Origin of the sequence: Sporosarcina sp. FSL K6-5500, assembly GCF_038005665.1 — a bacterium.
GTDB classification, from domain to species: Bacteria; Bacillota; Bacilli; order Bacillales_A; family Planococcaceae; genus Sporosarcina; species Sporosarcina psychrophila.
The window spans coordinates 288,356-346,026 of sequence record NZ_JBBOTP010000001.1 but is presented as its reverse complement, the minus strand read 5'-3'; the positions used below and the strand labels follow the sequence as shown (position 1 = coordinate 346,026).

The window sequence follows — 57,671 nt, the reverse complement described above, 5'->3', positions numbered from 1 at the left end:
TATTAAAGTTGCGATTATAGTGGAGGAGAGCACGTCAGTATTTTTACTGAACAATGAAGAGGAATCGGTGGTGGAAAATGAGGAACAGATAAGTGTTACCGAAGTCGTGCCAGTGAATCCGGGCATTCAACGTAAAATTATTTACTTAAGTAATTCGTTCCGTCGCCAAGCTTATCAGCCACTTCAATTTGTTCTAGAGGAAGAAACACTATCTGGAACGATTGAGAAGATTGAAGAAGAAACAGTATGGATAGATCTGGAAGGTGTCAATCATGAAATAATAGCCGTGGAAATGGGGAAGATTGAAGAAGTATTATGGCGTGGTAAGCCGTTTGATGAAATTAAATAAGAAAACGGAGGTGCCTTTAACTTAAGGACTGAAGCGACTCAAGGGCTAGGAGATGGAGTCTAGACACTGCTCCATGTGAAAAACCTATACTTTCTTATTATTGTAAAAAGGCAGGATGGGGAATCTCTCCGTCCTGCCTTTTTACAATGATGAAGAAAATTTAAAACAACCCAACAGATTGAAACTGTTGGGTTGTTTGGGCATTGCAGGGTATTAATTAATCTACGTCGCAAAAGTCGATATACGTATCTTTGATACATTGGATTCCACAGAAACAAGTCAAGTCTACTGTGATGCATGAATCTGTCGCACCAAACCTTGTAACTTTACAAAGTTCTTCAAGATCTAGCTTGCCGTTTTTAATAATGTCCACCGGATTATTGTTACTGTCTAACGGTGCTAGTACTTGCAATGTTGCGCAGCAGCCGTCAAAGACGTTTTGGACTCTGAAAAAAGTAGAGAAGCAATTGTGTAGGTAATGTCTTCGGCTTTCCGGACGGAACATTGCTTTGAACGGATCACCATTCTTCGTCAATAGCATGAAAACGCGTGTATTAACACGGTTACGTGCAGGGCTGGATATGCTACCAAGCGGAGCCATGAAACAATCTGTTTCACATTCTACACAGTCATCGTCTGTTCCAGCATCCTGTAAACGTTTGATGAACCTGACAACCTCACATACACAGTCATCTTGGTGCTTTCTTTCATTATCTTCTTCATTTCTTCCACATCCCATTAATTCCACCTCCATTTCTCAATTCTTTATACTTTATGCGGCAAAGTTCATAGTGTTAGGGCGCTTAGGTGAATAATGAATAAAGTTTAGTATGAAAAGGCATACTGTATAAAAATGGAGGGGACGCGTATCCGTAAATTTAGCCTTGTGTTTTTCGCAGTTGTCTTACTATCCGGCTGTTCAGGTAGCGGATTCCGGATTGACAACAATTCCAGTGAGGATCATGCGAAAGCCGAAGAAGTATTGATAAATGACAAACGTCTCACATCAGCGGTCACTGTTTTTCATGAAAATGACTTGCTAACTGGCGTTACGCTTACAACTTTTTCGCGCTTCAAAAAAGAAAAGATTGAAAAGGAGCTCAAGAAAAAATTAGAAAATAGCTACCCAGAGTTGGACGTTACCGTTTCAGCAGACAGTAAAATATGGATGGAAACGAACAAGCTCATTGATTCGGATGACAAAAAGGATCAGGGAAAAAAGATTGAAAAATTGAAATCGCTTATAAAGGAAGAGACATGATGGACGAAAAAAAATACGCGAAGTTAGAGAAAGAAATTTCCCCTAAAACACCATTGATGCGGAATATCATTTTTGCATTTCTGACGGGAGGCACAATTTGTTTGGTAGGCCAATTTGTGTCGCTATTTTATATGACCTATTTTGATTTCACGGAACGGACGGCTAGTAACCCGACTGTTGCAACGATGATATTTTTTGCGATGCTGTTAACGGGTTTTGGATTGTATAAGAAAATTGCCCAATTTGGAGGAGCGGGGAGTGCGGTTCCAATTACAGGTTTCGGCAATGCTGTCATTTCTGCTGCAATTGAACACAAGACGGAAGGGTATGTTCTTGGAGTTGGCGGCAACATGTTCAAACTAGCGGGTTCAGTCATTCTCTTCGGTGTTTTTTCGGCATTTGTTGTTGCACTCATTAAGACGATACTTGTGAAATTTGGTGTCGTATCATGGTAGCGCGCGGCCTGCTGACATTCAAAACGACCCCATCCATTGTGGCAACAGGTGTTACAGTTGGACCTTTGGAAAAGAAAAGTCTATTCGTCGATAAATTTGATAAAGTTTACGAGGATGAGCGCTGTGAAATGAAAACAAATGAGCATGGTCATGCAAAAATGATGGAAGATGCGTGCATGATTGCGTTAAGTAAAGTGGATTCTGTACCAAGCGACGCCGATTTCCTGTTAATTGGCGATCTTATTAACCAGATGACACCCTCAAATTTTGCGGCTACAACGGTTGGAATTCCCTATATTGGCCTGTTTTCAGCTTGTGCAACGTCAGTATCTTCGCTTTTAATGGCTGCATTGCTGACAGAAACGGGCATGTCCACTTGCGCTATTGCTGGAGCATCTAGTCAGCATAATGCAGTTGAAAGACAATTCCGCTATCCGAATGAGTACGGTTCACAAAAGCCTGAGACATCTCAATGGACTGTCACAGCGGCAGGGGTAGCAGCTGTCGCACCTTATAAAAAAGGGTTTCCTTCTATAGAGTGCGGAACAATCGGATGCGCAATAGATCTCGGAATGACAGATCCACTGAATATGGGGGCGGCGATGGCACCGGCAGCGGCAGATACGCTTACCCGCCATTTAAAAGGTCACAATAAAGACGTGAAAGACTATGATGTGATCATGACAGGAGATCTTGGGAAAACTGGTTTTGAGTTATACAAAAAACTTGCGAGCAATCAAGGAATTGACGTGACTAAAAATTTCCGGGATGCAGGTAAAGAATTTTACGGTGCTGACGCATCATTTTTATCCGGGGCAAGTGGTGCAGGTTGTTCTGCCTCCGTTTTCTTCGCGGAAATAATTGATAAAATGAGTACGGGTGAATATAAACGGGTCCTTCTAATTGCGACGGGCGCGCTATTATCTCCGTTATCATTTCAACAAGGTGATACGATTCCGTGCATTGCGCATGCAATCGAATTAACAATGAAATGAGTGTGGATTATGGTTTCGATTTTCATTACAGCATTTATTGTAGGTGGTCTCATTTGCGTTGTGGGGCAGCTGTTGTTTGACGTAGCAAAACTGACACCGGCACATACATTGTGCATTTTGGTTGTTGCAGGTTCAGTGTTGGACGGGGTGGGTCTGTATGAGCCGTTTATTGATTTTGCTGGAGCGGGGGCAACGATACCAATTACTTCTTTCGGTAATGCCCTAACCCATGGTGCAATGGCAGAAGCCGAAAAACATGGACTGATTGGTGTTATGACAGGCATGTTTGAAGTGACTAGTTCAGGAATTAGTTCAGCGATCCTATTTGGATTCATTGCATCTGTTATTTTTAAATCGAAAGGAAAGGTTTAATAGTCATGCGCCCTCTTCCTTCTTCTCGTGTCTGCATAGGATACGAAGAAAGGAAGGGGGTATTATTATGTTTGGAGGATGTAATTCTTTCGGTGGCGGCGGATACGGCGGCGGAGGTTGTGGCGGTTATGAAAATGAAAAAGGCGGCGGTTCAACATTTTGCCTGATTGTGGTTCTATTCATCTTGCTTATCATTGTAGGCCGCACTTTTTGCGTATAAAAAGGGGGAGATAACAGATGAATGATTCATTTTTCCGGAAAATCGAATCAAAAACAGGCGTCCCGATGGAAGAAGTTTTTGCACTTGCAAATGCAATTCAATATGCAGATTTCAGTGATGAACGGCAAGTGAGGAAAATTATACGGAAAGTCGGAAGGCTCGCCAAAAAAGAAGTACCTCAACAGACGGAAGATGAGCTTGTTAATTCTATCGTCAAGAATGGCAAAGCGGTTAATATTAGTGATATTCAAGATATGCTTGGCCGACAATAAAATAAATTAATAAAAAAGCAGAATAATAGGTTTAATAATACTAACTTCTGGATATAGTAATAGTACTAGCAAAAATGGAGGTGTTAACGATGGGTTATATTTTACCAATTCAACCAATCCAATCTCAAATATATGCAAATCGATTGAGTATGGAAGCTTATAATTTTGCTTATATTGATCGGGTGAACAAAGTTAAGTTAAATTCAGACTTTTTGGATGAATTTAAAGAGTCCTCGCATCAAGAACGAGAAAGGGAGGAAGAGGAGGAAAAACCCATTGTAGCAGCACCTTTGGCATATCAAGGATTTGTCCGTCCCAATCCAGTTAATCTATCACCGGTGATCGCCAGAGTAGTAGGGAAAGGTATCGCGATAAATGCTTATGTCTAACTGATAATAAGAAAAAGGTTCGCATTGCTGTTATAAAGCAATGCGAACCTTTTTTATTTTAAAAAAGAAAGAATAAGTTTTTCTACTTAGGTAGGTGTCTAGCTCCAGGTGCCAACTGTTAGGAGGCCCACTGGATGTGGGGTCACGTAGCCATTGCCGCAGGACACGGCGTACTTAGGCTTTTCATATCATCCTTTTTTCCATTGCGCGATGCGGGATATCCGCATCCATAAATTCGGGTGAAGTAATGACATAGCCTAATTTTTCATAGAAAGGGACAGCATATGATTGTGCATTTAAAATAATCTTGTTCATACCCGTTGTTTTAGCATGTTCTTCAAGTGCATGCATGATAAGGTTTCCGAGATGTTTCCCGCGAAATTCCCCTAAAATGCAGACACGTTCAACTTTTCCGATTCCGTCGTTGATTTCCCTGATTCGGCCTGCGCCGATTGGAGATTCTGATGAATAGACGACGAAATGTGATGCAGTTTTATCGAAATGATCTAGTTCAAGGTCAAGTGGCACACCTTGTTCTTCCACGAACACTTTTCTTCTGACAGAAAATGCATCTTCTTGTTCAAGGTCAGAAGTTGCGAATCTTACTTCAAACAATTTTCAGTTATCCTCGTCAAGGCGGAATGTTTCATATACCGTCCATGAGCCGTCTTCAAGTTGATAAGTAAGGTGCAAACGATCAATTGTTTCAGTATGATCGACACCAATCATTTTCAGTTGACCAATGATATCATCGTGTTCGCCAGAAGAAAGTTTTTGAGCAATCGTCACGTGGGGAACGAATGCAAACTCAGGTTTTTCACCGAAGAAATCGTTGTTCAGGTCTTTATGCAAAGCAGCTAATTCATCGTTAAGGGTAGCCTTAAAATAAATTGTATTTGTGATAGGAGCGAATGTGCCCACTTTTGACACGTTTAATTCAAATGGAGTGTGTTTTTTAGTTACTTCTTTAATTGCCTTTGCAACTTCTTCAATTTCTTGATCGTTCGCTTCGAATACACCTTTAACCGTCAAATGCGGCGTGATTTGTGCATAATGTGGATCATATCTCTTTCTGTAAGCGTTTGCCAAGTCCTGAAGTTTCTTTGATGGGAAAGCAACGACACCGTATTTCATAATAAAAACCTCCTAGAATAATTGTTTTAGCTTTATAAATTTGATTATAGCAGAATACTTGAAAATATGTCCGTTTTGTCTGAATTAGTGACCAAAAACCATTTGAATGGCGCGGCGGACATCGGGTTGCCAATGCTTCCAGGTATGGTCTCCATTGAATTCATCATAGAAATAAGGGAAGCCTTTTCTTTCAAGTAATTCGTTTAATGTTCTGTTTGGCGTAAGGAAGTCTTGAACACCATCAACTTGCGTATTTACTTGGGTTTCTTCCTTTCCAATTACATGATAAATGGAGAATCGGGAAGGATCTTGTGAAGCTTCCACTTTTTCAAGCACAAAATCATTGACATAAGGGGAATGCAGAATCACTTTCCCGAATATATTGGGATACTTCGATGCAGTTAGAAGAGAAATCGTCGCCGCTAAGGAATCGCCGATAAGAGCCCTGCCTGCCCCAATCTGATATGTTGGATAATTGTCGTCGATATACGGAACAAGTTCATGAGCAAGGAAGCGGGTGTAGGCTTCACGTCGGTCCCCATCGGGATGATACATGCGCCTGCGTTCTTTGACACTCTTATAAGGAACACCAACTACAATGACGTTTTCAATTTCTTCGGCATCAATTAATTCGTCAACGACCCGTCCTATACGGCCGAACTGAAAATAATCTTTCCCATCAGATGCAATCAGCACTGAATATTTATAGAGAGGTGAAAAGTTGTGGGGCAAATGAATAAGCAACTGCATTTCCTCATCAAGTGCTTTACTGTAAATTGATATATCTTCTATTTTTCCGTATTTCACTCTGGTTGCCTCCTCAAATTGCGTGTATATTGAAATTGTATCATATCGTTAAGGTCAGGTATAATAGTTGTGTTCTGTTTATATACTAACTATAAAAGGGGTTGGCAGGAATGCATGATGATACAAAAATTGTACATTCAAAAGTTGTGACTGAAGCAACGAAAGCGGCTTTGAAACGGCGCGGTGTGACGTTGGAAGCAATCGCTGAAATCGTCTATGAACTACAATATCCGTATAATAATGGTCTTACAATGGCCCACTGCATTGAATCTATCGAAGGAGTCCTTCGAAAACGGGAACTTCAGCATGCGATCCTTGTGGGAATTGAATTAGATGAACTGGCAGAACAGGGAAAACTGTCCGCCCCATTACAACAAATCGTTGAGTCTGATGAAGGTCTATTCGGGGTTGATGAAACAATAGCACTGGGTGCCGTGTTTACATATGGTTCCATTGCAGTAACAACATTTGGTCATCTCGATAAAAATAAAATGGGCATCATTAACGAACTAGACACGAAAAAAGGTCAAGCTATTCATACATTTTTAGATGATCTCGTTGCCAGTGTTGCTGCTTGTGCAGCTTCAAGAATCGCACATAGAACTCGCGATCTTCAAGAAGCGGGCGAAACGTTTGAAGATATTACACCTGAGGAAACGATGCCTGAAACGAAAGTGAAAGGTGCACAAATTTAGTTTCTTCTATATGATTGCCCGAAAGGATATTAACCATCCATTCGGGCATTTTTTTTTGCTTTAAGTTGGAGTAAACTATTTATATTTGGAAGAATATGAATGCTTTAAAATACATAATTACATACTATATCCCTATTAAATATATATACTTTTTATAAATTAAGTTGACAATTAAAATGTCAGTAGATAGAATGGCATACAAGCATGATTATTTAGAAAAAGGAAAACATTCAACGAACTTGGTTGTTATAGTGTTCGAGGTTGTTAGAAAGGAGAATGACATGATTTCATTTGAACAAGTTAACAAATATTATGGGGATTTTCATGTATTGAATGATATTAACCTCACGATGAATGATGGAGAGGTTGTAGTTATTATTGGTCCATCAGGTTCTGGTAAGAGTACATTGCTCAGATGTATAAACAGACTTGAGACAATTACAAACGGCATTCTTACCGTTAATGATATCGCAGTCAATGACAAGAAAACAGATATTAACAAATTGAGACGAAATATTGGAATGGTATTCCAACACTTTAATCTATATCCTCATAAAACAGTTCTGCAAAATATTACATTGGCACCGATCAATGTCTTGAAGCAGTCAGCAGAAGAGGCAAAAAAGACTGCGATGTATTACCTAGAGAAGGTAGGGATTCCTGACAAAGCTTCATCCTATCCATCTCAATTATCGGGGGGACAACAGCAACGTGTTGCCATTGCGAGAGAACTTGCTATGAAACCCGATATCATGCTTTTTGATGAGCCTACATCTGCGCTCGATCCAGAAATGGTAGGTGAAGTGTTGGATGTAATGAAAACGCTTGCAAAAGAAGGTATGACGATGGTTGTCGTTACACACGAAATGGGATTTGCTAAAGAAGTTGGAGACCGAATTGTTTTCATAGATCAAGGCAAAATTTTAGAAGAGGCAGTTCCGGTTGAGTTTTTCGAAAACCCGAAAGAAGAACGGGCGAAAGTCTTTCTTAGCCGTATATTAAATCATTAAAAACAAAAGGGGAGATGTGTTTATGTTTAAGACAAAAAAGTTTCTTTTATTGACGATAACTGCGCTTATGTCGGTTATGCTTTTGGCAGCTTGTAATTCAGGGGACGACAAAGCAGGTAGTAAAGAGGAAAACGTGCTCGAAACAATTAAAAAACGTGATAAAATCATTTTCGGAGTAAAATACGATACGAAATTATTTGGTTTAAAAAATCCTTCTACAGGCGACGTTGAAGGTTTTGATATCGATATTGCAAAACAATTAGCAAAAGATATTCTTGGCGATGAAACTAAAATTGAATTTGTAGAAGTAACGTCAAAAACAAGAATCCCATTATTAAATAAAGGCGATATCGATGCAATTATCGCGACAATGACAGTTTCAGAGGAACGTAAAAAAGAAGTTGATTTCTCAGAAATTTACTTCAATGCAGGTCAATCCCTACTCGTGAAAAAGGGAAGTCCTATTCAAAGTATTGACGATCTTACAAAGGATACAACTGTAATTGCTGTAAAAGGGTCTACCTCTACTGATAATATACGGGAAGCAGCTCCAGATGCACCCGTCTTAGAGTTTGAAAACTACGCAGAAGCTTTTACAGCACTTAAAGCTGGAAAAGGTGAAGTTTTAACAACAGATGATTCAATCCTTGCAGGAATGGCTTCTGAAGATGATTCTTTTGAAATAGTCGGGGAACAATTTACAGAAGAGCCTTATGGAATTGCTGTAAAAAAAGGGGAAAAAGAATTTGTAGATTCACTTAACACTTCGCTAGAATCACTAAAATCGAGTGGGGACTTTGATACTATTTATGACAGTTGGTTTGAAGGTTTGTTGAAATAAAATAGTGTTTCTATATTGAAGATGTATGGTTACATTAAATAGGTTGATCAGTCAGGATGGGCAATTAATGCCCATCCTAATTGAATTAAGTGAGGTGGAAAGATGCTGGATTTCTCAATTCTAATAAACTATTTCGATATGTATTGGAATGGATTTAAAGTCACGTTATTGATTAGTTTTATTGCGTTAATAGGGAGCTTTTTTATCGGTGCTATCGTAGCAGTTATGAGAATTGTACCGATTGCACCCCTTCGATGGATAGCCATCGCATATGTTGAGTTTTTCCGAAATATTCCACTGCTCGTAATTGTTTTTTTCTTTTATATTGCAACACCAAGCTTAGGGCTGCAACTCTCAGGTTTTACTGCCGGAACGATTGGATTAACCATTTATACGTCTGCTTTTATTGCGGAAGCAATTCGTTCTGGAATATTGTCAGTTCCCACAGGGCAGATGGAAGCTGCAAGGTCATCAGGTTTAAAATATGGCCAAACAATGAGAATGGTTATTTTACCTCAAGCAATAAAAATTGTAGTACCTCCTATTGGTAACCAATTTATTAATTTAGTGAAAAACTCATCTATATTGGCGCTTATTGCCGGTACCGAACTAATGTATCAGGCAGATCTCATATCAGCCAAGACTTATGTAGTCTTTGATGTGTACATATTTGTCGCTCTATTTTATTTAATCATTACCATTCCATTAAGCTTCGGCGTATCATACCTTGAAAAACGTCTTGCTAATAGCCATTAAGGAGGTGTCATAATGGATTTTTCAGGTGCATTTAGTCCAGATAATCTTAAGTTTTTAATGGAAGGCTTTTATGTTACGTTAAAAGTTGCCTTGATTTCAATTATTTTTAGCTTTATTATTGGCGGGGCAATCGGAACATTACGGTTTGCTAAAATACCTATCCTTTCAAAAATATTAGCGGCAGTTGTAGAAACAATCCGAAACTTACCGCTACTACTTATTATATTGTTTACTTATTTTGCACTTCCAGAGATGGGTATTAATTTAAGTATTACTGTTTCTGCTATTGTGGCATTGACTGTTTTTGAATCAGCCATGCTCGCTGAAATTGTTCGGGGTGGATTGAATTCTATTGAAAAAGGACAAATGGAAGCTGCACGTTCTTCAGGACTTACATACGTTCAAGCATTGAGAACGGTGATTTTGCCACAAGCTCTCAGAAGAATGGTACCAAACCTTGTCAGTCAATTTATTTCACTTCTAAAAGATACATCGCTGGCAGTAGTCATTGCCCTTCCGGAACTGCTCCATCACGCAAAAATTATTCAAGCACAACAGCAAAGCTATGTGATTCCAATCTTCATTTTAATCGCACTTATGTACTTCGTTGTCAATTACGCTTTATCTTTAATTGCACGAAGACTAGAATTGAAAACTACTTAAATGATTTCTTTATAAATAAAAATCCCTTCGCTGTTATACGCGAAGGGATTTTTTGTTTGAGGAATTAGCGACTGATAATATATCCATGTCAGAGCGAGCATATAAGGTTTGCGATCGATCATATCCGTGTCAAACCGTGCATATAAGGTTTGCGCCCGATCATATAAGGTTTGCACCCGATCATATCTGTGTCAGACCGAGCATACAAGGATTGCACCCGATCATATCTGTGTCAGACCGAGCATACAAGGATTGCACCCGATCATATCTGTGTCAGACCGAGCATACAAGGTTTGCACCCGATCATAACAGTGTGATACCGAGCATATAGAATCTGAACCGTTTTAAAATCACTTCACCAATCTTTACTCGAAATGTAATAACTCAATTCGTTTTTGGACAACATCCATGCAATTGAGGACAAAGCGTCTTTGTTTGACTGCGATTTGAACCATGGTCCAGGATGCCACCTAGTGCAGCATGTGATGATTTCGATAGAGGTGAAATGGAAGAATAGTGTAATGGATAAAAGTTATAATAGGATAACGAGCCACTGTTCTTTTTTAATCATAACAATAAGAGTTGATGATTTAAATTGAATTGAACTAATCGGTACGCCGTATGCATCGACAGCCGCACGTGTAGAGTAGGAAGGGGAATTTGGAGGATAACCTCAAAAGCTTACCTGTCTGTATAAAGAAGGAATTATCGGATTCTATGTCGAATTAATAATAAAGGAGGTAGTTACTGTGGTTGAAATTTCAAATGGTATTGCAAAAAGAGAAATGAAAAGCAAAATGAATCAGTTGTTCGAGGACGAAAAGAATGGTCACCTTCATGTACTATATAAGTATAATGGGATTGAAAATTACATTATACAGGTTTTGAGTTATGTACAAGATGGTATTGCAGCGGGAGATTACGTGATTCTCATTGAGAATTCTCGTCTTTATCCTATTATTCGCAAAGAACTAAGTACACGTTTAACGAAAGATCAAATGGAATTCATACACTATGTAAATAGCCTCGAATTCTATTGGTCAAGTGGCAGTTATCATCCACCTTCAATCGCTGATTACTTCAGTAAGACAATTCAGCCCTATGTTGAAAATAAAATCTCTTTCCGAGCATGGGCACATGTCGAGTGGGCTACAATGGAAGAGCCACTGCATCTTATAAAAGATTTAGAGGTAATAGTAGACGAAGCTGTAAATCTGCTGTCGTTTCCATTAATTTGTGCATACGAAGGAAATAAAATGCCCGACTACCTCAAAACGAGTTTGATGGAAACACATCCCTATGTTCTACTGGAAGATGATTTTATCGTCTCGGAAGAATACCAGCCATCGAATGTAGTAAAATGATATTTATTATTTAACAAACAGGCGCGTTCGTATTAGTTTAACAGCAGGAAATCATTTATTGACGGTTGTTTTTGAACAGAAGGCTTGTAAAATTAAAGGCGACCTATCGTTAATCATTAGACGGGTCATCTTTTTTTATTTAAAAAAATAACCAATAAAAACTTGTCATTCGATGATTACTAATAATAAAAAACACAACCCAATAAAGGGTTGTGTTACTCTGTAACCCCTTATGCACAAGGGGTTAACGATAATCCCGACTGGAATCAATCCAGTCCTCTCCATGTCGATTTTGTATCCCCTAGATTATCAAGGGGTAGAACGTACTTTATCATACTGTGGACATTTAGTTGGTCGATTTTAGTTAGCCAATAGGCAATCGCATTTCAAATACTGATGATTGCCAGATCGAAATCCTTCCTCGTAAAGGGTTGCATCTGGACTTTGCTAGTCAGGTTCCTATTTAACTTTCTTTTTTTCCCTTGTCCTCACTAAATAATATGCATTAATCCAGGAAGCAATTGGTACAATCAGTGCGATACCAATACCTGCACTAAATATTGTAATCATTTCACTACCGAAAATCTTTGAATTTACGATTTCCCCTATAGAATAAGATAAGTCTTTAAACCACAAAAGCAATGCCATATAACCCCCAAAAAAGGCGAAAAACAACGTATTTGTATTTGACCCTAGAATATCCTTTCCAATGTTTATCCCAGATTTGAATAAGTCTCTTCTACTAATGGTTGGATGTTGGTTAAATATCTCAAGCATAGGGGAAGTAATCGAAATGGCTACGTCCGTAATAGCTCCGATTGTACTCATAATAATGACTGATGCTGCAATTTTAACAAAATCCACACCAATATAAAGAGAAAATATGGTCAGTTCATCGATTTCTTCTTCGCCAAACCCTTGAATCATCGTTAATTTCGTCACTTGATTGATAAAAATCAATAAAATGACAATTGTGATGGCAGTAGAAAGGAATGCAGTTTTTGTTTTACTGTTCACTTTATTGATGAAAAAAAGGTTAATACAACTAATGATCGTGCACCCAATAATCGTCAGGATAATTGGGTTTGCATTCGGATCTGCCATGATCAATGTGATAAGAAGGATGACACCAAAGTTTAAGAATAAGGAAATGAAGGACCGTGCTCCTTTTTTTCCGCCAATGACGATCATCAATATAAACAAAATGGCTGCTAGCCACACCAATACATTCATAATTTATGCCTCTTTCGATTCACAAAGAAGATAGAAGTGTATAAACCAATCGGAATTGCCAGTACAATCCCAATGCCACCTGCCAACGCTCGCGCTAATTCCAAAGAAAGGTTCATAGAAAGGGCAAATGACAGTGAAGTGTGGTTTTTTATATATAAAATAAGGACTGGAATGGATCCGCTAATGTACGCAAAGAACAAAATGTTAGTCATGGTACCCATAATGTCTTTTCCAATTTCTAAACCGGATTTCTTCAATGCTTTTGTCGATATATGATTGTCTTTCTCGTAAAGCCCGAAGATAGAGGAAGACATTGTAATGGCAACATCCATCACTGCACCTAAAGAACCGACGAAGAGACCAGCCATGAATACCATTTCATAAGGGCGTGTCAGAAAGCTCATCTCCTCATATCGTAACCCGCTTCCTGCAGTGATCCATATGACCAGATAAGCAATCAGTAAGGAGAAAAATGTTCCTAAAAGTGTTGCGACAATCGCAGCATATGCTTTTTCGTTAAAACCGTTCACGAGTAACAAAGAGGTGACGGTAAATAAAATAACGGTTATCCCGCATATCCAAAGTAAACTGATAGATGAATTGTTTACATAAACATCTAGTGCAAAAGATAATAAGAGGGCATTGACTGCTAAACTGACGATCGAAAAAAATCCTTGTTTTTTCCCAATTAGAAGTAAAACAAATATAAATACCCACATGATCATAACAATGTATTTATCACGTTTAATATCTTTTATACTTCCGGTTAAATCGCCTGATGCCTTTGTTTGCTCATCAATTGAAACAAATAAATCGTTTCCTACTCGATATGCATGATCATAAGCACCTGAAGTTGAATACTCGTTCGTTATATGGATTTGTTGTCCTTTTTCTTGTCCATTTTTAACCTCGGCGATGATTTGCTGTGTGAACAACTGGTCGCGATTGTTATGCATATCAACAACTTGAACTGAATCTTCGAGATTGGTCTCGATAATTTTAGCAATTGGTCGATCGTAAAAAGAATAATTGTATTGAACAAACAGTATAGAACCAACAAAACAAACTGCTATAATGCTGTACAAAACAATATTTTTGAGTAGCAATTTTTTTAATTTGTTTATGACAACATTCAAAGAAAAACCTCCGACTAATAGTTAGTGTCTATCGCATATAACAAAAGTATGCGGACAATTGTATAGTGAGAAATAAAAGTAAAGTGTTATGAAACAAAAAAGTACATAACGTTAAACTTAAATTTCAACAAAAAAGACTTGCCTGTCTCCCGAAATTTCTCTGCTTTAGTGTGTAGAATCAAATGCAGTGGAGGTCGAAAGGAATGCTGAAGATGTCTGAAGTCAATTGTATCAAATTAATGAGGAATCAAAAATCATTAACTACCAATAAAATCAAAAAACGTTAGGAATTAATTGGAGAACGGCAAATTAAGATAAAGACGCAGAACAAATCCCTGCTGAGAATGAAAGAAAAAGTTCAGGGATGCGGCGTATTCAATCACTTGCCAGAAAAGAATCAGGAAAATCATTTACTCGGGATGAAAATGATATTCAATTAGTTAATTGGGTTCCGAAAAAAATGAAGAGACTGTATTCACTAATGAAATAGAACTATTATTGCAATGTATCTTAAGTCAAAGGAGATTAAGTTTTAAGGGTTTGAGGTTAGGTCTATTATTTACTGTTTTACGTGCTTAAAAAAGACGCTATTATAGCAAATAATTGGTTGCTTTTAAATCCTGTTGGTGGCTATATTCTAGGAGCGATATTGCTAGGAGAACCTATATAAAAATCTCTATAATTGGAACAATACCGGTTTTATTCGGCCTAAATTTGTCAGAGGATTTTAGTGTAAAACCTTCTACAGCAGTAGTTACACAAGTTGCTAAAATGAGTAGTGAGTAATACAAGATGTAGTCTGAAAAATAGTATTGTACCAACGGTCAGTTTAGTTCAATAATGAATGGATGTTATACTTTAAAGGAATTATAAAAATTCGATGTTCTGTTATTTAATTAAATTCTGAGAATATGTTAGTGAGGTATTCAAAATAATGATGAAAATAGTACCCCCTAAGCCTTTTTTCTATAAAGGTGGAGAGAGAGCCGTTTTACTATTACATTCTTTTACAAGCAATACGATTGATATGAAAAAGTTAGGGAGGTATTTGCAAAAGAACAATTATTCTTGCTACGCACCATTATACAGTGGACATGGTTTAACAGCAGAAGAACTTCTCACACATAGACCTTCAGATTGGTGGCAAGATGTACTAAACGGTTACAAGTTGTTGAAGGACAAAAGTTTTGAAAAAATAGCTGTGATTGGTCTTTCTCTTGGTGGTGTGTTTGCATTAAAAGTTGGTCAAGAGTTGGAGATAAATGGTGTTGTGACAATGTCAGTTCCAATACATAGGGAAGCTACTTTTCTACAAAAACGTGTCTTTCATTATGCAAAAGGATACAAACAACTGGAAGGGAAAAATGAAGAACAAATAAATGTAGAAATGAAACGTCTTCAAAATATTTCTATCGATTCATTAGTTGAGTTCCAACAGCTAATTGATTTAACGATGGATAAATTAGCACTTTTAACATCACCAATTCGCATATTATATGGTGAATTAGATGAGCCATTGTATAAAGAAAGTGCAGAGGTAATTTTTCAAAGCGTTGCGACGAATCAAAAAACAATGAAGGGGTATCCGAACTCTAAACATTTAATGACATTAGGCACGGATATCAATGACGTGAACAAAGATATTCTTACATTTTTAAATGATTTAACTTGGTAGTTTTAATGAATCTTCAACTAACAATAGCTTTACTTCAAGAAGGAGTAAAGCTGTTTCCTTATTCAACTCCCCCAATTACAAAAAAACAATAAAAAAAAGACCTCCAAGCACAAGGCCTGAACGTCTTTTTTTATGGAAAAACCTTTGTTCCTAAAGGTTTTCTTCGGGTTTGGCACCCAATGGTCCCGACTGGGCTCGAACCAGCGACCCCTACCTTGTCGATTTTGTATCCCTTAGTTAAACTGGTTAAGCTGAATTAGTTGAGGTTAAATAAGTTTGATTTAATAAGGTTTTAGTGAACAGGTAAATTAATTCAGTAAAATAAGTTTGGTACAGGAAATTAATTATGCGGACAAATTGCGGACAAGAAAGTAAGCAGGTGGTCTGTATTACTTTTTTGAATAAATCTTTATACTACAACAGTTTTCTTATTAGAAAATGTTACTCGTAATCCGAGTAGGGAATGATATTTCACATTACCAAATATGTTTAGACATTACGGGAATGTCGTAACTTAGAAAAACGGATTCACATGCTAATCATGGGCAATTCACTGGGGACGAAATGCTGACTATCAATGAGATGTTAAAATCACGGCCAGAAAATATCTTCCCCCCCACTATGAATTACCAGGGAGGGTTTTCGTCTGCTTCTTGTTGAGGTCAATCTGCATAATTAATCATGTAGACAGGACTGCTGTTCACCAGAAAGACCGTTAGTTCAACGATGTATATATCCATGCATAAAGAAAGCAAAGGACTATAGGAGGGAAACTGAGGCGTTGGAAGGGGTGGCCTGTCTGGGTCAACTGCCGAGAAGGGGTGTTATGTCAACTGGTTGTGCATGCGGGATACACCCACGTTCCGAGAGGGTGTAGATCACGGTGCATCTATGTCTTTACTAATGACTCTCTTAAAAAGGATTTAATAATACCACCAGACTTTACCATACACGTGAGTGCGTTTTTTTCTTTTATTGTAATTAACTTTTTGCGTTTGAATCCGTCAAAGGCTCAATATTAAACTGATAATCAATCTTAATGTCCATCTTCTCGAAAAGTTCAATCCATTTTTTTTCATCCATTGGTTTTGAGAATGGTTTTAATGTATGAATGCCTAGCTGTAATGGATCCACATTCAATTCTTGCATCTTTTTTACTAGTTCTTGTGTTTGTTTTTCAAGATTGGATTGGATATCTTTTTTTAAATCTTCTAAATCCTTTGGGTCAAATAATTGCTTTTCTCCCCGGTATTCTTCAATTCTTGAGTCTATATTCACTGTATAGGTCATTGTAGACAAGCTTTTATTGATATCCACTTTCGTTTTAGACCTAACATGACCTAGAACAACTTCTAATTCTGGGATCGGTAAAACTGCTAAGTAGTGATCGTTGTTTAACAGCTGGAAGATACGATCATCAAAAGTTGTTATTATTTCAACTAGTTTATCATTTTGAAACAGGGCTGTACCTTCATAGCTGATAGCGTCATTTTCTATTTTGAATACAGGTAAGAAAGGATCTGAATAAGGAGTATATAACAGATTTTTAAATTCATGTAGATTAACGACACATAATTCTCCCTGATTTTTTTCCTCATAGTGCTTCAGCATTCGGTAAAAAGAGTAATCAAGATTTTCTTGTATGTCCAATTGATTTTCCAAGTATTCTTCAAAATTTCCTTTTACGATAACTAAATAGATTCTCAAAGAAATATCCGGATCAGTCAATAACACATTAATAATGGACATAATCCCCTCTTTTCCGAGGTCTTCATTAATTATCAGCATTCGCATTTGCCCAGATTTCATTTCCTGGTAGAAGTTTAAATTAAAATTCTTTAATCCCTCCTTTATTAATCTAACTTCTTTCGTCATTACACTCTTTTTTTCTTTGCTTAGAGGAGGCAAAATCGTACTGATTTTTATTTTACCTTCATCCCCTTTACTAAGTGATAAAAATGTGACTGGAGCAAGCTCTTCAATAATGTTATTTTCAGTAAAAGGGGCACATCCAATTAACCATAATGCCATAAATATGATTGACAATTTTTTAGCCATCTTCTTTCGTAGTCTCATGTTTATTAACCCCCTTTATCTTCATCACTACGATAATAATAATTGGAGCCACTAAGTAACTTAAGCTTCCTGCTAAAATTTGAAGATTAAGTAAAATGACCTGCTTTTCACCTGACTTCCATATCCATTCATTCACAAGAATCATTCCAATGAAAATAAGGAATACACTGTATAAAAAGCCACCTCGACTGGATGGTTTCTCCATTTTCCCAAAAGCAATTTTAGATGCTGCATAAAACATCAGTAGAAAAATAGACACAGCAAAAACGATATTAAATAATTCTAAGGAAACCATGACCATATCAATACGTTCAATTATTGGATTTTGAAAATAACGTGCCATATTGACAATTGGGAATTGATTTTTGCTTAAATAATTGGAACCGAAATATAATAAGGATGCTATATATAAGAATACATACTCTATAACGGTTAAAGCATTGCCATAGGACAGATAGCGAAATGTCTTATTATTTGTTTTAAACCACGGTCCCAAAAATACTAGAAATTCAGGGCCTGAAAATGAAGACAAAATTAAAAATATTCCTCTCCAGGAATCTCTATTCCATTCCATTGGAATAATCGGATACAAGTCACTAAGTTGAGCTATTGGTGGAAGGAAGAAAAAAGCGAAGAAAAAGAACATCCAAAATGTACACAAAAATGAAATCACTACGAAACGAATGGTTTTTTCAACACCCTTCCCTGCGACATACCAACAAGACAATAGAATAAAAAAGATAATCCAATTTGAATCTGTAGATGGAAACATAAATATTTGAACGATTTCTGAGAATCCTAACATGACTACAAAAAGTTTAAGCAAGATAAAGAACAAACCGATGAAGGAGAGGATACGCACAATTTTTTTTCCGAACAATTGGACAAATCCGTTGTATCCTTTGCTCGAAAACCCGGTGGAAAACCATTTGGATAAAAGAAGAAGGTTAAGTTGAGACAATAATCCGACCGCAAGAATCACCCAAATCATATACGGATGGATCAAAAACCTTGGCATAATCAAAAAAAAGTAAAGCATTTGGAGGCGATTTACCATCAACATGACATAGAGCCCATTATAGGTTTCATTTTTATTAAATAATTGAAGGGCTTCCATTAGGTCATCTCCTAGTTTGATATCTCTTCATCTTCAGCGGTTTAAGATGTTGTGGACGCTCCTTCATTTTGACTAAAGGCCCTCGAATGAATAGGTCAATCCAATCTTTTCCATAGAAAGGGGCAACAGGGGATAAATATGGCTGCTTGAGTGAAGACAAGCCATTAAGGTGGGCTAAAATGATAATCATTCCCAGAACAATCCCCACTATCCCAAGAAACGAAGAAAATACAAGAAGAATGAATTGAATCAATGAATTCGCCTTTGTCATAAGGTAATTGGGACCAAGAAAGGATCCAATAGTTGAAATCCCTACCATGACAATTAACACCTTACTTGCAAAACCAGCCTCAACTGCTGCTTGACCAATTACAATGCCCCCAATAACCCCAAGCGTTTGACCTGTTTTTGTTGGCATCCGTAAACTTGCTTCTTTTATAATTTCAATAAAAATTAACATGATAAATGCTTCCCAAAAAGGAGTGAACGGAAGCTTGCTCCTTGACTCCACTAAGACCAAAAGTGTTTGTAAAGGAATCATTTGATAATGATGAGTTGTTAATGCCACGTAGAATGGAATCAATGTGATAGACAGAATAAAACTTACATATCGGAGGATGCGCAAAAAACTGGCAACTACCCATCGATTAATATAATCCTCTGGTGATTGGAACAAATGAAAAAATGTAATTGGAGCAACGAGAGCAAAAGGTGTATTATCTACCAGAATCGTAATTTTTCCTATTCCCAGAGAATAAGCAACAACATCAGGCCGGTCAGTTTGCTGAAACTGAGGAAAAATACTGTCTTGATGGTCCTCCATGAATACCGCAACTTGAGAAGAATCAAAGAAGAGATCATAATTAATTTCCGAAATCTTCTTTTTGACGGTTGAAACAAATTCTGGATTGGTCAGCCCTTCTATGTACAATAAGACCACATTTGTCTCACTTAAAGAACCAACGGTGAACTTCTCTGTTTTCAGATCATGTGTTGGAAGACGTCTACGAATGAGCGTAATATTTTGTTCTAGCTGTTCACTGAAGCTGTCTTTTGCTCCTAAAAGGATGGTTTCAGTATCGGATGGTTCAATTGCACGTCCAAGTGGATTTTTTAAAGGGATAGCGAACCAAAGGTTTGACGAAGAGTCAAATAACAAGACTGATCCTTTAAACAGCTGCTTTTTTGCCTCTTTAAAAGTGGAAATGGAGTTTATTGTTGAGTGAACATTGCATTCCTGAATGGATTGTTTGGAACAGTTAGATAAAGGTTTTACAATGCTTTCATTTAATCTTTCTTGGTCAATCAGGGTTCTTACGTAGATAAGATCAACATTTTGATTTTCAGAAATGTTGATTTCCACAAATTCCGCATCATCCATTTGAACGAGGGCTTTTTTTAGAGCCTCTACTGATAATTCTGATTCTGCGTTAGATTGAGGAACAGGCTTATTTTCATTTGATTGTTTTTTCCAAAACATTTACATCCCTCACCTCTGTGTGTAAAAAAGCATTGGTAAATTCTATTGTTAGCTTTTTAAGTTTAAAATATACCAAACTATATTAATAAGTAGCTGAGGCACAACCTTAACCCTAACCTCAAGATAACCAAAGGCGATCCATAAACAAATGAAGGACAGAAGAAATTTGCTCACTTTCTCAAGCAAGATTCACTCCCTTATGTACCCATAAATTTGAAAAAGAATGAGTGTTTCATCATCTAAAAGGATAATCGCATAAAAAAAACAGCCATCTCTAAAAGTTAGATGGCCGCTTTACAGGGCAGTTTTTCTTATGGAGTAAGAAGTTGAATACTTCCTCAATCGGGTATTATGTAAACTAAGTAAGCATAAAAAATGTATGCTATTTATAATTAAAAATTATTCAACAGGGGTATTTTAAAGCAATAAATCGTCTTTTTATATAATAAAACCAACTTTGGCGTATACTATGTATGAAGCAGATGCTTTGATCAGAGCGGTGGGCCTGATCATCCCGCGTGAGGGACATAAAAGATTTCACGATCCGTCCAGTTATGGGATATCTTCCGTAATCGACCACCATTAAACTTTTCATTTCAGAATGGCCTTGGGCAGCTTTGCTCAAGGTCATTTTTTTTAGGAGATTATAGATAAATGGCTAGATTGCTTACTTCAGAGGAACTTAAAAAAGTACAACGAAAACCTATCGAATCTGAATTGTCACTTAAAAGTCTTCAATTATTTTATAAAGAACACTTAATGCATAAAATATTTGTATTTGAACTGGATGAACCTTCACAACCTATTATTAAATTGATATTCGAGGCAGATAATTTTAGTCATTTTATAGGTTTCCAACATATTTTTGAAAATGAACAAAATGCTTCCGATTATCAGGGGTATGACGGGTACTGTAAAATCGAGAACTCTGAAGTCACAATGGATACATTTAAAGAACCAAGAATTAAAGATAAGTATAAATAAAATCGGGAAAGAATTTTATACTTCCCTTTTATTTATCAATTGATAACAAATCCAACAGTAATTTTATTCAATCCTGAAAATAGCAAAAAAGATGGCATACTAAACGGCTCACGAAAGACGTAATCAATGCAATAGAGCTTTATATAAACGAATACGGTCTTAGAGCAGACGATTACTTTGTAGGGAGAGTATATAAGAATGGACGCTATGAGAGCACAGCTATTAGTGAAATAGGTTATTGTAAAGCTCTGCAGCGGTGGACCGGGGGACTTACCGGATACAATTTCAGGAAAAGCCAAGTGGTGGCCATGCACGCAGCAGGTGCAGATTTACCAACTATCGCGCAACAAACAGGACATAAATCATTGGAAACTTTAGTTCAGCATTATCTAACTGTGTCTGAGACAACCTTGGATAAATATTTGTAGGTATAGAAGAAAAATTAATTTGGGTATTATAAAAACCTCTTTTACCATTCTCGGTAAAGGAGGTTATAGGAGCTTCTTCTATTATAATGTGCTAGATGTTTCTTCTTCGAGTGCTTTCACTAATTTATAAAAACTAGTTTTCTTAACCCCAGCTTCCTGCATTGCTTGCACTGCTGTTAATTCTCTAGCTCTCCATTTTCTGTAAACCTCTTTAAACTCTTCTGAAAGCAGAACTTTAGGTCTTCCAAACTGAACCCCATTTTGCAACGCCAAATCAATTCCTTCACGCTGCCGTTTCCGGATGCGTTCTCGTTCCTCTTCAGCCATCCAGGAAAGGATCTGCAAAACCAAATCCGCAATAAACGTTCCCATGCTGTCTTTGTATTGCGTCGTATCGAGTAACGGCATATCCATTACAACAATATCGGCTTCGATGTTCTTCGTCAGGTCATTCCATTCCTGTAGGATTTCTTCTTTGTTCCGACCAAACCGATCCAACGAATGGATATACAATATGTCGCCTTTTCGGATAATCCGTTTGAGCAATTGATAGTTTACACGTTCAAAGTTCTTTCCACTTTGCTTATCCAAATAGATATCGCGTTCATTAATATCTAATTTTTTGATAGCTTCCAATTGCCGACCTTCATTTTGATCTTTACTGCTGACGCGTATGTAACCAAATTTACGTTGCTCCATAATTCACCTCGAAAAAAGATTCTTTTCCCTTATTATACCTGAAAATCGTTCGCAAAAGTGTATTATAATTTATGAACGTTCGTAAAGTTTTTTAATACATTTATGAACAATGTTTCTGTTATTTTTGAGTCCTTTTTAAACTGTTCGTAAAAGTGTACTTATGCGAACGCTTTTTTTAGTAATACAACTTTTTATGTAATGGTAAGATTTGTATATGATTATGCGATTGAAAAATGATAAGGTAAATTTTTATGGATGAAACGGAAAAAGACAGAGTTAGAAGATTATTAACTTCAATTACCCATGTTCAAAATAGTCTCTTAAGAGAAAGAATACTTCAGGAGTTATAGGTAGAGAAGGAACTTACCAAAGGGTTTCTTCTTTTCTTTTAGTAACAGATAAAAGTAATAATAATTTCAAATAAATTATTCGTGAATGAATGAGTACCCTATAAAAATTACATACCTAGCTTTCTACCTTGTTTATTTCACTCCGAGTGAGTTGTTCGAAAGCCTTGTATTTCCTCGTCATTTCCCGCTTAAAATCGGTCTCTTTTGCGGTGGCCGCCTTCAGCGTACTTCATAAATGATAAAGAATCTCCTCATTTTCATTATCGATACTTGCCTTTGTCGGTTAAGCTTAGCAAATCGTGGATATTAAAATCGTGTAAGCAAAATAACAACAAGAATCATTTTGCCTTGGAAAATTTATATATATTTTTTGAAAAGTTGTAACGGAATTTGCGGTCAAGGTATTAATACTAAGAACAGTGAGAGTGAGGGCCGTCATGAATAAGCTTGAAGATGAATATGAAGAGATCCAACCGAAAATATATGCGTTTTTTTATGCCAAGACAGGAAATCGGGCGACCTCTCAGGATCTCTGTCACGATACCTTTTATGAAGCATGTAAAAATATTGCATCTTTTAATGGCCATTCCACCTTGTCGACGTGGATGTTCTCAATTGCCAACAACTTATTAAAAAAGTATTACCGCAAAAATAAATATCAACAGAGCTTAATGGAAAAGCTCGCAATAATTCCGGAAGCTGAAATACAGTCAATAGAAGAGTTAACGGAAGTCAATGAAGATACAAAAATGCTGTTGCACCATATCTCGAAAATGGAGGATGCTGCGAGGGAAATTGTATTACTGCGCATATACGGCGAGCTGAGTTTTGCAGAAATCGGCGTGTTGATCGGTAAATCGGAAAACTACGCACGCGTAACTTTTCACCGGTTGAAATTAAGAATTCAAAAAGCGATGGAGGTGACTTTATGAATAAAGAATGTGCCATTGTACAAGATTTATTGCCTTTATATGAAGAAGAGTTATTGCAGGAGGAAACCAAACGATTTGTTGAAGAGCATCTGCAAAGCTGCCCAAAATGCTGCCATATCGCAGAACAGTCACAAATTCCGCTGCCTGTACAAGTAAAGCCGGGGAGTTCTTCTAAAAAAATGATCCGGAAAATAACCGTGCGTTTGACAACGATACAGATTTTCTTTGTGGCCATTGCCTTTATATTAGCAATGAGCACCACCATTATGAATGACAACAAGACCTTTATCCTGACCTATGCCATTTTAGGGGCCGTCACCTACCTGTTTTATCGTTCGGTCCTCGTTGCTGTATTGCTCGCTGGTGTACCGAACTTCATTTGGAATTGCCTGCTATATATGACAGATTGGTTCGGCGAATTTTATGCTGAAAGTTTTTCTGAAGCTCTTCAATTATCGTTGTTTTCCTTAATTGTCCACCTGCTGTTTACATTTATCGGAATTGTCATCGGCTTTTGCATTCTTAAAATAATGGAGGAAAATTAATCATGAAAAAGAAAATAATATACAGTGTAATTGCAATTTTATTAATTGCCGCCGTCGTGTTCGCTTACATACAAATGAGCGGAAATCCAATTGAGAAAAACAGGGCAAAAGAGAGCCTGGAAGCGTTTTTAGAACAAACTTATCCGGACATGGACTATGAGATCAAGCGGTCGGCAGAGTATGGATGGATCGATGGCACTTTTCGTTTTAAAGTAGTGGAAAAGGAACCGATAGGAGTTGAAACCACCTATATGTTCGATGTCTCCGCTTTCGAACCGTACGAAATTCTTGGCGATACAATCCACGTATCCAAAATCGACAAAGCGGCCTCAAAAAAATTAAATGCAGAGGCGGAGCAATATATTCTAGCGCTTCTACAGAAAAGAGTTCCAGAAATCAATGGAGTGTCCACAGATGTAGAAGTATACAGCAACGAAGTCGCGGAATGGTCGCCCCAGCTGAAAACACCAAAGCCCATGCTCATTATGACGGAAATTGAAAAAGGCGACTTGACCAAAGAGCAAATGCTGCAGCAGAGCAAGGCGATCCAACAGCAGCTGAACGGCGAATCCATTGATTATTATATGGCTGAAGTCGGATACCACAGAATTGTAGACGGGGAAGAAATTTATGATTATGTGAGTTTTACGCCAAAACAAGAACTGACGATAGATGATGTGAATTAAAAATGAAGATACTTTATACAGTTTTATTTTGAATAGTTGAGAAAGAAAGATTTTCCGCTTCGGAGCAAAACCAATAAAAAAGAGCCTTTGAGGATCTTGAATAAAAATAAACCAGCAAGGTTGTATGCTACATCACTTTGGTAGACATAACACCCGATATTTCCCACTTATCTATGAAACTCTTCTCGTTTCCATTCGTATATGTATCATTAAGAAAAAATAGAAAAGAGGGAATATTAATGAAATCCATTACGAAAAAACGTACAAAAGCGATTCTGATTGACCTTGCAATTTCAAAGGCTGTAACAGCATGTGTTGAGTATTTCTTGAGGAAAAAGGTGAAAAATGAAGCTTTTCATGCTCTAGTGACACCAACTCTCGTCGTCTTGTGGTCATTGGAATATGCACAGCTGCGTAAATATGGTCAGACAATCGGTTATAAAACAATGGGACTAACCCTAGAAAATCAAGATGGCTCAGAACTAACATCTAATCAAATCATTAAACGGTTGGCTTATCGAGATACTTTGAGTACGCTTGATTACTTAAAAAATCGGCAAGCGTTTGAAGTACAAGATGGGGCAATTCTTCCTCATGACCAGGTTTCGGGTACGGTTGTTAGAGAGGTTTAACATGAAGTAAAAGGATGGTTTACAAGAGCAGGGCACCTAAGGAATTTCAATTCACATCGAAATCCCGATTGTTAAACTAAAGCACCCATTATTTTAAGTAAGATTATTCAGAACACTTTGTGTTCATACCCAATTATTAATGTTACGATAAATTATGGAAATATATTTAGGAGGATTATCATGAGAAAAGTATTATCTATTTTGTTGATATTCGTATTATTGCTTTCACTAGCTCCGCAGACGAAGGCTAACAATGTTGGTTTTAAAGACGTGCCTAAAAGCCATCCGAATTACACAGAAATTATGTATCTACTGGAAAAGGGGGTTATTGAGCCTGCTGAAAAGTTTGGGGTTAATCAAAAAGTCACACGAGAAGAAGTTGCAATAACGGTTGCTAAGGCAATTGGACTTGATGGAAAGAAAACCAAAACGAAGTTTAAAGACGTACCGGAGAGTAGGCATTCTTCGGGTTATATTAATTCAGCAGTCAGGGCTGGAATTATTAATGGATATCCAGACGGTACATTTAAACCGACACAACAAGTAACAAGAGGTCATATGGCAGCCTTTATAGCAAATGCCTTTAAATTGACCAATCAAGCAGATATAAAATTTAAAGATGTTCCTAAAGGATCAACTTCATATGTTGCTGTCAGGAAGTTAGTAGCAGCCAATATAACCTCGGGCTATTCGGATGGTACATTTAAACCGAATGAGGGTCTATCTAGAGCACATATATCTGCATTTCTTGCGAGAGCGATGAATCCGGCTTTTCGCCGTGCTTCAGAGTCGTACTATGGTGAGTGGATTATTAATCAAGTTCAAGCTTATGGAGTAGGTACTTATAGTAGTGAGGATGCAGAAAGTTTATTAGGGAAAAGTTTAACTTTTACAGCTAATAAAGCAAGTTGTTTTGGAGATAAACCTTCAGATATAGTAAAGGTGGCTACCAATCCTATTTACACCGAAACGATTATTCCAGCAAGTGATTTCGTAGAAAAACATCGTATCCCTTTTGATCTTTTAGGTCTTAAAGCACCTATTACAGAAATTAATGTTTCAGATTCAAAAGGCCATGTTTCTACATTCTTCATAAAAGATGATAATACATTAATTATATCCGGTGGTGGCACATATTTTGAGCTTATTAGGAAAGTCTCAATGAATAAGTAGGTAATGTTGTAGATTCTAAGAACAAAACAATTACAATAGATTAGGTAGAACTGTTTTTCTCAACAGATGAAAAGAGACTCAATGAGATAGGCATGAAAAGTGAAGATTTAACAACAGGTTTTTATATTTATAACGAAGATGAAATTGTGAAATTCTAGCTTATGATGATGCTATGCCTATGACACACTGCGAAGCAGTCGGAATCATGGCAATTAGGAATGAAGAGTTATGTGTAGAGTGTATGTGGCAACACAAGAGTTGTTGGTGGGTTTAATTAAAAATAGCTCGGTTCCTATTTTAGTGGAACCGAGCCTATTTTACTCATTAATCTTTTACTGTTGCTTATTTACTAATGGAAAGGATTGAGAATCTTCCTGAAGCTGCGGACAAATGGCGGACATTAGGTAAAAATCCAAAGAAAAAAAGACCTCCAAGCACAAGGCCTGAACGTCTTTTTTATGGAAAAACCTTTGTTCCTAAAGGTTTTCTTCGGGTTTGGCACCCAATGGTCCCGACTGGGCTCGAACCAGCGACCCCTACCTTGTCGAGGTAGTGCTCTCCCAGCTGAGCTACGGAACCGGGAATTAAATTGTGTTTCTGCTTACTGCACATTTATTATTATAGCGGGTCTGTAATAGAAGTCAACACCTTTAGGGAAAGTTTTTTAAAAAAGAGTATAATAGACACTAGAATGCTGTGAAAAAAGGGGGTGTTTCTTATCGACGTTCAATTTTCATTGCCTTATGTCTATGATTTCGATCGGGCAATTATTCGGTTGGCAGGGGACCCGGTGAATTCTGTGGATTTGCAAAGCCGCATAGTGCGCATCCCTATGGAAGAGGGAAATAATATCACGTTGCAAAGTACAGGCACGAAACAACTACCTGCATTTATAGTGGGAAATGCAATTGATGATAGTCAAATTGAAACGGTTAAATCAATCTTTCATTTTGATAAACCGTTGGATGCAATCGGGTTACATTTTGCGGGAACAGATCTTGGGCCGCTATTTCTTGAGTATGAAGGAACCCCGCTTGTTAAAAGTTTTTCATTATATGGAACACTAATGAAAAGCATCATTCACCAGCAACTCAATTTGTCGTTCTCACATACGTTGACGCAACGTTTTGTAGAATCATTTGGGGAGATGGTCGATGACGTCTGGCGTTATCCATCCCCTGAGCGTATTGCGTCGCTTGACGTCTCAGTACTTCGAGACCTGCAGTTTAGCACGCGTAAGGCTGAATATGTCATTGGCTTGTCTCAATCGATTGCAGAGGGGACGCTTGACCTTGAGCAGTTCAGGAAAATGGATGACGATGAAGTAACTTCAAAACTTGTTGCTTACCGTGGTGTAGGACCTTGGACTGCACAAGGTTTCCTAATGTCTGGGCTCGGACGTCCAAATTTATTCCCACTGGCGGATATTGGTTTGCAAAACGCATTGAAGCAGGTGTGGAAGATGGATCGTAAGCCCACGCAAGATGAAATGCTTGCCCGTTTTCCAGAGTGGTCACCGTACTTAAGTTATGCAGCACATTATCTGTGGCACAGTATTGAGTGACGTATATAGGGAACTAAACAACGCTTGCCTAGAACTGCACAACATAAGCCTAAAACTAAACAACACACACTCGAAAGATCAACTCACCATTCGTACACATAAAAAAACAGCTTTCCCATTTTAAATACATGGAAAGGCTGTTTTTATGGTCCGTTGGAAATTGGTATCGTTGACAAGTTAGTTACAATAATTATCAGTGTGTAGGCACCTGTAGTTGCTTCTCTTCATCAAAATAAAGGAAATTTTCTTCTTCAAGTTCTACAAGACGTTCTTTATTAATCCCCAATGAAAGATTTCCTTCAAAGATCGTTTCCCACCAAGTATCAGTTGTTGTCATGTCCATTTCCTCCTTTAAATTCTTTGTTATTTGAACATTCTATTCCCTTCAATGCTATAATACAAAACGTCAAAGGGTGAAAAGGAATCGTTAGACCTATCCTTTTTCCTTTCATACAATTATTCGTGAAAAGGGGTTATTTCTATGAAGAAAACTACATTTGCCCTCGTTGGTACAGGTATTGTTGGCGAGCGAATCATCAATCAATTACGCAATAACGAATCTGCAACAATTATTGCCTTGTTTGATGAAAATGATGAACGACTTTCTGAAATGGCGGATACATACGGATTATTTGCGGCATCCTCTTATGAGGAGGTTTTGGCGATGAAACCTGACTGGATCTATATTGGAACTCCACCCGTATCGCATGCTGCGCTGAGTACGGCAGCGATTTCAAAAGGCTTGAATGTGCTTTGTGAAAAACCACTTGCACACGATGTGACAGATGGATTAGTTATGGCTTCGGCTGCAGAGAACAGTAAAATTCAAACGGCAATGCATTTTCCGCTCATGTATAGTTCGTCCGTTCGTCATATGATGAAACTTGTTAATGAAGGTGAAATTGGTCAAATCATTCGAATTGAACTACAAACTTATTTCCCGCATTGGCCACGTTTATGGCAACAAAATCCGTGGATCGCTTCGCGAAAACAAGGCGGCTTTACACGAGAAGTATTCCCGCATTACCTTCAACTTATGTACAGGATGTTTGGTCAACTTGCGATTACTTCCCACCAAACCATTTATCCTGAAGATGAAACGCTTGCGGAAACGAGTGTCCTTACAATCGGAAAAACCGCGGATGACATTCCGGTCTTCTTGAATGGTGTTTCGGGAATCGGTCAACAAGAAGAACTGTCCTATACAGTATATGGAGATGAAGGTGTTCTGAAACTGCGCAATTGGTCGGAACTTAGCATGGCACAAAAAGACAGTCCTTTTGAGATATTGACTTCCTTCGATACAGTGAAAACGCTTACGGATGAGTGCATTGCGGCAGCTAACGGTGAAACTGCGCTACTTGTGTCATTTGATGAAGGACTTGAAATACAAAAATTGATTGATCACCTTTTGACCTGATAAAGGAATAAAGTGCTAACTTTTGCATCCCGCAACAATTCTAACTATGATTGAAGGTATAAAGGGATGGAGGGAATAAGTTGAACTTTACTGCACAAGACGTGGAATCGATGATTGCTTCCCAACACGCATATTATTTTTCAGGCCAAACAAGGAGTTTTGCATTCCGTAAAGAAATGCTTTTGACATTGAAAGACGCAATTGTTGCGAATGAAGCTGAAATTACGGAAGCGTTACATAAAGATCTGCGTAAAAGTCCTTTCGAGTCTTATGTGACGGAAATCGGTTTCGTCCTTTCAAGCATTTCTTACATGATTAAGCATCTTGAAGGCTGGATGGAGGATGAGACGGTGAAGACACCTGTTCATCTACAACCTGCGAAAAGTTTCATTGTTCGTGAACCATACGGATCCGTATTAATCATTGGTCCATTTAACTATCCGTTTCAACTTGTGATGGAGCCGCTTGTTGGAGCGATTGCAGGTGGAAATTGCGCAATTGTCAAACCGTCCGAGGTAGCTGCCCACACGGCACATATTATTAAAAAAATAGTGAAAGAAACATTCTCGCCAGACTATATCCGAGTCGTAGAAGGGGAGCGTGAAGAAACTTCCGCACTCATCCACGCTTCCTTCGATTATATATTTTTCACAGGCAGTGTAGCAGTTGGGAAAGTTATTATGAAGGCAGCAGCTGAACGGCTGACACCAATTACGCTTGAACTTGGTGGGAAAAGTCCTGCCCTTGTAGACCAGTCTGCCAATATTAAAAAAGCAGCTGAACGCATTGTCTGGGGGAAATTTGTTAATACAGGACAGACATGTGTCGCGCCGGATTATATACTTGTTCATGATTCTGTCAAAGAGAAACTTGTCAAAGAAATGCTTACTGCAATCCGTAAATTTTACGGGAAAGATGTTTCAAAAAGTCCGGACTACGGTAGAATTATCAGTGACAAACATTTCAATCGTCTAGTTGACATCATCAATAAAGACTGTGCACATGTGATAAGTGGTGGTGGTTCTGACCGCTCAGATTTATTCATTGAACCGACAGTGCTTGATACTATTTCATGGAATAGTGCTTCAATGGAAGAGGAGATATTCGGTCCAATCCTACCGGTTATGACGTATGAGAATCTCGGTGAAGCGATTCAAAGTATTCGTAAATTGCCAAAACCGCTCGCGGCGTATATGTTTACTGAAAACGGGCAAGCCGCGGATTATTTCATTGAAAACGTGCAGTTTGGCGGGGGATGTATTAACGATACAATTGCGCATGTTGGTAACGTTAATTTACCGTTTGGCGGAGTCGGTTCATCAGGTATGAGTGCATACCATGGAAAAGCAAGTTTCGATACGTTCACACATGCAAAATCCATGATGAAAAAAAGTACGTCCATTCCAATGACACTTGCATTTCCGCCATACGGCAATAAATTAAAAATAGTAAAACCGCTCATCCGTTAATGGGTGGCGGTTTTCTTTTCGTTTAAACTAGTGGAATTATAATCGTTGTTTCGGTTCCATGATTTATTTTGCTGGTCACGGTTATCGTTCCGCCTTGATCGACGATGATTTTTTTTGTAATTAGCATGCCAAGGCCGGTACCTTCTGCTTTAGTCGTGTAAAATGGTTCAAATAGATTATCAATTGTTTCGGTATTCATCCCGGGACCGTTATCGCGGATGAAGATAGTAACTCTTTCGTCTTGGAATTTGACAACGATAGTGATTATGCCGTTTTTTACAAGCGCTTCACACGAATTTTTAAATAAGTTAATGAAGACTTGTTTCATACCATCTTCATTACCTCTAATGATTGCATTATTTTTAGGAATCTGAACATCGCAAAAAATTGACCGATTACTAAATTCCGTTTCGAATATCGATACTACATCTAGAAGTGACTTTTCAATGTAGAAATCAGTGAATTTTTTTAAATTCGGTTTTGATAGGACGAGAAACTCGCTGACTATCAAATCAATACGGTTTATTTCTGTATACATAATTTCGGTGTATGCGCGATATGGATTAGCGGGATCGTTGTTCATCATCTGTACGAATCCTGAAATGGATGTCATAGGATTACGTACTTCGTGGGCGACGCTTGCTGCAATCTCACCGATTACTTTTAGTTTTTCTGTATCGATTTTTAGTTGTTCAGCTTGTAGCTTAAGTGTAATGTCGCGTGCAATGAATGACGTGGCGACTAACTTTTTTTCAGAATCGTAGATAGGGGCTAATGTCAGTTCAGCATCAAACACGGTACCATCTTTCCTCATCTCTTTGGTTAGCAGAAAATGATAACTTTCCCCGTTCAATAATTTTTTTGTCCTCTCTGCAATCGTTGCATCCTCGGACAAAGGGAAGAGTCGTGGCGAACGTCCCATGCATTCCTCGCGCTTCCAGCCGTATGTTTTTTCAAATGCGGGATTCATTGCGACAATGTTCTGATCTAAGTCGAACACAACAATTGCGTCTTCCGTATGCTCAAAAAAGAGATCGAGATAGCTTTCTCTGGATGTAAGTAAAACATCCAACTTCTTGTTTTCCTTGAAGATATTGTTCCATTCCGGTGTGATTCTGAAAGTGTACAGTACGCAAAGGAACACCGCCAAGCTGAAAATGAAAGCTATATTGGGGAGTAATTGAGTTTCATCCACTGATTTATAAATTGGACTGAATAAGTAAAATAAAACAAACACTTCTATCCCCGTGATGGCCATAATCAGTATGTTTAACCAAGTGATATTGTAGATTGCCACTAAGGCGATAGGGAAGATAAGATAAAATAAGTGTACTAAATCAGGATTTACTAAGTTTGAAATAAGTATATATAAAAAGTACCCAATTATTAGGGGAATTCGAAAAGTAAGAGAATTCATCCCCGATTTATAAAGGACAAACAGTACAGTAACGATGAACAATCCGATAAAGCCTGAAATCATTGCGCTATGAAAATCTAAAAGAAGTGACGTGAAAATATGTACGGTGACGCTAGAGGCAAAAAAAAGTATAATAAACATATTGCGTGAATGGACGATTGTCGAATCTTTCATTGGGCACCTCACAACATTACTTTATACTTATCATACATGATTCGACATTGGGATTGAATTACATATTTCGACGCGCGAGAGAGGAGAAATAGAAATGACTACAACATTTGATGAAAAACGTATTGTTAAACTGCTAAAAAGGCTTGTAGAAACACCAAGTCCGTCAGGTTATACGGAAAAAGTGATGAAGTTAATAGCAAAGGAACTTGACGAAATTGGGGTAACACATAAGAAAACAAACAAAGGGGCAATCATTGCAACGATTGAAGGAGTGGATTCAACGCGACATCGTCTGCTTACAGCGCATACCGATACACTTGGGGCGATGGTGAAAGAAGTGAAAAGCAATGGTCGCCTGAAGTTGACAATGATTGGTGGTTTCAATTGGAACGCGGTTGAAGGAGAATACTGCCTCATTCATACGGCGTCAGGGAAAGAAGTCCGAGGAACAATTCTTATGCATCAGACTACAGTTCATGTTTATAAAAACGCAGGGACTGCAGAACGAAGCGTGGAAAATATCGAAGTGCGTATTGACGAGAAAGTAACTGATGCAGCTGGAACACGTGCACTAGGTATTGAAGTGGGCGATTTTGTATCATTTGATCCTCGTTTTGAAGCGACGGACAGCGGTTTCATTAAGTCACGTCATCTTGATGATAAAGCGAGTACTGCGCTGTTGCTTGAACTGATTCGTTCATTGAAAGAAGAAGGAGTCAAACTTCCGCATACGACGCATTTCTATATTTCAAACAATGAAGAAATCGGTTATGGTGGTAACTCTAATATTCCAGTTGAGACTGTTGAGTATATCGCGGTCGATATGGGAGCGATTGGTGACGGGCAAACTTCGGACGAATATACAGTGTCGATTTGTGCCAAAGATTCAAGCGGGCCATATCATTATGCGTTGACACAACATTTGACGGGCCTTTGCAAAGAAGGGTACATTCCGTTCAAACTTGATATTTACCCGTTTTACGGTTCAGACGCATCTGCTGCAATTCGAGCGGGCTTTGACGTGAAACATGCATTATTTGGTCCAGGCATCGAATCATCACATGCATTGGAACGGACACATATCGATTCGCTAAAAGCATCAGCACAACTGCTTCACGCATATGTAACTTCAGCAATGATGGACTGAACGGAGGGGTTTAATGGAAACGGAAAAGTTACTTTCAATGTTACCTGTCAAACGGGTAGCAGGAGTGGTTCCGCCGACTGTGACGGATATCGCGATTGATTCGCGCGCGGTCAATGCAGGAGGAATTTTTGTCTGTATCGAAGGATTTACGGTAGATGGCCATAATTACGTTGGGAAAGCCGTGGACAATGGAGCAAGGGTGATTGTTGCTTCGAAGCAAGTCGATGTCGATTTGGATAAAGTCGCGGTTGTTATGGTCGAAAATACGTCACGGGCTATCAGCTTGTTGGCATCCCGTTTTTACGATTATCCATCGAAGCGGATGACAATGATTGGGGTAACGGGTACGAACGGCAAGACGAGTGTCAGTGGCATCATCCAAGCGATTCTTCAGCGGGCGGGTGAGAAATCTGCCGTTACTGGAACAATCGGTTTCGATTTAGATGGAACCCTTTATGAGACTGAGAACACGACGGCTGATGTACTGACGACACAAGGGATGATTGCCCGTGCGGTGGAAGAAGGATGTACAACAATGACGATGGAAGTATCGTCACATGGTCTAGTGGAAGGTCGTTTGGCTGGTACGGAATTTGATATCGCTGTTTTTACAAATCTAACGCATGATCATCTCGATTATCATGGGACAATGGACAATTATGGTCAGGCGAAAGGACTGTTGTTTTCTCAGCTTGGACAAGACTTGGAAAAGCGTAAATTTGCCGTTGTCAATGCAGACGATGAATGGAGCAACAAGCTACTGGAAATGACTTCTTATCCAGTTTTGACATACGGTATCCAAAATGAAGCCGTTTTTCGTGGATCGGATATTGAGCTACGGGCAAATGGTACGACATTCAGGCTTACTGCGCCCGATGGTGAATTCCGAGTTGACATGAGCCTCATTGGTGAATTCAGTGTCTATAATGCGCTCGCGGTCATCGCTACTTTGTATGCCAAAGGAATGATGACTGAAGATGTTATTAACTATCTAGGGAAGATTTCAGCCGTTAAAGGGCGTATGGAACAAGTACCGACAGAATTGCCGATTACAATGTATGTCGATTATGCGCATTCACCTGATGCTATTGAAAAAGCGATTGATGCAGTTCTTCCTTATAAGAAGGAAGGAAGTCGTCTAATATTCGTCATTGGTACGGGTGGCAACCGTGATCGGATAAAACGTCCGATTATGGCAGATAAAGCATCCGTTGCAGATTATGTAATCTTAACGACGGACGATCCGCGGGACGAGCCGTATGAATCGATACTTGCAGAGTTGGAAGCGGGTATGAAGCATAATCAGTATGCATGTATTGGTGACCGACCGGAAGCAGTGCGCCATGCGATAGCGGTTGCAGAGCGTGATGACATTATCATTTTCGCTGGTAAAGGGCATGAGGATTATCAAATTATCGGCTCTACGAAATACCCACACTCAGACGCGGAGATTGCGCTGGTAGAGGCAGAGAAGAAATTTGGTACAGGATTAGTTGGAAAATGAGTAGAGAGAGTTGTCCTGATTTTGGGATAGCTCTTTTTTTGTGGAATGGATGACATCGTGGTTTTGCTGTTGTTGAAGAGTTTTGGGAATCTGACGTTCAGTTTTACCTGTGCTTCACTAATTCCGATAAAAAATTGTTGAAATCATCCTCCAATGTGTCTATGCTAAGGAAAGCAGAGCAGAAGGAGACAATATACAATGGACAAACCAATACATGAAGAAATTGCATCCCGACGGACGTTTGCAATTATTTCTCACCCGGATGCCGGGAAAACGACAATCACAGAAAAACTACTCTATTTCGGTGGTGCAATCCGCGATGCCGGAACAGTAAAAGGTAAGAAATCAGGGAAATTCGCAACTTCTGACTGGATGGAAATTGAGAAGCAACGTGGAATTTCGGTAACATCATCCGTCATGCAATTCGATTACGATGGTAAGCGCGTTAACATCTTGGATACACCGGGACACGAAGATTTCAGTGAAGACACATATCGTACACTTATGGCCGTCGATGCGGCTGTCATGATGGTCGATTCAGCAAAAGGAATCGAGCCACAGACGATTAAATTATTCAAAGTATGCCGTATGCGTGGGATTCCAATCTTCACGTTCATTAATAAAATGGACCGTCAAGGGAAAGAACCGCTTGAACTGATGGAAGAATTGGAAGAAGTGCTTGGTATCCAGTCTTACGCGATGAACTGGCCAATTGGAATGGGTAAAGAGTTCCTTGGTATTTACGATCGTTTTAACAACCGTGTTGAACAGGTACGGGTCGACGATGACAAGCGTTTTCTTGCGATCAATGAAGACGGAGGGCTTGCAGAACCACATCCAATGATGGAAACATCATATTATAAGCAAGCACTTGAAGACGTTCTACTTCTTAACGAAGCAGGCAATGATTTTGATGAAGAGAAAATAGCAATAGGTGAACTGACACCTGTATTTTTCGGCAGTGCATTGACAAACTTTGGTGTGCAGACATTTTTGGAAACGTTTTTACAGTTTTCACCACCACCACAACCACGAATAACAAAAGATAAAACAGAAATCGATCCGTATTCGGAAGAGTTTTCAGGTTTTATCTTCAAAATTCAAGCGAATATGAATCCGATGCACCGTGATAGAATCGCATTCGTTCGTATTGTTTCAGGTGCATTCGAACGTGGAATGACTGTAACGGTTCCGCGTATTTCCAGGACATTCAAACTGACACAGACAACGCAGTTCCTTGCGGATGATCGTGAAATAGTGGAGGAAGCGGTAGCTGGTGATATTATTGGACTTCACGATACAGGTAACTACCAAATCGGGGATACAGTAATCGGTGGTAAATCAAACTTCCTATTCGATGCGTTACCACAGTTTACACCGGAACTCTTTGTTCGGGTAACAGCGAAAAACGTTATGAAGTCTAAACATTTCCATAAAGGAATTCTTCAGCTTGTGCAAGAGGGAGCAATTCAATATTACCGGACGCTCCATACTGAGGAAGTACTTTTAGGTGCAGTTGGTCAACTTCAATTTGAAGTGTTCGAGCACCGAATGAAGAATGAGTATAACGTCGAAGTGCGCATGGAGCACGTCGGTTCGAAAGTTGCGCGCTGGATTGTCAACGAAGGTGACGTCAAAGAATCGATGGCAGGGCAACGAGCAATGCTTGTAAAAGATCGCCACGACAAACGTGTATTCTTATTTGAAAACGATTTTGCAATGCGTTGGTTCCATGATAAGTATCCGGAAATCGAATTATATAGCCAATTATAATTTAAAAACCCGGCAAGACGGTCTATCCGTCCTGTCGGGTTTTCTTATCATTTACGAACAGTTGAAGGATATTAATTAAGTCCGTTACCAAAGCTTTAGGCGCTCCCGTTTGAAGTCGACACCATGTTTCATTATGATTAATGGAGTGAAGCTTTTTTAAAAGATAAGAAAATACCGATTTTTTCTACTTTGGTCGTTGTCTAGACTCCAGGCGCCAACCACTCGGAGGCTTACAGGATGTGAGTTACGCAGCGGGGAGGGATTGAACTACATACCTCCTTGTTGCGACAGGACGTCGCGTTCTTAGACTGACTTCCTTTATCACTTATGCCTGTCGGGGCTAGGCGGCGCCTTCCGCTTTTCCAATAAAGAAAGGAACGTGTCCATGAAAATTAGTGATTTTTCTATAAAAAGGCCCGTATTTACGATTGTCATTATGTTTCTTATCATCATTTTAGGGGCGGTATCATTCTTTCGTATTCCAGTGACGCTAATACCAGAATTGAACCCGCCGATTGCTGTCGTTGTGACAAGTTATCCAGGTGCATCTCCGGCAGAAGTGAGCGAGAAAATAACAAAACCACTCGAAGCGAGTCTTTCGACTGCGCCTGGATTGAAATCAATGCAATCCACCTCGCAGGAGGGCGCCAATTTCATCTTACTTATGTTTGACTGGTCAACGAAAATCGATGATGTCCAGCTCGATATTATGCAAAGGGTAGATCAAATTCCAGTCCCAGAAGGTGCCACAAAACCACGTTTTATGAAATTTGATCCGTCCCAGTTCCCGGTTATTCAATTGTCACTGCGTGCAACTGCGGATGATACAGATATCCGGAAAATTGCGGATCAGCTAGAAACTGAATTACGCCGGACGAAAGGCGTAGCAAGTGTTTCCGTTTCGGGTCAATTGATAGAAGAAGTACAAATCATTATGGATCAGAACAAACTCGTAGCGAATGGCCTTGAACAAGCCGATATCGTCAAGATGATTCAAGCAAACAATGTGTCTATGCCTGGTGAACCAATTAAAACGGTGGATGGCAAGCAACTCACAACCCGTATTGTCAGTACATTAACGACCATATCCGACATTCGGAGTATCGCGATTGGTGCGAATCCGTTAAATGGCGCTACAGTAACAATTGCAGATGTGGCGGATGTTGCACTTGTCGAAGCAGAGTCTGCCACAGAAACGCGTGCAAATGACCAGCAGGCTGTTCTGATGTCCGTGTTGCAAGAATCTGGTGCAAATACAGCGGATGTGTCGACCGCCTTCAAAGAGGCTCTTGACAATCTGTTGGAAAAAGAAGAATTCAAAGGTGTCGAGTCAGATATTTTATTTGACCAAGGGGATTATGTAAAACTCGCCATAGGAAATATTGGACAGTCGCTTATTTTAGGCGGTATTTTCGCAATGCTTGTATTGTTCTTCTTCCTGCGTGGCATAAAAAGTCCAATTATTATTGGTATTGCCATTCCATATTCGGTCATTGTGACATTTGTTCTCATGTATTTTGCTGATTTCTCGCTTAATATTATGACTCTTGGTGCGCTTGCGCTTGGTATAGGGATGCTAGTTGATAACTCGATTGTCGTCATTGAAAATATTGAACGACATCTTGCTATGGGGAAGGATCCGCAAATTGCAGCCTCTGAAGGTTCGAAGGAAATTGGCGGTGCCATTATTGCGTCAACGTTAACAACGCTTGCCGTTTTTGTCCCAGTTATTTTCATCAGCGGATTAATCGGGCAGATTTTCACGGAATTTGCCTTGACAATTTCCTTTAGTTTATTCGCATCACTCGTTGTTGCATTGACGGTTGTACCCATGATGGCGAGCCGTATGCTAAAGAAACCGACGAAAAATATAGCAGCTAGGAGACGCCGCTCAAAAGGATTGAATAACTTTGAAAGATCGGTGAAGTGGGCACTGAAACATCGTTCTGTTGTCCTGTTAACTACACTAATTGTGCTAGTGTTAAGTAGTTTTGCTTTAACTAAGGTCGGAACAGAATTCTTGCCAGCGACTGATGAGGGATTTGTCAGCATTACAGTGAAGTTACCAAACGGTTCATCTTCAGATGCGACAGATGTAGTAGTAAAACGAATTGAAGCGCAATTGAAAGATGAGCATGAGGTGGAAGTATACGTTAGTCTTGTTGGTGGAACGCAACAGGATATCGCGCAAGGTACATCTAAAGCTAATATTGCAGAAATATCCGTCAAACTTGTACCGCTTGCGGAAAGGGAACGCTCGATCTTTAAATTCGTAGATGATGTGCAACCCAAAGTATTGAAAACTGTAGGTGACGCTGCCAAAATAGGCTTCGTGATGCAGACAGCAGCGGGTTCAAGTCCGAATACGTTGACATTCTCATTGAAGGATACAGACGAAGAACGTCTGAACGAAGCAGTTACAAACTTGAACAATGAACTGGTCGAACTTGATTCCGTAACGGAAGTGACAAATAATCTTCAAAATACTGTTCAAGAAATCCAAATTGAAGTGGACCGCCAAAAAGCATCTAACAATGGACTGGCGCCTTATCAAATTGCACAAACAGTAAACAGTGTGACTCGTGGTTCATTAGCCACACAGATTATCGGAAAAAACGACGAAGTGTTCGGTGTCTATGTGAAATACGATAAGAAGTTCCGTAACAGTATGGACCAGTTGAAAAAATTGGAACTCCGTACTCCAACAGGTACATTTGTGAGACTTGGGGAAGTTGCTAAAATCGAAATTGCGGAAGGACCCGTTTCTATCCAACGAGTCGATCAAGCACACTCGGTAACATTTACTATGAAGTATGAATCGTCTCAATCACTTGGTGATATGACGGCTAAAGTGAATGATACAATTGACAGGCTTAAGTTGCCGGAAGAAATTGACCTAACATTTGGCGGTGACAGAGAGTTATTCGAAAGTGCGATTGATGATATGGTCATGGCGATACTACTAGCCGTTGTACTTGTCTACATTGTCATGGCGGCACAGTTCGAATCATTTAAATACCCATTTGTCATTATGTTCTCTGTGCCCCTTATGATCATTGGAGTAGGGCTAGGCCTCTTCCTGACAAGTACGCCAATCAGTGTCACAGCAATAATCGGGATTCTCGTCCTCGTTGGTATCGTGGTCAACAACGGGATTGTCCTGGTTGATTATATTAATCAGCGAAAAGAAGCGGGGCTCAGCTCATATGATGCTATTATTGCCTCGGCCAGGGATCGTTTACGTCCGATCCTGATGACTGCACTGACGACTATTCTTGGCTTATTACCTCTTGCGCTGGGTATTGGTGAAGGAACCGAGATGAATCAGCCGATGGGAATTGCAGTTATCGGTGGATTACTTAGTTCGACCTTGTTCACGTTGTATATTGTACCAATCATTTATAGCTTATTTGATCGACAAACGAGAAAACGTGCAGTCGAAAGTAAATAACCGTAGAGCCTCCCTTTATTGGGAGGTTCTTTTTTCTACTGTTGATAATAAAAGTTGTTAATATGTTGAGATAAAGAATCCCGTTGAATTCGCTAGGACCCCCTTCGATGAGTCTATTCAGATGTGTATTTGTCCAATATATGGTGAGCAGTCCAGCCACATCCTTTTCGGTTGTCTTGTTGTGACTATCTGTCCGCCGCGTACCTACAATGTTCAAGTGAAAAACACAATTGCTTTGGAAAATGAAAGAATAACTACCTTTCTAGAGAGGTTGCAAGTGCCCGAAGATGAAATTTCGGGCATTTCACCGCTTTTAATAAAGCAAAGATCATACAAGTAACAGAGTGAAACTATATAGAAAGTGACACTGACTTACATTTGAAAAGGAAATGCTATAAAGAAGGAGTAAGCAGCCAAAATTGCATCTTTGGCTGCCCCTTGATGGATAGGAAAGTGATTATTTACTCGTTTCCAAAGGCTTCAGCACTTAGTGCACCTGTATCTTTGGAGAGTGGCGGACGAACGGCCACCATACGATTAACGAAAAAGCTGCGTAGGGGCGCGACAAAGTCGAACCTCTACGCAGCAAGCAATCTCGCTAATTGTATAGTAGTCGCTCAGTCCAAAGCGTTCCAAAAGTACATAGGGCATCTAATGTCTTATCACAAAGTAAGTAGTCATAACTATTGCCGTGATATTAGTTTGGTACTATACAGAATATTCTCCTAATAGGATAATTCAAATGTTATACTACAATATAAGGGGGTATTATATGAGAACTCATTTTTTTACCGGCTTTCCTGGATTTATAGCTACGCAATTGATAAAAGAATTGGTACGTGTTGGAGAAGTGAGGAAGGTTTACGTAGTCGTTCAATCTAGCCAAGCTGGTCTCGCAAAGGAAAAAGCTACATCTATTATGAGAGAAATGAATGTTACTTTTCCGTTTGAAATTCTGGTCGGGGATATTACGCAACCAGGACTTGGGATGGCGCAGCAGACGATTAAAGATTTGCACGAGGAAAAGTTAACTGTGTGGCATCTCGCCGCCATATATGATCTCGCGGTAAAAGCTGAAATTGCTTGGAAGGTAAATGTTGAGGGGACGAGACAAGTTATTGAATTTGTCCGTACTCATCCTTCTATTGAGCGGTTCGTGTATTTTAGTACAGCGTATGTTGCAGGAAAACGAGAGGGTAAGTTGCTTGAAACTGAGCTGATTCGTCCGACTTCTTTTAAAAATCATTATGAAGAAACCAAATTTGAAGCGGAACTACTTGTGGAAGAACTGAAGAAGGATGCAGCCGTGACTATTATCCGACCTGGAATTGTACGAGGCCACTCGAAAACTGGGGAGACAATTAAGTTTGACGGGCCATATTTCTTTATGAATATGATCGATAAATTGCGATGGATGCCAATTATTCCTTACGTGGGGAAAACGCAGGCATGCATAAATGTTGTGCCGATTGATTATATAATCGAGGCTTCAGTGTATTTATCTAATCACATAGGAGCTACTGGTAAAACGGTTCATTTAACGGATCCTACACCGCACCCGATTGAAGAGATTTACTGCGCAATGGTCGTTGAATTGACAGGCAAAAAGCCTAAGGGAAGATTGCCGCGGCTTCTTGCAGAAAGAGGCCTTGCCTCAATCCGCTTACAGCGTAGACTAGGCGTTGAGGCGGAAACACTGGATTATATGATGTGGGATGCCATATTCGATACTACAGTTGCAGAGGAGCTACTGCAAGGAAGCGGCATACACTGTGCTGATTTCCTAGCCTCGATTCCATCCATGACAGCATTTTATGAAAAGAATAAGAAAAATAGCGATTATCATATAAAAATCGGGTAATAATATTTACTTTTTGACCAACTATGGTATAATCAAACAAAAGAACCCGAACTTAATAACTTTTGACTTTATGTCAAGGGGGAGTAGCTATAGGGAAACCTATTTCATAGTCGTCAATACATGGCTTTTGCCATCGGTTATGATAGCTGGATTTTTGCAAAACTAAAATTCCGACTTAGCGAGACCTTTGCCTTTTATTAGGTGAGGGTCTCTTTTATTTTGCAAAAAAATAGGGGGAATCGATTTGGAAGCAATATTATTGGAATACGCATGGGTACTCGTTGTACTTATCGTGCTAGAAGGATTACTGGCAGCAGATAATGCCGTTGTTATGGCGGTCATGGTCAAGCATTTACCGCGTGAACAGCAAAGGAAAGCACTTTTTTACGGTTTATTAGGAGCGTTTGTCTTCCGCTTTGCAGCTTTGTTCATGATCACGTTCCTAGTGAATATTTGGCAAATTCAAGCGCTCGGAGCAATCTACTTATTGTTCATTTCCATTAAGAATATTATGGATCAGCGAAAAGGTGAGGATACACATCCTGATGCTAAAAAACGTAAGCAGTCTGGTTTTTGGATGACTGTTGTGAAAGTCGAACTTGCGGATATCGCATTTGCGCTCGATTCGATGTTGGCGGCGGTTGCACTTGCTGTAACGTTGCCTAAGCTTGGTAACTTCGATATAGGTGGCATTAACGGTGGACAATTCATCGTCATGTTATTGGGTGGTATTATTGGCTTAGTGATCATGCGATTTGCTGCACGTCAATTCGTTGTTCTTTTGCAAAAGTTTCCTACCTTGGAAACAGCAGCATTTCTTATTGTTGGATGGGTCGGTGTCAAATTGGCTGTGCTTACACTGTCACATCCAGGCTTGGGAATCCTCGATGAAAGCTTCCCACATTCAACTTTATGGCAAGTGACATTCTGGATTGTTCTTGTTGGAATAGCGCTAAGTGGCTACTTGGCTGGGGTTAGAAATAACAAAAAGAAAGCATAATATGAAAAGCAGCCATGTGATTGCATGGCTGCTTTTCTATTTTTATCAAATTCGTCCTTTCCTTTTTCATGCGACTTCTCTAAAATAGGTACGACACCATATTATTGGTGAAAGGAACGGTGAACTGGTTGAAATTCAATCGTGAGAATTTACGCAGGTTCACACCTGCACAAGTTATAGTGTTTTATTATTTTCTGGCCATCGCCTTTTCATTACTACTGATGAATTTGCCTGGAGTATACTTGCCTGGAGTAAAGATAAGTTTCATTGACAGCTTGTTTACAGCCGTAAGTGCCGTAAGTGTTACTGGACTGGCGCCCATCAGCATCGGAAGTACTTATTCGGTTTTTGGTATTTGTATGCTTATGCTTGTTTTGCAAATTGGTGGAATTGGAATTATGTCGATAGGGACATTTTTTTGGCTCCTCGTTAAGAAGCGGATTGGTTTACGAGAAAGGCAACTAATCATGGTCGAACATAATCAATATAACCTTGCAGGACTTGTTCATCTAATCAAGGAAATCATTAAAATAATATTATTAATTGAAATCATCGGTGGGCTTATATTTACAGCTTATATTATGCGGTTTTATGATACATTTAGCGAAGCACTTCTTAACGGGATGTTCATGTCTGTATCTGCGACAACGAACGCGGGCTTTGCTATTACAGGAACGTCACTCGCGCAGTATTTCAATGATTACTTCGTTCAGACATTAACGATGATTCTAATTATCCTCGGTGCCATCGGTTTTCCGGTTCTTATCGAAGTGAAAAGTTATTTTTCAAAAAAAGTGCCTCATTTTCGTTTTTCTTTATTCACAAAAATAACGACAGCGACATTTGGATTTTTACTTGTTTTCGGGGCAGTTATGATTTTCATTTTGGAATCTATGCATTCGTTCAAAGGGATGGCATGGCATGAGAAACTATTTACGGCGTTATTCCATTCAGTGTCATCCAGATCAGGAGGACTAACAACGTATGATGTGACGAAATTTAGCGAAGCGACGGACATTTTCATCAGTTCGCTGATGTTTATAGGTGCATCGCCAAGTTCGGTAGGCGGCGGAATTCGGACGACGACATTCGCGATTGCAGTTCTGTTTCTTATAAACTTTGCTCGCGGTAATCAAGTCATTAATGTCTTTAAAAGGCAAATAAAACTGATAGATGTGTTCCGTTCTTATGCTGTTATTATTTTGGCGTTGGTGATGGTTATGACCGCACTCCTTATTCTACTTATTACAGAACCCGGTGTGCCGGTCATTGCACTGCTGTTTGAAATAACATCAGCTTTCGGGACATGTGGTATGTCACTTGGTATCACATCGGATCTTTCTGTAACTGGGAAAGTGATTATTATGTTACTAATGTTCATTGGACGGGTCGGGCTTATTTCGTTCCTCTTTACATTAGGAGGAAAAACAAAGAAATTGAAATATCATTACCCGAAAGAAAGGGTTATTATTGGTTAATAAAAAGGCTGTCCCAAGTTTAAATTGGGACAGCCTTTTTCAAAAGATAAGAAAGTATATTTTTTTGACTTAGAATAGTATCTAGCTCCAGGCGCCAGCCGCTCGGGTCATAAGCAATCCAGCTATAGCTATGTGGCAAAGAGCGCCACGTCGCTGGCTCGCTTATGCCTATCGCGTCTAGAAGGCGCCTTGCGCTTTTCCTGATTGTTCTAGGAACATAAAGAACGGGGTATCATCATGTCTGAAGACGGTGATAAGATAGCCAGCAGCCTTTTGTACAATACCGATTTCTACATCTTCAGGTTGAACAGCAATCGGTGTGATGAACGTTTGCTTACGGATATTTCGGTTATTCAAACGTAAAGAACTGAAACGTTCTCCTAATAAAGTTGGGTTTTCGAGCAATGCCTGTTCGATAGTAGAGCGTTCTTCAACTGGCATATCCTCAATCCACCAAACTTTGCGCGGTTGGAACTTATGGTGTGCAAGGTAATCAATTTTTAGTAGACTGCGTGTGATATCCATATCGGCACGTCCATCTTTCATTAGGAAGTCATTCAAGCGTATGAATAAGTCTTCCAACTGATGTCCGATTCTGGACCAACCTTGATTCTCCCAGTAGGAGCCGAATTGTTGGAAGAAATCGAATGGCGTTTCAAAGACTTCTGATACAAGATATTCCACCGTTCGCGGTAATCGGTTGTCGTTCCAATACTTTTCTAGAACATCCTCGGTCTGTTTGATTCGCAGGATATCATCAAACGTCAATACGTTATTTGAAAATATTTCATAAGGTGCTTCGTCGATAAACTGATAGCCATATTGTTCGGCTTGTATACGTAAGCCAGTTCCACGGAGTAACTTAAGGAAGCCTAGCTGCATCTCTTCTGGCCTCATTGCAAAAACCTCATTGAATGTTTTTCGGAAAGAATTATAATCTTCTTCGGGTAGGCCAGCAATCAAGTCCAAATGTTGGTCAATCTTCCCACCTTCTTTCACCATCATTACGGTACGGGAAAGTTTTTCGAAATTTTGGCGGCGCTGGACTAATTCATTTGTTAAATCGTTTGTTGATTGAACTCCAATTTCAAATCTGAATAGTCCTGCTGGCGCATTATCATTTAGAAATTGGATGACTTCAGGACGCATAATATCTCCCGTTATTTCAAACTGGAACACAGTGCCTGATACATGTTCATCAATCAAGAATTGGAACATTTCCATCGCATAGCTTCTGCTAATATTGAATGTGCGATCGACAAACTTGATTGTTTTTGCACCGTTGGCCATCAAATACCGGATATCCTCCTTAATGGCATCCCGGTTGAAATAGCGGACGCCTACTTCGATAGAGGATAGACAGAATTGACAGGAAAAAGGACAGCCGCGGCTTGTTTCAATATAGGTCACTCTTTTGCCCAGCTCGGGTATGTCCTCTGCAAATTGGAAAGGGGAAGGAAGTTCCCGTAAATCTAATTTTGGCCCAGGCGCCGTAATCTTCAGTTGTTCCCTTTCTCTATAGGCAATCCCTTGGACAGCCGCTATGTCTTCCTTCCCCGCATAGACGTCAAGTAGATGTTTAAATGTTCGTTCTCCTTCTCCGATCACAATGACATCAATTTCGGGTACACGTTCTAACCAGTAATCGTAATCGTATGTTACTTCGGGGCCACCGGCGATAATTTTCACGTCAGGTTTTACTTTTTTTAGCATACGCATCACTTTTATTGTTTCTTCAATGTTCCAAATATATAAACTAAAACCGACAACATTCGGCATTTTTTGATATAAATCTGATACAATATTCATGGTTGGATCTTTAATTGTGTACTCTGCAATGACTGGACTGTATTCTGGCATTGCATAAGTTTTTAAGCAGCGAATGGCTAAATTTGTATGGATATATTTTGCGTTTAATGTTGATAGTACAATGTTCATAGCTCTACCCCTTTTCTCTCTAACGTTATTATCAAGTCAAGCATTCATCTTATTTAGGTAAAAAGGACCATTCCTATCACACTGTAAATATGGAATAATTTGAATAAGCTTATTATTGTATGAATTTAATCTTTCTGCATGAATCAGTGTTATTTTTCATATTGTTTAAAAATGGGATGTGGAGGAATACACTTGAAATATAAAAATATAAAGGTAATGAAGCATATCACTTTTCTACTGGATGATACAATCAGACCCGGTGCCGTTTTTGATCTTGACGGCAGTCTTTTACATGTAAATAATTCTTTTTGCGATGAATTTGTCAATGATGGAGAAGAAAATATTAAAGAATTTTTCATTAATCCTACTGTTAATCATTGGGACAATGTCTTTAGTAATCTTGGGGAAACTGAGAATAAAACGTTCGAAGTGCATATTCGGCTGGTTGGAAATAGAGTAGAAATTGTTAAGATGCATCTTGAGTATTTTGATGATGTTCAACAGGTGATTGCACTATTTGATGTTCCCCAAAGTATTGTGGACAAGTCGGATAAAACCTATATACACGCTTTTCGTAATTCAGATAGCTTCATGGTTGTTATTGATCGTGATGGGATAATCTACGATGTCAATGATTTGCATACTTCCTTTTTTAACTTGCCGAAAGACTATTTTATTGGCAAAACAGTGGGAGCAATCGTTAAATTGTTTCCGGACAACTCTGAGTTAATATTTAATTATTTTAAAGACGTAAATCTGTATGGATTTGCTGAAATAACAACCAAGTATATAAGAAATGTGAATGATGTTAATTACTATCAGATAACAACACTATACGATAGCGAGTCACAAACGTACTTGGTAAGAATGAATGATCGAACAGAAGAAATGGCCATGGAAAAGCGTTTGGCCCATTCAAACTCATTATCGACGATTGGTGAACTGGCAGCAAGTATAGCGCATGAAATTAGAAATCCCATGACTACTTTGAAAGGGTTTGTCCAATTACTTAAGATTTCCGCAACTGCGGATACGATGAAATACCTTTCCGTTATTGATGAAGAAATCGATAGGATGGAGGCTATATTAAGCGAAATGCTTATCCTATCAAAGCCTGGATTGAATGAAAAAACGACATTCTCCTTGGGGGTGCTGGTTGCAGATATGATTCAGGTTGTCTATCCGAAAGCCTTGATGGATGGAATCACTATTACACAAAAAGAAAATATACTTAAAGATTCATTGATTGTCGGTGATTCTGATAAAATTAAACAAGTTCTTCTCAATCTGTTCAAAAATGCAATGGAAGCAATGACTCCTGGAGGGAATCTTTCAATTTTTGTGAATTTGGACAGCCCTGGAAAAGTTATTTTGGGGGTTTCAGATACCGGTAAAGGAATGGATAAACGTCAATTAAAGCAAGTCTTTTTGCCATTCTTCACCACCAAGTCAGACGGGTCGGGACTCGGATTACCATTTGTTTTGAAAAACATAGAAGAACATGGTGGAACGGTTATAGTTGAGAGTGAAGTCGGCATTGGAACAACCTTCATCGTAACATTTCCATCGGCATTGGGGCATGCCACGATGAAAGATACAGCTGAAAAAAGAGTGCTCTCTCTGTAAGTAAAGGTACGAAACGTCTTCTTGGTTTTTTGACATGAAGACGTGTTTGCCGTTATAATGAGGGCGACTATTGAGCGTAATTATAGAAGGGGCACTGCATTATGACAAAAGATACAGAACGGGCACTGAAATTATTTATTGTTCTTTCAAGGGCGAGTAAGGTGATTTTGGAGGAAGCGCATAAAACGAGTGAAAAGCATGGGCTTAATCCAACTGAATTCGCCGTTCTTGAATTGCTTCACCACAGGGGGAGACAGCCCATCCAGAAGATTGGGCAGAAAATCTTACTACGAAGTGGTTCGATGACTTACGTTGTCGATAAGCTTGAAAAAAGAGGGTTATTGGAACGCGTCTTTTGTGAAGAAGATAAGCGGGTGACATATATGTCGATTACTCAGGACGGCGTCAATTTAATGACATCTATCTTCCCGGAGCATGCGAATAATATCGAATCTATCATGTCCTCCCTTTCCACTGAAGAACAAGACCAGGCAATTGAATTAGTACGGAAATTGGGGCTTTCGGTAAAGAACTTATCGTAAAACGCAGTAACTCGTCATACGAGTGCTGCGTTTTTTTAGTGCGTAGTAATATATATAATACTTTACCTTTGCATGTTGAATTAAAGAATCCCATTGAATGTACTGTGGACCTCAATAATGCAAGAGCTGTTATTCGGGTTGTGGATTGTAGATCGCTTGGCGCTTTGGGGATTCCTCTCATCGTTAGCCTAGATTAGCGCTTCGCGTCCAGTCTTACGGCTTCGGCGACCCCTTTGCCGCGCCTGCGCTAGGTTATTCATTATCAAGAGAAAAGTGATTTTGGATGTATATGGAGAGATTGTAAGGTGATTACTAGTTGAACCTATATAAATTGAAATAAAGAATTCCATTGAACCGCTATGGCACTAGGGGATGCCTCCCGCCATAAGCCAGATGAGGTATTCTTTAACCTATCTGGAATAACCTCTTGACATTAACTGTATAATTTCTGCAAAGAACGCAGAAATTATACAAACCGAACTCTTCGTTGTTCGGTTGGCTACCCCTGTTAAGGCGCCTTCGCTCAGTATATATACCGGATTCAACATATATAATTATAGACAAGAAATCCGCAATCCAGGTTGCAGATTTCATCCCTAATAATGAAATGCGCTTTCTCAAATAGACCATCCACAAAGCGTCGAAGCGGTATTGGTAGCAGCTCTGTATCATTCCAAGTATCGAGACTTTTTCAGTGACTTCCCAAAAGCCCTTGTAAGCGCATACGACGTATTCATTTGTTCAACATATATATGCATTGCTTTTGAAAGGTGATATTTCCCGCTGAGACTCGAACGCTTTTGTTGCAATTAAAAAGAGTCAAATGGATAGTTATCCATTTGACTCTTGATAGTCGTCCATTATTTAGGAACTATTGTTTCAGCCATACGAAGGAATTGCTCGAAATATTCTTCTTTTGGAGAATCGTAGATTGTAAGTTTAACCACCATATTGTCACGTTCGAAAATAATTCCCGTAATAGATGCAGTTTCAGCTTTTATGGCCAGAACTTTTGCATTTTCAATGCCTTCAGCTGTAGGGATTGACTTCTCATCTAGTACTTCAATTGGCGCGCTACCATCCCCTGATGCTTCAAGTACAGCAATCATGTTTTCGGCTAAGTAGTCATATGTGCCGTCTTCCTTAGCTACCGTCTCGATGCGCATAAACACTGCTTCATTGTCTGCTGAAATTAGGCTGTCCTTACCGGGTTCTTCGCTTGATAATGAAAAGTCAGGCAGTACAGAAATAGCGTAACTTTGTTCATCGCTTTCCTTCAGGTCTGCATTTTTCATTATGTCCTCTTGAACCTCATCAACCTCATCAACTTCTGTATCCGGTTCCTTGCCTTCAGTGACTGGTTCTTTGTCTACGTTTTCAACCACATCCGCTGATCCATTTGTACTTTCTGGTTCCTTGTCGGTACTTGTACCACAAGCGGTAAGTAATAAAGTGGTCGCGATTGCTGCGTATAAAAGACTCCATCTGCTTTTCATCGTAAACCCCTCCTTGGTTAAATTTGACGTCTGAGACGCCGTAATGTTTCATTATATATAAGTTGAATAAATGAAACCTATATAAACTGAGTGAAGGCGCCTTACAAGCGATAGCCTGTTGCCGTAGCCAATTCAATGGGATTCTTTATTACAACAGATATAGAACTTAGTTTATTGAATCTTTTATAGTGTGCCTTAAAATTAGTATAACGTAAAGTCTTTTCTATTGCTGAGCATTTGAAGTTGTCGGAATATGTCGTAAGTTAAACCACTTATTATGAGAGTATTCCTGTATAATAAAAGTTAGCTATGTGTTAATCCATGGAGGGATTATCTTGGAGTGGACTTTAGAAGAAGAAATTGAATTATTACGCGAAGAGATGATGAAAGCAGCGACTGAAAAAGGACTGACTGCTGCTGAAACGATAGAATTCAGCAGAAGGCTTGATAATCTCATGGATCAATACGCAGGGCTAAAAAAAGGCTGATAACGAAGTAATAGGGTATTGCTCCTATTACTATCTTTGAAGAAGGAAGCCACTTATAGAATTGCTCAAAAAAACAAGGGAAAATATTTTGCGAACAATGTTTAATAATCAAGAAAAGAGGGGAAATTAAGATAGAACACAGCAACATTCTCATTTCCCCCTTTTGAGGGCGGATCCCTATCACAGGGTTCCGTCCTCCTTTTTTTGATCAAAAATAGAAATGAATGATGGAAAAATACAAATACTTTGGTAGGATAAAAGATAATACGATTTTCAACCTCATTCAGCTGGGGCTAAGCCCTGCCGGATGAAGGCAATTTAAGTACGCCGATGTGCATTTGATAAAGGGGGAATTGAAATGGAAGTCAAAAAGATCGCATTTCTTGGGACAGGTGTTATGGGTGTAAGCGTCGTTAACCATCTTTTAGACAGTAATTATGAAGTAGCCATATATACACGCACAAAAGAAAAGGCAAGGTCTCTAATAGATGCAGGTGCTGTTTGGATGGATACAGTTGCTGCAGCGGTGAAGGATGCGGAATTAGTTTTCACGATGCTAGGTTATCCGGGGGATGTCGAAGAAGTTTACTTTGGAGAGGGTGGTATTTTCTCAACTGGTAAGGCAGGTCAGATTCTCATTGATATGACGACTTCTAGCCCAGCACTGGCGATACGTATTGCGAATGCTGGTGCTAAGTTGCAGATGGCGACAATTGACGCACCCGTTTCTGGGGGAGACATTGGCGCGAAGAATGGGACGTTGTCAATTATGTGTGGCGGGGAAGAAGAAGTATTCAATGCCATTACACCGGTTTTAGCGGTTTTTGGAAAACAAATTGTTTATCAGGGTCTGGCAGGCTCCGGGCAGCATGCAAAAATGTGCAATCAAATTGCCATCGCGACGAATATGATTGGGGTTTGCGAAGCGCTGGTCTATGCTGAAAAAGCAGGGTTGGATCCTGAAACTGTGCTGAAGTCTATATCGACAGGTGCGGCAGGCTCATGGTCATTGTCGAATTTGGCACCGCGAATGTTAGACGGGGATTTTGAACCTGGATTTTATGTTAAGCATTTCATGAAAGATATAAACATCGCGCTGGCAGAAGCTGAAGCGATGAATCTATCACTTCCAGGTCTGCAACTTGCAAGTGAAATGTATAAGAAACTTGTTGAAAAAGGATTTAGCGACCAAGGGACACAAGTCCTATATAAAAGTTATTAATAAAGCTAAATAATTATAGAAATAAGCCGAAAATAGAAGTAAGTGTTCAATTAAATTAATTAAGTGCTATATATGTTGACCAGGTGAATACTAAGTAAACCGAGCGAAGGCACCTTACGAAGGGTAGCCGAAGTGGATTCAATGGGATATCTATATACTATTATTAACATCTAGGAGCTGAGTAGGTGAATACAATCAAATCGGATGTAGTAACATATGAAGTCTTTGAATTTGTAGAGTTTCAAGTAGGAAATAGTAATTTTGGACTTGGCATTCAGCATGTACGTGAAATTATTCAACCCGTTCCGGTTACTGTATTACCGCATTCACACCCGTATATTGAGGGAATCATACAATTACGAGGAGAAGTGCTTCCTGTCATCGATTTGAAGAAAGTAACAGGAAATGCAACTAATAATAATAGTGATGAATCCAAATATATCGTCGCTGAATTCGACGGGACAACAGTGGTCTTAGATGTGACGGCTGTTACCCAAATCCAGCGTATCAATTTTACGGATATTGAACCTGCTTCCGATATGTATACGGGAAATAAAGTACCTGTTTCGGGAGTTATCAAGCGTGATAACGGAATGATCCTTCTCGTTGATTTTGAAAAAGTAATCGCGGAGCAAATTAAGTAATAGAAGAAAAAACGGGCTATTCCCGCTGGTAGCCAGCAGGAATAGCCCGTTTTTTAAAAATAAGAAAGTATAAGTTTTTCACCAAGAGCAGCGGTACTCGAGCGACTTTCTTATTGTCTAGACTCCAGCGCCTAGCCCCTCGAGTCGCTTCAGTCCTTAAGTTAAAGGCAAAGTGCGCCTTTATCTTAAGGCCCTCCAGCGCTTGTCGGGTCTACCAAGGCGCTTGCGCTTTTCTATTTACCATCCAAATAAGATGAACGGAAGTTTTGTGAATCCTGAATGCTATGAATAGACTTTTTTGGTAGTGTTTTTTTCTTCTCGGGTATTATCGGGTGGGTGGGCCCCACATATTTAGAGAGAAGCTCGCGCGCAGTTTTCAAGCTCATCCGTTCTTGAGGGTTGCGAGAAGCTGGATCTTGTTGTCCGAGGTGTGGAAGAGTATTAAAGTCTTCTTTTTCTGGGATTGTATGAAAGAGGAATTCGTCACATCGGACGAGGACCGTGGAGTGTTGCTTGCTGAATTTTGGATTGTCGACAAAATGCAATCCGATTTTTTCGGCAATGCCCGAACTAAGCAACTTGTCTATCGCCATCTTTTTTAAGGCGTAAAGTTGTCTATTGTCAGGAGCTGTTTTGGCATGTCGATTTACCGTGTAGATGGCAATTGCCAATTGACGGATGGAATGCTTGTTTTTCAAAATTGGCCTCCTTCATTGGCAGATTGAATGGTTACATATATTTCATATAATACCAAGAATGAAAGAATTGTACAACTTCAGATCTAAAAGGTAGTGAAAACACTGATTCTTCCGAAGATGCATTATGCTGATATAATAATTATATTTATTTATTCGATACATACTTTTTCGATATAAGTACAATCTATTTATGATTAACTATAAAGTACTCGGGCGATTGATTCATATTTACCTGGATTAATCGATAAAAGTTTGGATAAATGCATAACAAACGGAGGCACACATGAGAAACGTTAAGATTAAAGACCGTTTAGAAAAAATTGTAGAATCATATATTTTGAACCACTCCTTTAAGATGACCATATTTGTTGAGAAAAATGAGCAAGGTAAATTTGATGTGCTTTACGCTAACTCATTGGCGACAAAATACTTTTCGACTGAAATCGAACAATCGGCTGCTTGTTTTTTTGGTGATTTATGGATTCCCATTAAGCGCAGGATGCGGAAATTACAAAATCAATCTGATTTTACAACTGAAATCCAATCGATACGAGGTGGGGCAGGCGTATTATTCGAATTGGATTTTCAACGTCATACCGAAGAGTTTGAACGAGAAATTATCATCATTGAATTGCGTGAACGGCTAGATACCGTAACTGTAAGGAAGTCGCAGTCGGAGTTACAACATAAATATAATTCCGTCATTGAACATAATCTTGACCCAATCATAACCATCGATCAAAACTTTAAAATTATTTACGCGAATCGAGCCGTTCATTTAGGTTTCGGCTATCGATTCAAAGAACTCTCTGGCCGTTCAATTTTGAATCTTTCCGGGGAGGATAACATAAAAGCATTTAAGCTCTTCTTGTCCCGGGCACTTGCAGGGGAATCCATTGAGATGGAAGATTCAACTATTTTTCATAAAAAAGGATATTTATTACCCGCGTATTTGAAGGCAATTCCCGTCTTGATTGATGGAGAGGTAGAAGAAGTTCAACTAATTGTACGGGATACATCTATTCATCAGAAAAATAATGAAAAACTTCTATTCCTGTCTTATCATGATCATTTGACGGGTTTGTGGAATCGTCAGGCGATGAAAGAACACTTTACGGAGGATTCTCTAAACGCCTTGCAAAGAGAAACAAGACTGTCTTTCGTTCATTTAGGACTTGATCGATTCAAATTAATAAATGAATCACTTGGCCATAATGGTGCGGACGAAATATTAAAAATGGTTGCGGAACGATTAAAAATAATCTGTCCTGCATCCGCCAGGTTGTATCGTAATGGCAGCGATGAATTTATCGTCTCATTGCAAAATCATTCTGTGCTGAAGACAGAGAAGTTTGCACAACAGTTATTGAATGATTTTGGAAAACCATTTTATCATAATCATCAGGAGTATTTCATTTCTGCATCCATCGGAATTGCTGTTTATCCTGAAGATGGAAAAACACTTGAGAATCTACTAAGGAAGTCGGAACAAGCGCTAACCTTTGTGAAAGATCGTGGCCGCTCGCATTATCGTTTCTATCAAGAAGCGATGAATTCTACCTTCCCGGATGAAGCACTGATGGAATCGCATTTACGCAGGGCGATTGAGTTAAATGAATTGACGATTCACTATCAACCGCAAGTCGATTTGAAAACCGGGCATATTAGTAGTTTCGAAGCGCTTCTTAGATGGAATAATGGAAAATTTGGGTTTGTATCACCGGCGCAATTCATCCCCATTGCTGAAGATTCAGGGCTTATACATGGAATTGGTGATTGGGTATTAAACCAAGTATGTAAACAGTTGAAAGAGTGGCAGGATAAGCAGTTCAAAGCTGTTAGGATAGCTGTGAATATATCGCCAAAGCAATTTAGAATGGAAAACTTTGTCGATAAATTGAAAGAGAAGATTTCTTACTACGACATCTTACCGTCTTCCCTTGAAGTGGAAATTACGGAGGGAGCATTGACGATAATAGATGAAACTTTAGCAACATTAAATGAACTAAAGAAAATCGGGATTTTCATCTCCGTCGATGATTTTGGAACGGGTTATTCATCACTTAGTTATTTGAAGCAATATCCAATCGATATCATTAAAATCGATCGTTCATTTATAAAAGATATTGAATTTGATGTGAAAAACAAAGCAATAGCGAAGACAATTATTAATCTAGCCCACAGTCTTGGGATGGAAGTAATTGCTGAAGGTGTAGAGAAGGATTTACAAGCTATGATTCTACTTGAAGCTAAATGCCAGAAGGCGCAAGGCTTTTTGTACAGTAAGGCAGTTCCTGTAGAGGAAATTGTAGAAAAGTATTTATGAAGTCAAGTCTCTTGATTAACCATTTTATTATATGAAGCGCCTGTAGGAAATGCATACAAGTTTACACACATGTACATTTCCGGCTCGCTTTGGACGAAATGATCACACCACATTCTTTGAGGAGGAATTGCTATTCATTCCTCCTTGGTCATCCTGTTACGACGATCTATCCGCCGCGTACCTACAGTGTTCAAGTGGAAAATGCAACTATATATTCGGCACTGCTTATTTGGGATTAACTAGGTGGTGCGCCTCGCCTATAACGGACAAGTCTAGCGACAAAGCGGTGTTAGAAGAACAATCCATTTGTTTAGTGCCGACTATACACTTTGGAAAAGTAAAGGAATATCTCCTTTAATAAAGCCTTCTATACTTATTTTAGCAAAGACTTTACACAGCAAGAAATCCCGATAATTGTATAGTATTTGTTCAGTCCAAAGCGATCCGATGGTATCTGTACATAGAACGTCTAATGAATAGTAAGTAGTCATATTTGGGTTTACTTTGGTTAATTAAAACATGTGTTATTAAATAATCGTATAAACGGACAACTGAAAAAGTTCGGTGTCCGTTTTTCGTTGTGAGGTTACTTTTGTTCTCGTAACGAACTTGATAACATGTTACAATTATGAGTGAATATTCATTCATTATAAGAGGGGGAATTGTTGTGTTTGAGGGAAAAGTCATAATTGTAACAGGTGGATCGAATGGGATGGGGAAATACATGGCGAAGAAATTTGCCGATGAAGGTGCACAAGTCGTAATTACGGGTAGAGATATAGATAGGTTAAATGTGGCTCAAGAAGAAATTGGGGATCATGCACATCCATTCCAGATGGATGTGAGGAATGTTGAATCAGTTGCAGCGTTAGTCGCTTTCACGGATGAAAAGTTTGGCCGAATTGATGGATTAGTAAATAATGCGGCTGGAAATTTCATCGTTAAAGCAGAAGATTTATCACCAAACGGCTGGAAGTCTGTTATCGATATTGTACTAAATGGCACATTTTATTGCTCCAGCGCAGTTGGAAAGTACTGGATTGAGAAAGGTCAAAAAGGATCGATATTGAATATGCTTGCAACGTATGCATGGGATGCAGGCGCGGGTGTCATTCATTCCGCGGCAGCTAAAGCAGGTGTTATGTCGTTAACTCGAACTTTAGCAGTTGAATGGGGAAGTCAATATGGAATCCGTGTGAATGGTATTGCGCCAGGTCCGATTGAACGTACAGGCGGCGCAGAAAAGTTATGGGAGTCTAATGAAGCAGCTAAGCGCACACTTGAATCGATTCCTTTGGGTCGTCTTGGGAAGCCGGAAGAGATTGCAGAACTAGCGGCATTCATTATGTCAGATAAGGCGTCCTACATGAATGGAGAAATTGTGACGCTCGACGGTGGACAATGGCTTAACAAATCCCCGTTTTAAGGATAAATGTTGTCGTTTTGCACATCCTACTCTCAAAAGGAGAGATAAGTTTGGATGTATGGACAGTTCCATTTATTATCGTTGTTTTGGTCATTTGTATAATCAGCTTTATCGCCGTAAAGAAATGGAACAAGGTGACCGTTGTTGTTGATGGACAGGATGATCAGATTTCGGGTCCGATTGAAGAGCACCCATTTACATTGAATCCGATTATTTGGATTGTCCTTGTAGCTGTATTTTTCATTGGAATTGTCATTTTTTATTACGCTGCCTCTTCT

The 57,671-nt window shown here is 39.1% G+C and carries 54 protein-coding genes and 1 tRNA gene (2 of these 55 running past the window's edge); 39 read left to right on the top strand and 16 right to left on the bottom strand.

Annotation, left to right across the window (positions count from 1 at the left end; all coding sequences use genetic code 11):
- Window positions 1–349: the 3' portion of a hypothetical protein gene (locus tag MKX62_RS01650; protein WP_340740483.1), read on the top strand. 56 nt of this gene lie to the left of the window's left edge; the window shows 349 of its 405 coding nt (coding positions 57–405); its start codon lies beyond the left edge, outside the window; its stop codon occupies window positions 347–349.
- Window positions 350–566: 217 nt separating this feature from the next.
- On the opposite strand, the gene MKX62_RS01645 is transcribed toward MKX62_RS01650, so the two are convergent.
- Window positions 567–1,088, bottom strand: coding sequence for a CotY/CotZ family spore coat protein (locus tag MKX62_RS01645; protein ID WP_067211835.1), 522 nt, complete (start codon window positions 1,086–1,088; stop codon window positions 567–569).
- A gap of 114 nt (window positions 1,089–1,202) precedes the next feature.
- Here MKX62_RS01645 and MKX62_RS01640 point away from each other — a divergent pair, with 114 nt between their 5' ends.
- The 7 genes from MKX62_RS01640 to MKX62_RS01610 all read left to right on the top strand — a co-directional run bounded on the left by MKX62_RS01640 (window position 1,203) and on the right by MKX62_RS01610 (window position 4,313).
- Entirely contained in the window at window positions 1,203–1,610 is a 408-nt protein-coding gene (locus tag MKX62_RS01640; RefSeq protein ID WP_340740482.1) for a hypothetical protein, read from the top strand.
- Complete coding sequence (gene spoVAC / locus MKX62_RS01635) at window positions 1,610–2,065, top strand: stage V sporulation protein AC (RefSeq protein WP_067211830.1); 456 nt, start codon at window positions 1,610–1,612, stop codon at window positions 2,063–2,065. The genes MKX62_RS01640 and spoVAC overlap by 1 nt, the downstream gene beginning before the upstream one ends.
- Window positions 2,059–3,060, top strand: a complete 1,002-nt coding sequence (locus MKX62_RS01630; protein ID WP_187045516.1) for a stage V sporulation protein AD — start codon at window positions 2,059–2,061, stop codon at window positions 3,058–3,060. The genes spoVAC and MKX62_RS01630 overlap by 7 nt, the downstream gene beginning before the upstream one ends.
- A 9-nt stretch (window positions 3,061–3,069) precedes the next feature.
- Window positions 3,070–3,432, top strand: a complete 363-nt coding sequence (gene spoVAE / locus MKX62_RS01625) for a stage V sporulation protein AE (protein ID WP_067211825.1) — start codon at window positions 3,070–3,072, stop codon at window positions 3,430–3,432.
- Between the two features lie 67 nt (window positions 3,433–3,499).
- On the top strand, window positions 3,500–3,652 hold the full coding sequence (locus MKX62_RS01620; protein ID WP_082786662.1) for a YjcZ family sporulation protein: 153 nt from the start codon (window positions 3,500–3,502) through the stop codon (window positions 3,650–3,652).
- A 17-nt stretch (window positions 3,653–3,669) separates the two neighbouring features.
- Window positions 3,670–3,924 (top strand): stage VI sporulation protein F, encoded by a 255-nt coding sequence (locus MKX62_RS01615; RefSeq protein ID WP_067211824.1) that lies wholly within the window; start codon window positions 3,670–3,672, stop codon window positions 3,922–3,924.
- An 89-nt stretch (window positions 3,925–4,013) separates the two neighbouring features.
- On the top strand, window positions 4,014–4,313 hold the full coding sequence (locus MKX62_RS01610; RefSeq protein WP_338655648.1) for a hypothetical protein: 300 nt from the start codon (window positions 4,014–4,016) through the stop codon (window positions 4,311–4,313).
- A 183-nt stretch (window positions 4,314–4,496) separates the two neighbouring features.
- On the opposite strand, the gene MKX62_RS01605 is transcribed toward MKX62_RS01610, so the two are convergent.
- The 3 genes from MKX62_RS01605 to MKX62_RS01595 form a co-directional block, all read right to left on the bottom strand.
- Window positions 4,497–4,928, bottom strand: coding sequence for a GNAT family N-acetyltransferase (locus MKX62_RS01605; RefSeq protein WP_187045514.1), 432 nt, complete (start codon window positions 4,926–4,928; stop codon window positions 4,497–4,499).
- A gap of 3 nt (window positions 4,929–4,931) precedes the next feature.
- Entirely contained in the window at window positions 4,932–5,447 is a 516-nt protein-coding gene (locus MKX62_RS01600; RefSeq protein WP_067211818.1) for a YjcG family protein, read from the bottom strand.
- An 84-nt stretch (window positions 5,448–5,531) separates the two neighbouring features.
- Window positions 5,532–6,254 (bottom strand): alpha/beta hydrolase, encoded by a 723-nt coding sequence (locus tag MKX62_RS01595; protein ID WP_082786660.1) that lies wholly within the window; start codon window positions 6,252–6,254, stop codon window positions 5,532–5,534.
- A gap of 110 nt (window positions 6,255–6,364) precedes the next feature.
- Here MKX62_RS01595 and MKX62_RS01590 point away from each other — a divergent pair, with 110 nt between their 5' ends.
- From MKX62_RS01590 to MKX62_RS01565, 6 genes are all read left to right on the top strand, one after another.
- Window positions 6,365–6,949 carry a phosphatidylglycerophosphatase A family protein gene (locus MKX62_RS01590; protein ID WP_067211817.1) on the top strand — a complete coding sequence of 195 codons (585 nt, stop codon included), beginning with the start codon at window positions 6,365–6,367 and terminating at the stop codon, window positions 6,947–6,949.
- A gap of 281 nt (window positions 6,950–7,230) precedes the next feature.
- Window positions 7,231–7,959 (top strand): amino acid ABC transporter ATP-binding protein, encoded by a 729-nt coding sequence (locus MKX62_RS01585; RefSeq protein WP_067214032.1) that lies wholly within the window; start codon window positions 7,231–7,233, stop codon window positions 7,957–7,959.
- A 22-nt stretch (window positions 7,960–7,981) separates the two neighbouring features.
- Complete coding sequence (locus MKX62_RS01580) at window positions 7,982–8,800, top strand: transporter substrate-binding domain-containing protein (protein ID WP_067211814.1); 819 nt, start codon at window positions 7,982–7,984, stop codon at window positions 8,798–8,800.
- 102 nt (window positions 8,801–8,902) lie between these two features.
- Complete coding sequence (locus tag MKX62_RS01575; RefSeq protein ID WP_067211812.1) at window positions 8,903–9,556, top strand: amino acid ABC transporter permease; 654 nt, start codon at window positions 8,903–8,905, stop codon at window positions 9,554–9,556.
- Window positions 9,557–9,568: 12 nt separating this feature from the next.
- Entirely contained in the window at window positions 9,569–10,219 is a 651-nt protein-coding gene (locus MKX62_RS01570; RefSeq protein WP_067211810.1) for an amino acid ABC transporter permease, read from the top strand.
- A gap of 749 nt (window positions 10,220–10,968) precedes the next feature.
- Window positions 10,969–11,583 carry an MEDS domain-containing protein gene (locus MKX62_RS01565; RefSeq protein ID WP_335339506.1) on the top strand — a complete coding sequence of 205 codons (615 nt, stop codon included), beginning with the start codon at window positions 10,969–10,971 and terminating at the stop codon, window positions 11,581–11,583.
- A 459-nt stretch (window positions 11,584–12,042) separates the two neighbouring features.
- Here the strand turns inward: MKX62_RS01565 and MKX62_RS01560 are convergent, their stop codons facing one another.
- The gene (locus MKX62_RS01560) at window positions 12,043–12,816 is read right to left on the bottom strand and encodes a YibE/F family protein (protein ID WP_067211806.1); all 774 of its coding nucleotides are present in this window, start codon (window positions 12,814–12,816) and stop codon (window positions 12,043–12,045) included.
- Window positions 12,813–13,952, bottom strand: coding sequence for a YibE/F family protein (locus MKX62_RS01555; RefSeq protein WP_187045510.1), 1,140 nt, complete (start codon window positions 13,950–13,952; stop codon window positions 12,813–12,815). Before MKX62_RS01555 ends, MKX62_RS01560 begins: the two co-directional genes overlap by 4 nt.
- Window positions 13,953–14,886: 934 nt before the next feature.
- Here MKX62_RS01555 and MKX62_RS01550 point away from each other — a divergent pair.
- Entirely contained in the window at window positions 14,887–15,627 is a 741-nt protein-coding gene (locus MKX62_RS01550; RefSeq protein ID WP_340740481.1) for an alpha/beta hydrolase, read from the top strand.
- Between the two features lie 981 nt (window positions 15,628–16,608).
- On the opposite strand, the gene MKX62_RS01545 is transcribed toward MKX62_RS01550, so the two are convergent.
- The 3 genes from MKX62_RS01545 to MKX62_RS01535 are packed head-to-tail and all read right to left on the bottom strand — an operon-like array spanning window position 16,609 to window position 20,300.
- Window positions 16,609–17,703 (bottom strand): Ger(x)C family spore germination protein, encoded by a 1,095-nt coding sequence (locus MKX62_RS01545; RefSeq protein WP_338655660.1) that lies wholly within the window; start codon window positions 17,701–17,703, stop codon window positions 16,609–16,611.
- The gene (locus MKX62_RS01540) at window positions 17,678–18,820 is read right to left on the bottom strand and encodes a GerAB/ArcD/ProY family transporter (protein ID WP_338655662.1); all 1,143 of its coding nucleotides are present in this window, start codon (window positions 18,818–18,820) and stop codon (window positions 17,678–17,680) included. The genes MKX62_RS01545 and MKX62_RS01540 overlap by 26 nt, the downstream gene beginning before the upstream one ends.
- Before the next feature lie 4 nt (window positions 18,821–18,824).
- The gene (locus MKX62_RS01535) at window positions 18,825–20,300 is read right to left on the bottom strand and encodes a spore germination protein (protein WP_338655664.1); all 1,476 of its coding nucleotides are present in this window, start codon (window positions 20,298–20,300) and stop codon (window positions 18,825–18,827) included.
- Window positions 20,301–20,954: 654 nt separating this feature from the next.
- On the opposite strand from MKX62_RS01535, the gene MKX62_RS01530 reads away from it, so the two are divergent.
- A complete protein-coding gene (locus MKX62_RS01530) occupies window positions 20,955–21,284 on the top strand; it encodes a hypothetical protein (protein WP_340740480.1) in 330 nt (109 codons plus the stop codon).
- A gap of 509 nt (window positions 21,285–21,793) precedes the next feature.
- On the opposite strand, the gene MKX62_RS01525 is transcribed toward MKX62_RS01530, so the two are convergent.
- Window positions 21,794–22,411, bottom strand: a complete 618-nt coding sequence (locus MKX62_RS01525) for a recombinase family protein (RefSeq protein WP_340740479.1) — start codon at window positions 22,409–22,411, stop codon at window positions 21,794–21,796.
- A gap of 787 nt (window positions 22,412–23,198) precedes the next feature.
- On the opposite strand from MKX62_RS01525, the gene MKX62_RS01520 reads away from it, so the two are divergent.
- From MKX62_RS01520 to MKX62_RS01500, 5 genes are all read left to right on the top strand, one after another.
- On the top strand, window positions 23,199–23,693 hold the full coding sequence (locus MKX62_RS01520) for an RNA polymerase sigma factor (RefSeq protein WP_067211747.1): 495 nt from the start codon (window positions 23,199–23,201) through the stop codon (window positions 23,691–23,693).
- Window positions 23,690–24,238 carry a zf-HC2 domain-containing protein gene (locus tag MKX62_RS01515; RefSeq protein WP_187045500.1) on the top strand — a complete coding sequence of 183 codons (549 nt, stop codon included), beginning with the start codon at window positions 23,690–23,692 and terminating at the stop codon, window positions 24,236–24,238. The genes MKX62_RS01520 and MKX62_RS01515 overlap by 4 nt, the downstream gene beginning before the upstream one ends.
- Before the next feature lie 2 nt (window positions 24,239–24,240).
- Window positions 24,241–24,924, top strand: coding sequence for a YfjL-like protein (locus tag MKX62_RS01510; RefSeq protein WP_340740478.1), 684 nt, complete (start codon window positions 24,241–24,243; stop codon window positions 24,922–24,924).
- Window positions 24,925–25,163: 239 nt separating this feature from the next.
- The gene (locus MKX62_RS01505) at window positions 25,164–25,556 is read left to right on the top strand and encodes an RDD family protein (RefSeq protein ID WP_067211739.1); all 393 of its coding nucleotides are present in this window, start codon (window positions 25,164–25,166) and stop codon (window positions 25,554–25,556) included.
- Window positions 25,557–25,736: 180 nt separating this feature from the next.
- Window positions 25,737–26,729, top strand: coding sequence for an S-layer homology domain-containing protein (locus MKX62_RS01500; RefSeq protein ID WP_340740477.1), 993 nt, complete (start codon window positions 25,737–25,739; stop codon window positions 26,727–26,729).
- Between the two features lie 506 nt (window positions 26,730–27,235).
- Here MKX62_RS01500 and MKX62_RS01495 read toward each other — a convergent pair.
- A tRNA-Val gene (locus MKX62_RS01495) sits at window positions 27,236–27,308 on the bottom strand.
- Window positions 27,309–27,447: 139 nt separating this feature from the next.
- Here MKX62_RS01495 and MKX62_RS01490 point away from each other — a divergent pair.
- Entirely contained in the window at window positions 27,448–28,293 is an 846-nt protein-coding gene (locus tag MKX62_RS01490) for a DNA-3-methyladenine glycosylase family protein (RefSeq protein ID WP_340742527.1), read from the top strand.
- A 193-nt stretch (window positions 28,294–28,486) separates the two neighbouring features.
- On the opposite strand, the gene MKX62_RS01485 is transcribed toward MKX62_RS01490, so the two are convergent.
- Window positions 28,487–28,630, bottom strand: coding sequence for a hypothetical protein (locus MKX62_RS01485; RefSeq protein WP_187045496.1), 144 nt, complete (start codon window positions 28,628–28,630; stop codon window positions 28,487–28,489).
- 144 nt (window positions 28,631–28,774) lie between these two features.
- Between MKX62_RS01485 and MKX62_RS01480 the strand changes: the two genes are divergently transcribed.
- Both MKX62_RS01480 and MKX62_RS01475 read left to right on the top strand, forming a co-directional pair.
- Window positions 28,775–29,713, top strand: a complete 939-nt coding sequence (locus MKX62_RS01480; RefSeq protein WP_340740476.1) for a Gfo/Idh/MocA family protein — start codon at window positions 28,775–28,777, stop codon at window positions 29,711–29,713.
- 80 nt (window positions 29,714–29,793) lie between these two features.
- Window positions 29,794–31,182 carry an aldehyde dehydrogenase gene (locus tag MKX62_RS01475; protein WP_340740475.1) on the top strand — a complete coding sequence of 463 codons (1,389 nt, stop codon included), beginning with the start codon at window positions 29,794–29,796 and terminating at the stop codon, window positions 31,180–31,182.
- 22 nt (window positions 31,183–31,204) lie between these two features.
- Here the strand turns inward: MKX62_RS01475 and MKX62_RS01470 are convergent, their stop codons facing one another.
- A complete protein-coding gene (locus MKX62_RS01470) occupies window positions 31,205–32,773 on the bottom strand; it encodes a two-component system sensor histidine kinase NtrB (RefSeq protein ID WP_340740474.1) in 1,569 nt (522 codons plus the stop codon).
- A gap of 94 nt (window positions 32,774–32,867) precedes the next feature.
- Here MKX62_RS01470 and MKX62_RS01465 point away from each other — a divergent pair, with 94 nt between their 5' ends.
- The 7 genes from MKX62_RS01465 (at window position 32,868) to MKX62_RS01435 (ending at window position 44,987) form a co-directional block, all read left to right on the top strand.
- On the top strand, window positions 32,868–33,920 hold the full coding sequence (locus tag MKX62_RS01465) for a M42 family metallopeptidase (protein WP_338655682.1): 1,053 nt from the start codon (window positions 32,868–32,870) through the stop codon (window positions 33,918–33,920).
- 13 nt (window positions 33,921–33,933) lie between these two features.
- Window positions 33,934–35,424 carry a UDP-N-acetylmuramoyl-L-alanyl-D-glutamate--2,6-diaminopimelate ligase gene (locus tag MKX62_RS01460; protein WP_340740473.1) on the top strand — a complete coding sequence of 497 codons (1,491 nt, stop codon included), beginning with the start codon at window positions 33,934–33,936 and terminating at the stop codon, window positions 35,422–35,424.
- A gap of 198 nt (window positions 35,425–35,622) precedes the next feature.
- Window positions 35,623–37,197, top strand: a complete 1,575-nt coding sequence (locus tag MKX62_RS01455) for a peptide chain release factor 3 (RefSeq protein WP_067211702.1) — start codon at window positions 35,623–35,625, stop codon at window positions 37,195–37,197.
- 385 nt (window positions 37,198–37,582) lie between these two features.
- On the top strand, window positions 37,583–40,648 hold the full coding sequence (locus tag MKX62_RS01450) for an efflux RND transporter permease subunit (RefSeq protein ID WP_340740472.1): 3,066 nt from the start codon (window positions 37,583–37,585) through the stop codon (window positions 40,646–40,648).
- 772 nt (window positions 40,649–41,420) lie between these two features.
- Window positions 41,421–42,509, top strand: coding sequence for an SDR family oxidoreductase (locus tag MKX62_RS01445; protein ID WP_340740471.1), 1,089 nt, complete (start codon window positions 41,421–41,423; stop codon window positions 42,507–42,509).
- A 244-nt stretch (window positions 42,510–42,753) separates the two neighbouring features.
- A complete protein-coding gene (locus tag MKX62_RS01440) occupies window positions 42,754–43,509 on the top strand; it encodes a TerC family protein (RefSeq protein ID WP_338655694.1) in 756 nt (251 codons plus the stop codon).
- A gap of 128 nt (window positions 43,510–43,637) precedes the next feature.
- Window positions 43,638–44,987 (top strand): TrkH family potassium uptake protein, encoded by a 1,350-nt coding sequence (locus tag MKX62_RS01435; protein ID WP_340742526.1) that lies wholly within the window; start codon window positions 43,638–43,640, stop codon window positions 44,985–44,987.
- 177 nt (window positions 44,988–45,164) lie between these two features.
- Here MKX62_RS01435 and MKX62_RS01430 read toward each other — a convergent pair whose 3' ends face one another.
- Window positions 45,165–46,925 (bottom strand): B12-binding domain-containing radical SAM protein, encoded by a 1,761-nt coding sequence (locus MKX62_RS01430; protein ID WP_340740470.1) that lies wholly within the window; start codon window positions 46,923–46,925, stop codon window positions 45,165–45,167.
- 192 nt (window positions 46,926–47,117) lie between these two features.
- Here MKX62_RS01430 and MKX62_RS01425 point away from each other — a divergent pair, with 192 nt between their 5' ends.
- Together MKX62_RS01425 and MKX62_RS01420 are read left to right on the top strand one after the other, a co-directional pair.
- Window positions 47,118–48,551 carry an ATP-binding protein gene (locus MKX62_RS01425; RefSeq protein WP_340740469.1) on the top strand — a complete coding sequence of 478 codons (1,434 nt, stop codon included), beginning with the start codon at window positions 47,118–47,120 and terminating at the stop codon, window positions 48,549–48,551.
- Window positions 48,552–48,649: 98 nt separating this feature from the next.
- The gene (locus tag MKX62_RS01420; RefSeq protein ID WP_067211682.1) at window positions 48,650–49,093 is read left to right on the top strand and encodes a MarR family winged helix-turn-helix transcriptional regulator; all 444 of its coding nucleotides are present in this window, start codon (window positions 48,650–48,652) and stop codon (window positions 49,091–49,093) included.
- Between the two features lie 860 nt (window positions 49,094–49,953).
- Here MKX62_RS01420 and MKX62_RS01415 read toward each other — a convergent pair.
- Window positions 49,954–50,589 (bottom strand): hypothetical protein, encoded by a 636-nt coding sequence (locus MKX62_RS01415; RefSeq protein ID WP_340740468.1) that lies wholly within the window; start codon window positions 50,587–50,589, stop codon window positions 49,954–49,956.
- A gap of 335 nt (window positions 50,590–50,924) precedes the next feature.
- Between MKX62_RS01415 and MKX62_RS01410 the strand changes: the two genes are divergently transcribed.
- The 3 genes from MKX62_RS01410 (at window position 50,925) to MKX62_RS01400 (ending at window position 52,943) form a co-directional block, all read left to right on the top strand.
- The gene (locus MKX62_RS01410; RefSeq protein WP_082786654.1) at window positions 50,925–51,077 is read left to right on the top strand and encodes an aspartyl-phosphate phosphatase Spo0E family protein; all 153 of its coding nucleotides are present in this window, start codon (window positions 50,925–50,927) and stop codon (window positions 51,075–51,077) included.
- A gap of 358 nt (window positions 51,078–51,435) precedes the next feature.
- Complete coding sequence (locus tag MKX62_RS01405) at window positions 51,436–52,299, top strand: NAD(P)-dependent oxidoreductase (protein ID WP_338655703.1); 864 nt, start codon at window positions 51,436–51,438, stop codon at window positions 52,297–52,299.
- A gap of 185 nt (window positions 52,300–52,484) precedes the next feature.
- A complete protein-coding gene (locus MKX62_RS01400) occupies window positions 52,485–52,943 on the top strand; it encodes a chemotaxis protein CheW (protein ID WP_067211674.1) in 459 nt (152 codons plus the stop codon).
- 233 nt (window positions 52,944–53,176) lie between these two features.
- On the opposite strand, the gene MKX62_RS01395 is transcribed toward MKX62_RS01400, so the two are convergent.
- Window positions 53,177–53,641, bottom strand: coding sequence for a YkyB family protein (locus MKX62_RS01395; RefSeq protein ID WP_082786653.1), 465 nt, complete (start codon window positions 53,639–53,641; stop codon window positions 53,177–53,179).
- A 283-nt stretch (window positions 53,642–53,924) separates the two neighbouring features.
- Between MKX62_RS01395 and MKX62_RS01390 the strand changes: the two genes are divergently transcribed.
- The 3 genes from MKX62_RS01390 to MKX62_RS01380 all read left to right on the top strand — a co-directional run.
- On the top strand, window positions 53,925–55,967 hold the full coding sequence (locus tag MKX62_RS01390; RefSeq protein WP_067211668.1) for a GGDEF domain-containing phosphodiesterase: 2,043 nt from the start codon (window positions 53,925–53,927) through the stop codon (window positions 55,965–55,967).
- A gap of 667 nt (window positions 55,968–56,634) precedes the next feature.
- The gene (fadH, locus tag MKX62_RS01385; RefSeq protein WP_067211665.1) at window positions 56,635–57,393 is read left to right on the top strand and encodes a 2,4-dienoyl-CoA reductase; all 759 of its coding nucleotides are present in this window, start codon (window positions 56,635–56,637) and stop codon (window positions 57,391–57,393) included.
- A gap of 50 nt (window positions 57,394–57,443) precedes the next feature.
- A protein-coding gene (locus tag MKX62_RS01380) for a hypothetical protein (RefSeq protein ID WP_067211663.1) crosses the window boundary here: on the top strand, window positions 57,444–57,671 show its 5' portion. Its footprint extends 3 nt past the window's final position; the window shows 228 of its 231 coding nt (coding positions 1–228); the start codon lies at window positions 57,444–57,446; the stop codon falls past the right edge of the window.

Bases quoted from the DNA above. Each gene is read 5' to 3' on its own strand.
- MKX62_RS01645 (WP_067211835.1), bottom strand. From the start codon at position 1,088: ATGGGATGTGGAAGAAATGAAGAAGATAATGAAAGAAAGCACCAAGAT.
- MKX62_RS01640 (WP_340740482.1), top strand. From the start codon at position 1,203: ATGGAGGGGACGCGTATCCGTAAATTTAGCCTTGTGTTTTTCGCAGTT.
- spoVAC (WP_067211830.1), top strand. From the start codon at position 1,610: ATGGACGAAAAAAAATACGCGAAGTTAGAGAAAGAAATTTCCCCTAAA.
- MKX62_RS01630 (WP_187045516.1), top strand. From the start codon at position 2,059: ATGGTAGCGCGCGGCCTGCTGACATTCAAAACGACCCCATCCATTGTG.
- spoVAE (WP_067211825.1), top strand. From the start codon at position 3,070: ATGGTTTCGATTTTCATTACAGCATTTATTGTAGGTGGTCTCATTTGC.
- MKX62_RS01620 (WP_082786662.1), top strand. From the start codon at position 3,500: ATGTTTGGAGGATGTAATTCTTTCGGTGGCGGCGGATACGGCGGCGGA.
- MKX62_RS01615 (WP_067211824.1), top strand. From the start codon at position 3,670: ATGAATGATTCATTTTTCCGGAAAATCGAATCAAAAACAGGCGTCCCG.
- MKX62_RS01610 (WP_338655648.1), top strand. From the start codon at position 4,014: ATGGGTTATATTTTACCAATTCAACCAATCCAATCTCAAATATATGCA.
- MKX62_RS01600 (WP_067211818.1), bottom strand. From the start codon at position 5,447: ATGAAATACGGTGTCGTTGCTTTCCCATCAAAGAAACTTCAGGACTTG.
- MKX62_RS01590 (WP_067211817.1), top strand. From the start codon at position 6,365: ATGCATGATGATACAAAAATTGTACATTCAAAAGTTGTGACTGAAGCA.
- MKX62_RS01585 (WP_067214032.1), top strand. From the start codon at position 7,231: ATGATTTCATTTGAACAAGTTAACAAATATTATGGGGATTTTCATGTA.
- MKX62_RS01580 (WP_067211814.1), top strand. From the start codon at position 7,982: ATGTTTAAGACAAAAAAGTTTCTTTTATTGACGATAACTGCGCTTATG.
- MKX62_RS01575 (WP_067211812.1), top strand. From the start codon at position 8,903: ATGCTGGATTTCTCAATTCTAATAAACTATTTCGATATGTATTGGAAT.
- MKX62_RS01570 (WP_067211810.1), top strand. From the start codon at position 9,569: ATGGATTTTTCAGGTGCATTTAGTCCAGATAATCTTAAGTTTTTAATG.
- MKX62_RS01560 (WP_067211806.1), bottom strand. From the start codon at position 12,816: ATGAATGTATTGGTGTGGCTAGCAGCCATTTTGTTTATATTGATGATC.
- MKX62_RS01550 (WP_340740481.1), top strand. From the start codon at position 14,887: ATGATGAAAATAGTACCCCCTAAGCCTTTTTTCTATAAAGGTGGAGAG.
- MKX62_RS01545 (WP_338655660.1), bottom strand. From the start codon at position 17,703: ATGAGACTACGAAAGAAGATGGCTAAAAAATTGTCAATCATATTTATG.
- MKX62_RS01540 (WP_338655662.1), bottom strand. From the start codon at position 18,820: ATGGAAGCCCTTCAATTATTTAATAAAAATGAAACCTATAATGGGCTC.
- MKX62_RS01535 (WP_338655664.1), bottom strand. From the start codon at position 20,300: ATGTTTTGGAAAAAACAATCAAATGAAAATAAGCCTGTTCCTCAATCT.
- MKX62_RS01530 (WP_340740480.1), top strand. From the start codon at position 20,955: ATGGCTAGATTGCTTACTTCAGAGGAACTTAAAAAAGTACAACGAAAA.
- MKX62_RS01525 (WP_340740479.1), bottom strand. From the start codon at position 22,411: ATGGAGCAACGTAAATTTGGTTACATACGCGTCAGCAGTAAAGATCAA.
- MKX62_RS01520 (WP_067211747.1), top strand. From the start codon at position 23,199: ATGAATAAGCTTGAAGATGAATATGAAGAGATCCAACCGAAAATATAT.
- MKX62_RS01515 (WP_187045500.1), top strand. From the start codon at position 23,690: ATGAATAAAGAATGTGCCATTGTACAAGATTTATTGCCTTTATATGAA.
- MKX62_RS01510 (WP_340740478.1), top strand. From the start codon at position 24,241: ATGAAAAAGAAAATAATATACAGTGTAATTGCAATTTTATTAATTGCC.
- MKX62_RS01505 (WP_067211739.1), top strand. From the start codon at position 25,164: ATGAAATCCATTACGAAAAAACGTACAAAAGCGATTCTGATTGACCTT.
- MKX62_RS01500 (WP_340740477.1), top strand. From the start codon at position 25,737: ATGAGAAAAGTATTATCTATTTTGTTGATATTCGTATTATTGCTTTCA.
- MKX62_RS01485 (WP_187045496.1), bottom strand. From the start codon at position 28,630: ATGACAACAACTGATACTTGGTGGGAAACGATCTTTGAAGGAAATCTT.
- MKX62_RS01480 (WP_340740476.1), top strand. From the start codon at position 28,775: ATGAAGAAAACTACATTTGCCCTCGTTGGTACAGGTATTGTTGGCGAG.
- MKX62_RS01470 (WP_340740474.1), bottom strand. From the start codon at position 32,773: ATGAAAGATTCGACAATCGTCCATTCACGCAATATGTTTATTATACTT.
- MKX62_RS01465 (WP_338655682.1), top strand. From the start codon at position 32,868: ATGACTACAACATTTGATGAAAAACGTATTGTTAAACTGCTAAAAAGG.
- MKX62_RS01460 (WP_340740473.1), top strand. From the start codon at position 33,934: ATGGAAACGGAAAAGTTACTTTCAATGTTACCTGTCAAACGGGTAGCA.
- MKX62_RS01455 (WP_067211702.1), top strand. From the start codon at position 35,623: ATGGACAAACCAATACATGAAGAAATTGCATCCCGACGGACGTTTGCA.
- MKX62_RS01450 (WP_340740472.1), top strand. From the start codon at position 37,583: ATGAAAATTAGTGATTTTTCTATAAAAAGGCCCGTATTTACGATTGTC.
- MKX62_RS01445 (WP_340740471.1), top strand. From the start codon at position 41,421: ATGAGAACTCATTTTTTTACCGGCTTTCCTGGATTTATAGCTACGCAA.
- MKX62_RS01430 (WP_340740470.1), bottom strand. From the start codon at position 46,925: ATGAACATTGTACTATCAACATTAAACGCAAAATATATCCATACAAAT.
- MKX62_RS01415 (WP_340740468.1), bottom strand. From the start codon at position 50,589: ATGAAAAGCAGATGGAGTCTTTTATACGCAGCAATCGCGACCACTTTA.
- MKX62_RS01405 (WP_338655703.1), top strand. From the start codon at position 51,436: ATGGAAGTCAAAAAGATCGCATTTCTTGGGACAGGTGTTATGGGTGTA.
- MKX62_RS01390 (WP_067211668.1), top strand. From the start codon at position 53,925: ATGAGAAACGTTAAGATTAAAGACCGTTTAGAAAAAATTGTAGAATCA.